Origin of the sequence: Micromonospora sp. NPDC004551 (genome assembly GCF_040609975.1) — a bacterium.
In the GTDB taxonomy this organism is placed as follows: Bacteria; Actinomycetota; Actinomycetes; order Mycobacteriales; family Micromonosporaceae; genus Micromonospora.
Map to the genome: position 1 here is coordinate 115,344 of NZ_JBEXLM010000004.1, position 56,812 is coordinate 172,155.

The 56,812-nt window shown below is 73.5% G+C and carries 49 protein-coding genes, 1 tRNA gene and 3 pseudogenes (1 of these 53 running past the window's edge); 27 read left to right on the forward strand and 26 right to left on the reverse strand.

Features of this window, described 5'->3' with window-relative positions:
- The 4 genes in view from ABZW14_RS07260 to ugpC are tightly spaced (at most 11 nt apart) and all read left to right on the forward strand, a layout consistent with a single transcriptional unit that may run on beyond the window.
- Positions 1-817, forward strand: partial view of an ABC transporter substrate-binding protein gene (locus tag ABZW14_RS07260; RefSeq protein ID WP_355341198.1) — the 3' portion only. Its footprint begins 470 nt before the window's first position; 817 of the gene's 1,287 nt are visible here — the last part of the coding sequence; the start codon falls outside the window, past its left edge; its stop codon occupies positions 815-817.
- Positions 814-1,809 carry a sugar ABC transporter permease gene (locus ABZW14_RS07265; RefSeq protein ID WP_355341201.1) on the forward strand — a complete coding sequence of 332 codons (996 nt, stop codon included), beginning with the start codon at positions 814-816 and terminating at the stop codon, positions 1,807-1,809. Before ABZW14_RS07260 ends, ABZW14_RS07265 begins: the two co-directional genes overlap by 4 nt.
- A gap of 1 nt (position 1,810) precedes the next feature.
- Positions 1,811-2,647: a carbohydrate ABC transporter permease gene (locus ABZW14_RS07270; protein WP_355341204.1), complete on the forward strand. Its 837-nt coding sequence runs from the start codon at positions 1,811-1,813 to the stop codon at positions 2,645-2,647.
- Positions 2,648-2,658: 11 nt separating this feature from the next.
- Complete coding sequence (gene ugpC / locus ABZW14_RS07275) at positions 2,659-3,867, forward strand: sn-glycerol-3-phosphate ABC transporter ATP-binding protein UgpC (protein WP_355341207.1); 1,209 nt, start codon at positions 2,659-2,661, stop codon at positions 3,865-3,867.
- A 50-nt stretch (positions 3,868-3,917) separates the two neighbouring features.
- Here ugpC and ABZW14_RS07280 read toward each other — a convergent pair whose 3' ends face one another.
- Positions 3,918-5,021: a winged helix DNA-binding domain-containing protein gene (locus ABZW14_RS07280; RefSeq protein ID WP_355341210.1), complete on the reverse strand. Its 1,104-nt coding sequence runs from the start codon at positions 5,019-5,021 to the stop codon at positions 3,918-3,920.
- Between the two features lie 113 nt (positions 5,022-5,134).
- Positions 5,135-5,863: a YsnF/AvaK domain-containing protein gene (locus ABZW14_RS07285; protein WP_355341213.1), complete on the reverse strand. Its 729-nt coding sequence runs from the start codon at positions 5,861-5,863 to the stop codon at positions 5,135-5,137.
- Between the two features lie 186 nt (positions 5,864-6,049).
- On the opposite strand from ABZW14_RS07285, the gene ABZW14_RS07290 reads away from it, so the two are divergent.
- Positions 6,050-6,430, forward strand: coding sequence for a hypothetical protein (locus ABZW14_RS07290; RefSeq protein WP_355341216.1), 381 nt, complete (start codon positions 6,050-6,052; stop codon positions 6,428-6,430).
- A 77-nt stretch (positions 6,431-6,507) separates the two neighbouring features.
- Here ABZW14_RS07290 and tnpB read toward each other — a convergent pair whose 3' ends face one another.
- Positions 6,508-7,878 (reverse strand): IS607 family element RNA-guided endonuclease TnpB, encoded by a 1,371-nt coding sequence (gene tnpB, locus ABZW14_RS07295; RefSeq protein ID WP_355341219.1) that lies wholly within the window; start codon positions 7,876-7,878, stop codon positions 6,508-6,510.
- Positions 7,875-8,452 (reverse strand): annotated as a pseudogene (locus ABZW14_RS07300) (IS607 family transposase). Before ABZW14_RS07300 ends, tnpB begins: the two are co-directional and overlap by 4 nt.
- Before the next feature lie 306 nt (positions 8,453-8,758).
- Between ABZW14_RS07300 and wrbA the strand changes: the two are divergent.
- Positions 8,759-9,376, forward strand: a complete 618-nt coding sequence (gene wrbA / locus ABZW14_RS07305; protein WP_355341222.1) for an NAD(P)H:quinone oxidoreductase — start codon at positions 8,759-8,761, stop codon at positions 9,374-9,376.
- A gap of 71 nt (positions 9,377-9,447) precedes the next feature.
- On the opposite strand, the gene ABZW14_RS07310 is transcribed toward wrbA, so the two are convergent.
- Positions 9,448-11,367, reverse strand: coding sequence for a chorismate-binding protein (locus tag ABZW14_RS07310; protein WP_355341225.1), 1,920 nt, complete (start codon positions 11,365-11,367; stop codon positions 9,448-9,450).
- A 258-nt stretch (positions 11,368-11,625) separates the two neighbouring features.
- Here ABZW14_RS07310 and ABZW14_RS07315 point away from each other — a divergent pair, with 258 nt between their 5' ends.
- From ABZW14_RS07315 to ABZW14_RS07325, 3 genes are all read left to right on the forward strand, one after another.
- Positions 11,626-13,029: an FGGY family carbohydrate kinase gene (locus tag ABZW14_RS07315; protein ID WP_355341228.1), complete on the forward strand. Its 1,404-nt coding sequence runs from the start codon at positions 11,626-11,628 to the stop codon at positions 13,027-13,029.
- 110 nt (positions 13,030-13,139) lie between these two features.
- Positions 13,140-15,749 carry a nitrate- and nitrite sensing domain-containing protein gene (locus ABZW14_RS07320; protein ID WP_355341231.1) on the forward strand — a complete coding sequence of 870 codons (2,610 nt, stop codon included), beginning with the start codon at positions 13,140-13,142 and terminating at the stop codon, positions 15,747-15,749.
- A 5-nt stretch (positions 15,750-15,754) separates the two neighbouring features.
- Positions 15,755-16,168 (forward strand): roadblock/LC7 domain-containing protein, encoded by a 414-nt coding sequence (locus tag ABZW14_RS07325; protein ID WP_204342026.1) that lies wholly within the window; start codon positions 15,755-15,757, stop codon positions 16,166-16,168.
- A gap of 45 nt (positions 16,169-16,213) precedes the next feature.
- Here the strand turns inward: ABZW14_RS07325 and ABZW14_RS07330 are convergent, their stop codons facing one another.
- Positions 16,214-17,707: a GH1 family beta-glucosidase gene (locus ABZW14_RS07330; RefSeq protein ID WP_355341234.1), complete on the reverse strand. Its 1,494-nt coding sequence runs from the start codon at positions 17,705-17,707 to the stop codon at positions 16,214-16,216.
- Between the two features lie 848 nt (positions 17,708-18,555).
- Between ABZW14_RS07330 and ABZW14_RS07335 the strand changes: the two genes are divergently transcribed.
- Positions 18,556-21,453 (forward strand): glycoside hydrolase family 48 protein, encoded by a 2,898-nt coding sequence (locus tag ABZW14_RS07335; RefSeq protein ID WP_355341589.1) that lies wholly within the window; start codon positions 18,556-18,558, stop codon positions 21,451-21,453.
- A gap of 288 nt (positions 21,454-21,741) precedes the next feature.
- On the opposite strand, the gene ABZW14_RS07340 is transcribed toward ABZW14_RS07335, so the two are convergent.
- Complete coding sequence (locus tag ABZW14_RS07340; RefSeq protein WP_355341237.1) at positions 21,742-22,425, reverse strand: DUF3159 domain-containing protein; 684 nt, start codon at positions 22,423-22,425, stop codon at positions 21,742-21,744.
- Between the two features lie 84 nt (positions 22,426-22,509).
- Here ABZW14_RS07340 and ABZW14_RS07345 point away from each other — a divergent pair, with 84 nt between their 5' ends.
- On the forward strand, positions 22,510-23,397 hold the full coding sequence (locus tag ABZW14_RS07345) for a phosphatase PAP2 family protein (RefSeq protein WP_355341240.1): 888 nt from the start codon (positions 22,510-22,512) through the stop codon (positions 23,395-23,397).
- Between the two features lie 34 nt (positions 23,398-23,431).
- On the opposite strand, the gene ABZW14_RS07350 is transcribed toward ABZW14_RS07345, so the two are convergent.
- The 6 genes from ABZW14_RS07350 to ABZW14_RS07375 all read right to left on the reverse strand — a co-directional run bounded on the left by ABZW14_RS07350 (position 23,432) and on the right by ABZW14_RS07375 (position 27,621).
- On the reverse strand, positions 23,432-23,884 hold the full coding sequence (locus ABZW14_RS07350; RefSeq protein WP_355341243.1) for a YbhB/YbcL family Raf kinase inhibitor-like protein: 453 nt from the start codon (positions 23,882-23,884) through the stop codon (positions 23,432-23,434).
- A 93-nt stretch (positions 23,885-23,977) separates the two neighbouring features.
- Entirely contained in the window at positions 23,978-24,622 is a 645-nt protein-coding gene (locus tag ABZW14_RS07355) for a response regulator transcription factor (RefSeq protein WP_355341246.1), read from the reverse strand.
- Positions 24,613-25,779: a histidine kinase gene (locus ABZW14_RS07360; protein WP_355341249.1), complete on the reverse strand. Its 1,167-nt coding sequence runs from the start codon at positions 25,777-25,779 to the stop codon at positions 24,613-24,615. Before ABZW14_RS07360 ends, ABZW14_RS07355 begins: the two co-directional genes overlap by 10 nt.
- Before the next feature lie 83 nt (positions 25,780-25,862).
- The gene (locus ABZW14_RS07365; RefSeq protein WP_355341252.1) at positions 25,863-26,702 is read right to left on the reverse strand and encodes a DedA family protein; all 840 of its coding nucleotides are present in this window, start codon (positions 26,700-26,702) and stop codon (positions 25,863-25,865) included.
- Positions 26,703-26,848: 146 nt separating this feature from the next.
- Complete coding sequence (locus ABZW14_RS07370) at positions 26,849-27,166, reverse strand: transcriptional regulator (RefSeq protein WP_355341255.1); 318 nt, start codon at positions 27,164-27,166, stop codon at positions 26,849-26,851.
- Entirely contained in the window at positions 27,166-27,621 is a 456-nt protein-coding gene (locus ABZW14_RS07375) for a hypothetical protein (RefSeq protein ID WP_355341258.1), read from the reverse strand. The genes ABZW14_RS07370 and ABZW14_RS07375 overlap by 1 nt, the downstream gene beginning before the upstream one ends.
- A gap of 261 nt (positions 27,622-27,882) precedes the next feature.
- On the opposite strand from ABZW14_RS07375, the gene ABZW14_RS07380 reads away from it, so the two are divergent.
- Positions 27,883-28,551 carry a maleylpyruvate isomerase N-terminal domain-containing protein gene (locus tag ABZW14_RS07380; RefSeq protein ID WP_355341261.1) on the forward strand — a complete coding sequence of 223 codons (669 nt, stop codon included), beginning with the start codon at positions 27,883-27,885 and terminating at the stop codon, positions 28,549-28,551.
- Positions 28,552-28,561: 10 nt separating this feature from the next.
- Here ABZW14_RS07380 and ABZW14_RS07385 read toward each other — a convergent pair whose 3' ends face one another.
- Positions 28,562-29,413: a DUF1028 domain-containing protein gene (locus tag ABZW14_RS07385; RefSeq protein ID WP_355341264.1), complete on the reverse strand. Its 852-nt coding sequence runs from the start codon at positions 29,411-29,413 to the stop codon at positions 28,562-28,564.
- A gap of 54 nt (positions 29,414-29,467) precedes the next feature.
- Positions 29,468-30,700, reverse strand: a complete 1,233-nt coding sequence (locus ABZW14_RS07390) for a low temperature requirement protein A (RefSeq protein ID WP_355341267.1) — start codon at positions 30,698-30,700, stop codon at positions 29,468-29,470.
- Positions 30,701-30,893: 193 nt separating this feature from the next.
- Between ABZW14_RS07390 and ABZW14_RS07395 the strand changes: the two genes are divergently transcribed.
- Positions 30,894-31,874, forward strand: coding sequence for an LLM class F420-dependent oxidoreductase (locus tag ABZW14_RS07395; RefSeq protein WP_355341592.1), 981 nt, complete (start codon positions 30,894-30,896; stop codon positions 31,872-31,874).
- A 1-nt stretch (position 31,875) separates the two neighbouring features.
- On the forward strand, positions 31,876-32,676 hold the full coding sequence (locus ABZW14_RS07400) for an SDR family oxidoreductase (RefSeq protein ID WP_355341270.1): 801 nt from the start codon (positions 31,876-31,878) through the stop codon (positions 32,674-32,676).
- A 529-nt stretch (positions 32,677-33,205) separates the two neighbouring features.
- Here ABZW14_RS07400 and ABZW14_RS07405 read toward each other — a convergent pair.
- The 5 genes from ABZW14_RS07405 to ABZW14_RS07425 all read right to left on the reverse strand — a co-directional run bounded on the left by ABZW14_RS07405 (position 33,206) and on the right by ABZW14_RS07425 (position 41,316).
- Positions 33,206-35,467, reverse strand: a complete 2,262-nt coding sequence (locus ABZW14_RS07405) for a DUF3488 and transglutaminase-like domain-containing protein (protein ID WP_355341595.1) — start codon at positions 35,465-35,467, stop codon at positions 33,206-33,208.
- 29 nt (positions 35,468-35,496) lie between these two features.
- Positions 35,497-36,696, reverse strand: a complete 1,200-nt coding sequence (locus ABZW14_RS07410) for a DUF58 domain-containing protein (protein ID WP_355341273.1) — start codon at positions 36,694-36,696, stop codon at positions 35,497-35,499.
- 3 nt (positions 36,697-36,699) lie between these two features.
- Positions 36,700-37,695 carry a MoxR family ATPase gene (locus tag ABZW14_RS07415; protein ID WP_355341276.1) on the reverse strand — a complete coding sequence of 332 codons (996 nt, stop codon included), beginning with the start codon at positions 37,693-37,695 and terminating at the stop codon, positions 36,700-36,702.
- Between the two features lie 29 nt (positions 37,696-37,724).
- The gene (locus ABZW14_RS07420; protein WP_355341598.1) at positions 37,725-40,289 is read right to left on the reverse strand and encodes a fibronectin type III domain-containing protein; all 2,565 of its coding nucleotides are present in this window, start codon (positions 40,287-40,289) and stop codon (positions 37,725-37,727) included.
- Positions 40,290-40,491: 202 nt separating this feature from the next.
- Positions 40,492-41,316 carry a fibronectin type III domain-containing protein gene (locus ABZW14_RS07425; RefSeq protein WP_355341601.1) on the reverse strand — a complete coding sequence of 275 codons (825 nt, stop codon included), beginning with the start codon at positions 41,314-41,316 and terminating at the stop codon, positions 40,492-40,494.
- Positions 41,317-42,079: 763 nt separating this feature from the next.
- On the opposite strand from ABZW14_RS07425, the gene ABZW14_RS07430 reads away from it, so the two are divergent.
- Positions 42,080-42,343, forward strand: coding sequence for a hypothetical protein (locus ABZW14_RS07430; protein WP_355341625.1), 264 nt, complete (start codon positions 42,080-42,082; stop codon positions 42,341-42,343).
- A 306-nt stretch (positions 42,344-42,649) separates the two neighbouring features.
- Positions 42,650-42,931, forward strand: a complete 282-nt coding sequence (locus tag ABZW14_RS07435; RefSeq protein ID WP_355341628.1) for a hypothetical protein — start codon at positions 42,650-42,652, stop codon at positions 42,929-42,931.
- Between the two features lie 755 nt (positions 42,932-43,686).
- Here ABZW14_RS07435 and ABZW14_RS07440 read toward each other — a convergent pair.
- Positions 43,687-44,103 (reverse strand): annotated as a pseudogene (locus ABZW14_RS07440) (tetratricopeptide repeat protein); the annotation flags it as partial.
- 232 nt (positions 44,104-44,335) lie between these two features.
- Here ABZW14_RS07440 and ABZW14_RS07445 point away from each other — a divergent pair.
- The 6 genes from ABZW14_RS07445 to ABZW14_RS07470 all read left to right on the forward strand — a co-directional run bounded on the left by ABZW14_RS07445 (position 44,336) and on the right by ABZW14_RS07470 (position 47,537).
- Positions 44,336-44,422 (forward strand) — tRNA-Leu (locus ABZW14_RS07445).
- Positions 44,423-44,661: 239 nt separating this feature from the next.
- A complete protein-coding gene (locus ABZW14_RS07450; protein ID WP_355341279.1) occupies positions 44,662-45,057 on the forward strand; it encodes a hypothetical protein in 396 nt (131 codons plus the stop codon).
- Positions 45,047-46,078 carry a site-specific integrase gene (locus ABZW14_RS07455; RefSeq protein WP_355341282.1) on the forward strand — a complete coding sequence of 344 codons (1,032 nt, stop codon included), beginning with the start codon at positions 45,047-45,049 and terminating at the stop codon, positions 46,076-46,078. The genes ABZW14_RS07450 and ABZW14_RS07455 overlap by 11 nt, the downstream gene beginning before the upstream one ends.
- Before the next feature lie 193 nt (positions 46,079-46,271).
- Positions 46,272-46,886 (forward strand): superoxide dismutase, encoded by a 615-nt coding sequence (locus ABZW14_RS07460; RefSeq protein ID WP_355341285.1) that lies wholly within the window; start codon positions 46,272-46,274, stop codon positions 46,884-46,886.
- Positions 46,883-47,152: a superoxide dismutase gene (locus ABZW14_RS07465; protein WP_355341288.1), complete on the forward strand. Its 270-nt coding sequence runs from the start codon at positions 46,883-46,885 to the stop codon at positions 47,150-47,152. The genes ABZW14_RS07460 and ABZW14_RS07465 overlap by 4 nt, the downstream gene beginning before the upstream one ends.
- A gap of 109 nt (positions 47,153-47,261) precedes the next feature.
- A complete protein-coding gene (locus ABZW14_RS07470; protein ID WP_355341291.1) occupies positions 47,262-47,537 on the forward strand; it encodes a hypothetical protein in 276 nt (91 codons plus the stop codon).
- 414 nt (positions 47,538-47,951) lie between these two features.
- Here ABZW14_RS07470 and ABZW14_RS07475 read toward each other — a convergent pair whose 3' ends face one another.
- Genes ABZW14_RS07475 through ABZW14_RS07485 form a run of 3 tightly spaced genes read right to left on the reverse strand, consistent with a single transcriptional unit; the run spans position 47,952 to position 50,750 of the window.
- Positions 47,952-48,488, reverse strand: a complete 537-nt coding sequence (locus ABZW14_RS07475; RefSeq protein WP_355341294.1) for a NifU family protein — start codon at positions 48,486-48,488, stop codon at positions 47,952-47,954.
- Positions 48,489-48,492: 4 nt separating this feature from the next.
- Positions 48,493-50,391: a ferrous iron transporter B gene (locus ABZW14_RS07480; protein WP_355341297.1), complete on the reverse strand. Its 1,899-nt coding sequence runs from the start codon at positions 50,389-50,391 to the stop codon at positions 48,493-48,495.
- Positions 50,392-50,441: 50 nt separating this feature from the next.
- Positions 50,442-50,750 carry a FeoA family protein gene (locus ABZW14_RS07485; RefSeq protein WP_355341300.1) on the reverse strand — a complete coding sequence of 103 codons (309 nt, stop codon included), beginning with the start codon at positions 50,748-50,750 and terminating at the stop codon, positions 50,442-50,444.
- Positions 50,751-51,002: 252 nt separating this feature from the next.
- Here ABZW14_RS07485 and ABZW14_RS07490 point away from each other — a divergent pair, with 252 nt between their 5' ends.
- The 5 genes from ABZW14_RS07490 (at position 51,003) to ABZW14_RS07510 (ending at position 55,212) form a co-directional block, all read left to right on the forward strand.
- Positions 51,003-51,680: a response regulator transcription factor gene (locus ABZW14_RS07490; RefSeq protein ID WP_355341604.1), complete on the forward strand. Its 678-nt coding sequence runs from the start codon at positions 51,003-51,005 to the stop codon at positions 51,678-51,680.
- A 2-nt stretch (positions 51,681-51,682) separates the two neighbouring features.
- On the forward strand, positions 51,683-53,068 hold the full coding sequence (locus tag ABZW14_RS07495) for a HAMP domain-containing sensor histidine kinase (protein ID WP_355341303.1): 1,386 nt from the start codon (positions 51,683-51,685) through the stop codon (positions 53,066-53,068).
- A 101-nt stretch (positions 53,069-53,169) separates the two neighbouring features.
- Positions 53,170-53,706 (forward strand): phosphatase PAP2 family protein, encoded by a 537-nt coding sequence (locus ABZW14_RS07500; RefSeq protein WP_355341306.1) that lies wholly within the window; start codon positions 53,170-53,172, stop codon positions 53,704-53,706.
- 36 nt (positions 53,707-53,742) lie between these two features.
- Positions 53,743-54,429, forward strand: coding sequence for a VTT domain-containing protein (locus ABZW14_RS07505; RefSeq protein ID WP_355341309.1), 687 nt, complete (start codon positions 53,743-53,745; stop codon positions 54,427-54,429).
- Positions 54,430-54,444: 15 nt separating this feature from the next.
- On the forward strand, positions 54,445-55,212 hold the full coding sequence (locus tag ABZW14_RS07510) for an ABC transporter permease (RefSeq protein WP_355341312.1): 768 nt from the start codon (positions 54,445-54,447) through the stop codon (positions 55,210-55,212).
- On the opposite strand, the gene ABZW14_RS07515 is transcribed toward ABZW14_RS07510, so the two are convergent.
- Entirely contained in the window at positions 55,191-56,495 is a 1,305-nt protein-coding gene (locus ABZW14_RS07515; protein ID WP_355341607.1) for a hypothetical protein, read from the reverse strand. The two genes, ABZW14_RS07510 and ABZW14_RS07515, sit on opposite strands and share 22 nt — an antisense overlap.
- Before the next feature lie 69 nt (positions 56,496-56,564).
- Positions 56,565-56,669: pseudogene (locus ABZW14_RS07520) on the reverse strand (heat-shock protein HtpX); the annotation flags it as partial.
- Between the last annotated feature and the right edge of the window lie 143 nt (positions 56,670-56,812).

The window sequence follows — 56,812 nt, forward strand, 5'->3', positions numbered from 1 at the left end:
GCTCTGGTACCGCAGCGACCTGGTCCAGGAGCCGCCGAAGAGCTGGGACGAGATGATCTCCGCCGCCCAGCAGCTCAAGCAGCAGGGCAAGCCCTACCAGGTGCTGACCATGGGGGCCCAGTACGAGGGCCTGGTCGTTCTCTACAACACCTTGGCCGAGAGCGCGGGCGGGAAGATCCTCAGCGACGACGGCAAGAAGGCCGTGATGGACGAGGGCGCGGTGCGGGCGCTCGACCAGCTCAAGAAGTTCGCCACGTCGGGCGTGACCTCGCCGTCGTTCAGCAACGCCACCGAGGATCCGGTCCGGCTGGAGTTCCAGTCCGGCGGCGGCGCCTTCGAGGTCAACTGGCCGTTCGTCTACCCGGCGATGCAGGAGGCCGCCCCGGACCTGGCGAAGAAGGTCAAGTGGGCGCGGATGCCGGGCATCGACGCGAACACCCCGAGCAAGGTCACCATCGGCGGGGTCAACATGGCGGTCAGCTCCTACTCGAAGCACCCCACGGAGTCCTTCGAGGCGGCGAAGTGCATCCGCAACGCCGAGCACCAGAAGTTCTCCGCGGTCAACGACGGCGTGCCGCCCACCATCGAGGCGGTCTACGGCGACCCGGAGATGGACAAGGCGTACCCGATGAAGGAGACCATCCTGGAGGAGCTGAAGGAGCCGGCGGTCCGGCCGCTGACCCCGGCGTACCAGAGCATCTCCACGGTCATGTCGGCGATCCTGTCGCCGCCGTCGGCGATCCGGCCCGAGCAGACCGCGAACGAGCTTCGCGACGCGATCGCCGACGCCCTGGAATCGAAGGGGGTCCTGCCGTGAGCGTGAACGCCACTCCCGCCGGCGCCGAGGTCGCGGCGGACGCCGAGCGGGCCGCCGGCCGGCACGCCGCGGTGCCCACCCAGCGGGCCGGCCGCCGGTCGAAGGCGCCGCTGAGCGAGAACAAGCGCGCCGAGCGGCGCCTCGGCTGGCTGCTCTGCGCGCCGGCCGCGCTGGTCATGCTGCTGGTCACCGCCTACCCGATCCTCTACTCGGTCTGGTTGTCGCTGCAGCGCTTCGACCTGCGCTTCCCCGACCAGCGCGAGTTCGTCGGGCTGGAGAACTACGCCACCGTGCTGACCAACCAGTTCTGGTGGACCGCGTTCGGGGTGACCGCCCTGATCACCGTGGTCACGGTCGCGGTCGAGCTGGTGCTCGGCATGGGCCTGGCGTTGATCATGCACCGGACGCTGGTCGGCCGCGGCATCGTCCGCACCGCGGCGCTGATCCCGTACGGCATCGTCACGGTGGTCGCCGCCTTCTCCTGGCGGTACGCCTGGACGCCTGGCACCGGCTACCTGGCCAACCTGTTCGACGGCAGCGCCCCGCTGACCGAGCGGGCCAGCTCGCTGGCGATCATCATGCTGGCCGAGATCTGGAAGACCACGCCGTTCATGGCGCTGCTGCTCATGGCCGGGCTGGCGCTGGTGCCCGAGGACCTGCTCAAGGCCGCCTCCACCGACGGCGCGACGGCCTGGCAGCGCTTCACCAAGGTGATGCTGCCGGTGATGAAGCCGGCCATCCTGGTGGCCCTGCTGTTCCGCACCCTGGACGCGTTCCGGGTCTTCGACAACATCTTCGTGCTCACCGCCGGCGGCAACGAGACCTCATCGGTGTCGATGCTCGCCTACAACAACCTGATCCGGGGGTTGAACCTGGGCATCGGCTCCACGATGTCCGTGCTGATCTTCCTCACCGTGGCGATCATCGCGTTCGTGTTCGTGAAGCTGTTCGGCACCGCTGCCCCCGGCAGCGACGACGGGGAGAGGCGCTGACATGGCCACCGAAACCACCGCTCGGGCGAAGCTGCGCTGGGGCCTGCTGGACGTCATCGTCGTCGTCTTCGCGCTGGTCCCGGTGCTCTGGATCGCCTCGCTGTCGTTCAAGACCCCGGCCACCCTCACCGACGGGAAGTTCTGGCCCCGGGAGTGGACGCTGGACAACTACCGGACGATCTTCGACACCGACCAGTTCGTCCGGGCCCTGGTCAACTCGATCGGCATCGCGCTGATCGCCACCCTGATCGCGGTGGTGCTGGGTGCGATGGCCGCGTACGCGATCTCGCGGCTGGACTTCCCCGGCAAGAAGCTGCTGGTCGGGGTGTCCCTGCTGATCGCCATGTTCCCGCAGGTGTCGCTGGTGTCGCCGCTGTTCGAGATCGAGCGGCAGCTCGGGCTCTTCGACACCTGGCCGGGGCTGATCCTGCCGTACATCACCTTCGCCCTGCCGCTGGCGATCTACACGCTGTCGGCGTTCTTCAAGCAGATCCCGTGGGACCTGGAGAAGGCGGCGAAGATGGACGGCGCCACCCAGGGCCAGGCGTTCCGGCGGGTGATCGCCCCGCTGGCCGCACCCGGGCTGTTCACCACGGCCATCCTGGTCTTCATCTTCTGCTGGAACGACTTCCTGTTCGCCATCACGCTCACCTCGACCGAGCGGGCCCGCACGGTTCCGGTGGCGCTGTCGTTCTTCACCGGCGAGTCGCAGTTCGAGGACCCCACCGGGGCGATCTGCGCCGCCGCCGTGGTGATCACCATTCCGATCATCCTGTTCGTGCTCTTCTTCCAGCGCCGCATCGTCTCCGGTCTGACCTCCGGCGCAGTCAAGGGTTAGGTGGTGTTGTCATGGCCGACATCGTGCTGGACAAGGTGAGCAAGCGGTTCCCGGACGGGACCACCGCGGTGCAGGACGTCGACCTGGAGATCTCCGACGGCGAGTTCGTCATCCTGGTCGGCCCCTCCGGCTGCGGGAAGTCCACCACGCTGAACATGATCGCGGGGCTGGAGGACATCAGCTCCGGTGAACTGCGCATCGCGGGGGAGCGGGTCAACGACAAGGCGCCACGGGACCGGGACATCGCCATGGTGTTCCAGTCCTACGCCCTCTACCCGAACATGACCGTCCGAGAGAACATGGCCTTCCCGCTGCGGCTGGCGAAGCTGGACAGGGAGACCATCCACCAGAAGGTGGAGGAGGCGGCGAAGGTCCTGGAGCTGACCCCGTTGCTGGACCGCAAGCCGGCCAACCTCTCCGGCGGGCAGCGGCAGCGGGTGGCCATGGGGCGGGCGATCGTCCGGCAGCCCAAGGCGTTCCTCATGGACGAGCCGCTGTCCAACCTGGACGCGAAGCTGCGGGTGCAGATGCGCACCGTGGTGTCCCGGCTGCAGAAGCAGCTGGGCACCACCACCGTCTACGTGACCCACGACCAGACCGAGGCGATGACCCTCGGCGACCGGGTGGTGATCATGCGGGGTGGCGCGGTGCAGCAGGTCGGCCCGCCCCAGGAGCTCTACGACCACCCCCGCAACCTCTTCGTGGCCGGGTTCATCGGCTCGCCGTCGATGAACTTCCTGCACGCCGCCGTGGAGGACGGTCACCTCCGCACGGCGTTGGGGGACGTGCCGATCGGCGACCGGGTACGCCGCCAGCTCGACGGCGGCGACGCCCCGCGCGAGCTGATCCTCGGCATCCGTCCGGAGCACTTCGAGGACGCCGCGCTGATCGACGACGAGACCCGGCGCCGGGGCCTGGAGTTCGAGGCGCCGGTCGACATCGTCGAGTCGATGGGCTCGGACAAGTACGTCTACTTCACCGTCGAGGGGGAGCGGGCCAGCGCCGCCGAGCTGGAGGAACTGGCCGCGGACGCGGGGGCGGCGGACTTCACCGGGACCGGGTCGAGCCTGGTCACCCGGCTGTCGGCCGAGTCGCCGGTCCGCGAGGGCGAGCCGCGGCGGGTCTGGTTCAACCTGGAGAAGATCCACCTGTTCGACCCGTCCACGGGGCGGAACCTCACGCTGCACGAGGGGCGGGCGTCGGGCGCGCTGGCCGACTGAGCGGCACCATGCCGGGCCGGCGGGCGTTGCCCGCCGGCCCGGTCGCGGTGTCACCAGGTGAGCCGCAGCGGCAGCCCGAGGAAGCCGGCGTAGCGGGCGAGGGCCGACCCGACGCGGGCCCGAAGCGCGGCGTCGAAGGGCGTCAACTGCTGCACGGTCACGGTGACCGCCCGCTTGGCGATGGTCCGCTTCCAGATGCCGACCGTCCGGCCACCCCGCACCACCGTGGCCTGGAAGATCCCGTTGTTGCCGGGGACGACGGCGTTCGCGTGCTCCGGGTCGAGCATCAGCGAACGGTCCCGGTAGCCCAGCAGGTACTCGTCGAAGCCGGGCAGGGTGTGCACGTCGTCGACCGGCGCCCGCGGCGCGTCGAGCAGGGAGGCGTCGACCACGGCCGGCGTGCCGTCGACCTCGACGGGGGCGAGCGCGTCGCCGGCCGCCGCGATGCCCCGGGTGGCGTCGGTGACCGTGAGGCCGGTCCACCGGGCCAGCTCGTGCCGGGTCACCGGGCCGTGGCCGCGGACGTAGCGGTGGGCCAGCAGGCCGAGGGCCTCGTCCCGCTCGGGGCGGTGCGGATCCGGCGCCCACTCGTCGAGCAGCGCGAACGTCTGGTCGGTGCCGACGTGCGGGGCGATACAGGTGACGCCGCGCTGGCTCGCGTACCACAGCAGGTGGTAGCCGCGCTGGCCGTCGGTGTCCAGCCCGGCGGCGCGCAGCGTGGCCAGGCACTCCGCCCGGGTGAGCCGGCCCCCGCCCGCCATGGCCTCGCCCAGCACGTCGGCGGCGCGGTCCGCGTCGGACTCGGACAGCCCGAGCTGCGCCCGCCGGGTGGCCGCGCCGGCCAGCGACCGGACGCCGGTCACGGCCAGCATCCACCGCGCGTCGCGGGGCGGCACCAGGTGCACGGTGCCCCGCATCGGCCAGGTGCGCAGCGCCTCGCGCCGCTCCAGCGCCGCGCGCACGTCGTCCTGGGTGCGGCCGGGCAGGCGTACGCCGAGGGACCACAGGCCGCTGGCCGCGTCCTGGGCCTGCATGGCGCCGAACCACTCGACCACCTCGGCCACGCTCTCCGGGCGCGCGGTCGGGTGCGGGCGTAGCAGCAGGCTGGTCATCCGCAGCGCCAGCGCCTCGGCGCCGGTGAGACGTGCGGTCACGTGGGTGCCTCCCGTCGAGGTGGACGGTCAGCATAGGTCGCCGGTACGACGTTTCCGGTGGACGGACGACCGGACGGGCGGGCCGTGGCCCACCCGCCCGGGATGCCGTCGTGTCAGCGGTTGCGGCGTGCCCGCTCCGGCACGTCGGCGTCCACCAGCTCCCGGCGGACCTGCGCGTTGACCGGCTGTTCCTCGACGACCTCGTCCTTGCTCAGCCGGACCCGCTCGACCGGGACCTGCTCCTTGGCGACCACCGGGTGCTCGGCGCGCAGCTCCATCTCGCGCTGCTCCTCGCCGATGCCGGTCCGGGCGGCGTCCCGATCGGCCTCGCTGACCGGTTCGTGGATCACCGTCACCTCGTCGTGCTCGACCGGCACCTTGGTCTGCACGTTCTCGGTGACCACGCGCTTGCTCAGCCGAGCCGTGCCGGCCGGCTCGCTCTCGGTGCCGACCCGCAGCCGCTCCTCGGAGCGGACCACCTCGGGCGCGCCCGGCATCCGCTGCGGTGCCGGCCCGGCCTGCTCACCGAGCTGGTAGTGCCGGTAGAGCTGGGTGAGCTGGTCGGCGCCGAGGGGCTGGTCGGTGCCGGTCTCCACGCTGGGAGCGCCGCGCACGGTCGCCTTGTCGTACGGCACCTGGAGGCGGCCGTCCGGCTGCATCCGGGCCGCCTGGAGCGGTGCCATCGACTCGTGATGGCCCATCGTCCCGGTCTTCACGCTGACCCAGGTCGCCTCGCCGGCGGGGTCGGCCCAGACCTGGCCCACGCTGCCGATCTTCGCGCCCGAGCGGTCCTGGACGTCCTGCCCGTACAGCGAGCGGACCTGCTGCTCCGTCAGTCGCATTGGTGCGTCCTTCCTCTCGTGGGTCACCAGCCGAGTCCCCGGCGCCGCGCCCGGCATTCCCCTGAATCGGGACGAACAGGAGGGGGAGTAGCAGCGGTGCCCGGAACGCCGGGCCGCGACGCATAAGCGTGACCGCAGCGGGGATGCGCCGCCGGTGACCGGTGCGAGGAATGTGAGGTGTGGGTGATGACAGCGTCCAGTGAACCGATGCGCGGTGCCGCCCGGCCCGCGGGACCGGCCGGCGGGGCGAAGACCAGCGCCGCGGCCACCTTCTCCCTGGTGTTCGGGGTGGCGGGCCTGCTCAGCGTGCTCACCGCGATCCTGGCCTCGGTGGGGCTGCTGCTGGGGATCATCGGCGTCATCCTGGCCATCGTCGGGCTGCGGATGAGCGGGCGGCCCGGTGTCACCGGGCGCGGCGTGGCGATCGGCGGCCTGGTGCTCAGCGGACTCGCGGTGCTGCTCGGGTTGGCGCTCGCCGCCGGCATCAGCACGTTCGTCAACAACGAGCAGGCGGTGAACCGGCTGGAGAAGCGGGTGACGGACCTGCGGGACAAGATCAACCACTGAGCCGGGGAAGCACCCCTGATCGCGCTACGCCAGCCACGCCGCCGGCGGAGCGCGATCCCGTTACCTCTCAGTGGACTCTAGTGAGCACACGGTCGGTAGTCCCGTCCTTGCGGTGGGACGGTCCCGGTCTGATCCGCGGTGGCGGTGCCGGGTTCACGCTTCACTGCCACCTGCCCGCGTTGGCGGGTCTTCTGGTCGGCTCGACGTGCTGCCACCGGGCCACTCCCGGCGGTGTCGTACTGGGCCGCGAGGGCGGCGAGGTTGAGTGCGGCGTTGTGGTCGCGGTCTATGGTCAGGCCGCAGGTCTGGCAGTGGTAGGTGCGTTCGGACAGGGCCAGTTTGGTTTTCACCGTGCCGCAGCCCGAACACGTCTTGCTCGATGGATACCAGCGGTCGGCCACGATCAGCCGGCCGCCGCTCCACTGGGTTTTGTACACAAGCTGCCGGCGGAGTTCGCCGAGTCCCGCGTCAGCGATGTGCCTGGCGAGTCGCCGGTTGGCGAGCATGCCGGTGACGTTGAGGTCTTCCACCACAATCGCGCCGTGTTCGTGGGCCAACCGGGTGGTGAGCTTGTGCAGGCTGTCGCGGCGCAGGTTGGCGACCCGGGCGTGGGCCCGACCGAGCCGGGCAGAGGCGCGCTGCCACCGGTTGGAAGGGCGGCGGCCGGTTCTGCGGTCCGGGCCGGTCTTGCGCGACAGCGCCCGGCCGAGGTGCCGCAGGCGCTGGCGGGCGGCGGTGAGGTGGCGCGGGTTGGGCTCCGTTTCGCCGGTGGACAGCACGGCAAGGTTCGTGATGCCGACGTCGACCCCGATCGTCGACTCGGGCCGCGTGGGTCGGCGCTCGGCCCGCTCGACCTCGACGCAGAAGGACACATGCCACCGGCCGCCGTCACGCCGGACGGTCGCGGACATGATCCGGGCGGTGCCGTTGTCGATACGCCGGGCCAGCTTGCGGCCGGACTCGTGCAGCTTCAACCGTCCCAGCCGCGGCAGCACCACATGCTGACGGTCCGGCTCGACCCGGATCGTGCCGGTGGTGAATCGCACGGCCGGTGTGCTGCGGCGGCGGGACTTGAACCGAGGGAAACCGACCGGGCGGCCGGCCCGCTTGCCCGTCCGGGAGTCCGACCAGTTCTTCAACGCCCGAGCGAGCGCGTCGAGCCCGGTGTTGAACGCTTCCTTCGAGCATTCCCGCCACCACGGCGCGACATCGGTCTTCGCGGCGTTCCACGCCTTGCGCAATGCCGGCAGCGACCAGCTGACCGCCGGGGTCAGCAACTCCTCTGTCACCCCGTAGGTGCGTTCAGCCGCCCGCTGGTCCATCACCGCCTTCACCCGAGCCAGCGCCCAGTTGTGCGCGACCCGGGCGGCCCCGGCGTGCGCGAGCACCCCGCGTTCCTGACCGGGGGTCAGGTCCAGGGCGAAACGGTACGCCTGGACTGTCTTCACCCCGGGTCCCCGGTGGCAGCTTCGATGGCACGACGGGCGCGGTCCGCCGCCGCGCGGCGACCGTACCGGCGGGCGCACAACGACGTCAGGACCTCGGTCACGTCACCCACCAGATCGTCGTCCACCCGGCGGGATCGACCACGAGCAGACGGCGGCCCTGCGCGGCAAGAGCGGCCTCGACATACTCGGCACCGAAACGGGCGAACCGGTCCCGATGCTCGACCACGATCGTCGAAACGGCCGCGTCGCGCAGCAACGCCAGGAACTTCTCGCAACGCCCGTTGAGCGCCGAACCGACCTCGGTCACCACCCGATCCACACCCAGGTGCCGCCCGGTCGCCCACATCGTGACCCGGGCGACCTGCCGGTCCAGATCCGCCTCCTGATCGGCCGACGAAACCCGGGCGTACACCACGACCTGCCCGGCGTCCGGGACCGCGCCCGTCACCGGCTCACCGACCATGATCAGCCGGCCGAGCCGAAACGTCGGAACAGGCAGCATCCCCGCCGCGTACTGCCGCCGCGCAGTCACATACGAGACACCAGTCGCCGCCGCCCACCCCTTCAAATTCACCGCAGTAACTATAAAACGCTAAGTGACGCTACGGACCACCCACACGCCAGCAGTTGTTAACCCCGTTCAGCTCCCGACGCGGGGCGGCGGCGGTACGCCGGCGCCGGTGCGACCAGGATCCTCGCGCGCCGCGGTCCGGGGAAGCGTTTTCCATCGGAACTTGCGCAAATATTGAGCCACGGCAAGGTATCGATCCAAATCAACCTGGTGAGCGTTGTCGGCAGGCCGCTGTCCCGCGCCCGGCGTTTGACGTCGCAAGCAACGGGTAGTCGCCGGAGCTGACCCGAAACGAGGAGGAATCGTCTGATGGATGGCCAGATCAAGGCCGCGGTGATCTATTACAGCGCGACCGGCATCACCTACCAGATGGCGCAGGCGGCGGTGGAGGCCGCCGGGGAGGCCGGAGCCGAGGTGCGCCTGCGCAAGGTACGTGAGCTGGCGCCGGACGAGGCGATCCGCTCGAACTCGGGCTGGCAGGCGCACCGGCTGGAGACCCAGGACGTGATGGAGGCGCAGCCGGACGACCTCTCCTGGGCCGACGTCGTGATCATGGGCGCGCCCACCCGCTACGGCATGATCGCCGCCCAGCTCAAGCAGTTCATCGACACCACCGGCCCGCTCTGGGCACAGGGCGCGCTGGCGAACAAGGTCTACACCGGCTTCACCTCGACCGCGACCCTGCACGGCGGCCAGGAGGCGACGCTTCTCTCGCTGTATACGGTCTTCTACCACTGGGGCGGCATCGTGGTGACCCCCGGCTACACCGACCCCAGCCAGTTCGTCGCCGGCAACCCGTACGGGGCCTCGCACACCAGCAACAACGGCGAGAATCCTCCGGACCACGTGGCCCTCGGGGCCACCGCGCTGACCGCCAAGCGGGCCGTACAGATGGGCATGGCGCTCAAGAAGGGCATGGCGGGCTGACCCTCCACCCCAGGTGACCGGTGGCCGGACGAGGGCTCTCGGCTCGTCCGTACCACCGGTCGCCCTTCGCCCTACCCCCGATCGGCCGGTCCATGCCCGGACAGCGCCGGATGGGCCAGCAGGTGCCCGAGCAGGTCCGCCAGGACGGCCATGCCGTCGCGGCTGAGCACCGACTCCGGGTGGAACTGCACCCCGGCGAAGCCCGGTCCGCGCAGCGCGTGCACCGCACCGTCCGCCGGGTCCCGGGACAGCTCCACCGTGCCGTACGCGGTGGGGACCCGGTCCGCGCCGGCCCGGGCCGTGAAGCTGGAGTAGAAGCCGACCCGGCGGAGCGCCCCGAACACCGGCACGTCCCGCGGCAGCCCCTGGTAGGGCGCGTCCCGGCGGTGCAGCGGCAGGCCCAGCAGCCCGGCGAGCAGCTGGTGGCCGAGGCAGACCGCGAGGGTCGGCCGGCCCGCCGCGAGCAGGTCCGCCAGCAGTGCCCGCATGGTCGCCATCTTCGGCTCGGCGAGGTCGTTCGGGTCGCCCGGGCCGGGACCGACCACCACGAGGTCGTACCCGTCGACCGGCCCGGCGTCGGGCCAGTCCCGCCGGGTCACCGCCAGGCCGAGCGCGCCGAGCTGGTGGGCGAGCATCCCCGTGAAGGTGTCCTCGCCGTCGACGATCAGCGCACGTCGACCGGCCAGGCCGGGCAGGGCGGTCGCCCCCGGGACGCGCTGGTCCAGCCAGAACCGGGCCAGCGGCGCGTTGCGGGCGGCCAGCGCGGCGCGTACCTCCGGGTCGTCGGCGTACCGCAGCGGGGCCTCGGCGCCGCCGGTCGGCGCGTCCGGGCCCAGGCCGAGCGCGGCCAGCACACCGGCCGCCTTGGCGTGCGTCTCGGCCACCTCGCCCGTGGCGGTGGAGTGCCGGACCAGGGTCGCGCCGACCGGCACCCGCAGCTCGCCGTCGGGGGACAGCTCGGCGGTGCGGATCAGGATCGGCGCGTCGAGGGTCTGCCGGCCCTGCTCGTCGCGGCCGAGCAGGGCGAGCACGCCGGCGTAGTAGCGTCGGCCGGTCCGCTCGTGCCGGGCGATCACGCGGCAGGCGTTCTCCATCGGGCTGCCGGTGACCGTGGGCGCGAACATGGTCTCCCGCAGCACCTCCCGGACGTCCCGCGAGCCCCGCCCGGCCAGCAGGTACTCGGTGTGCGCGAGATGCGCCATCTCCTTCAGGTACGGCCCGACCACCTGGCCGCCGTGCTCGGCGACGGTGGCCATCATCTTCAGCTCCTCGTCGAGCACCATGTACAGCTCCTCGACCTCCTTGGGGTCGTCGAGGAAGCGCAGCAGCGCCGCCCGGTCCGCCGCCGCGCCGGTGTGCCGGAAGGTGCCGCTGATCGGGTTCATCATGACCAGGCCGTCGTCCACGCTGACGTGCCGTTCCGGGCTCGCCCCGACCAGGGTCCGGCTGCCGGTGTGCACCACGAACGTCCAGTACGCGCCCCGCTCGCGCAGCAGCAGCCGGCGCAGCGCCGCCAGGGCGGCCACCAGCGGCGGCCCCTCGACGGTGGCCCGCAGGGTGCGGTGGATGACGAAGTTCGCGCCCTCGCCCCGGCCGATCTCGTCGCTCAGCACCCGGGCCACGGTGTCCGCGTACTCGGCGTCGGAGATGTCGAAGGCGGCGTCCCGGGTCACCACCGGCGCGTCGGGCAGGGCCGCCAGCACCTCGTCGAGCTCCAGCCGCCGGTGCTCGGCGATGAGCAGGCACTCCAGCGGCAGGCCGTCGTCCACGCAGGCGAAGCCGCGCTCGGCGATCTGCCGGTAGGGGACCAGGGCCAGCGTGCGCGGCCCGGGTGCGCCGTCGGGCAGCGGGAGGTCGGCGAGCCGGTCGGCCGTGCGTACCGGACCGGTGTAGAGGTCGACGTGGTCGGCGCCCTCGCGGCGGACGAGCGCGAACGGGCCGGGGTCGCGGCCCGCCGCGACGGCGGCGAGCGGGTCGTGCGGGCGGGTCATCGGGTCTCCTCGGTGGGCCGGAGGCCGCCGGCGAGGCGACCCGGGGTGCCGGGGAGAGACCGGCGGCCGCCTCGTCGGGCGGCCGCGTGGGGAGCTACGCGCGGGGGTGGGCCGCCGGGTCGGCGGGCCACCAGCAGGTCAGGTGCGCGGGCATGGCGATCACTGTACGCGACCGGGCCGGGCCGGGGAACCCGATCGCGGCCCCGGCCCGGCGGATCTTGGCTTCGCCGCGGCCCCCGGCGGGTAGGTTGACCCGCGATGGACATTCTCGCTCTGGACCTGGGCACCTCCTCGGTGCGCGGGCTCGTGCTGGACGCGGACGCCGTTCCGCGGCCCGGCGCGCTGGCCCGCCGGAAGGTGCGCCTGGCGACCGGGGACGACGGCAGCGGCGTCCTGGACGGCCCCCGCTACCTGGCCTGCCTCGTGGAGTGCCTGGACGAGCTGGCCGCCGCCGGGCACCTGCGGGACGTCGAGCTGGTGGCCACCTCGGCGCAGTGGCACTCGGTGCTGCCGCTGGACGCCGACGGCGCGCCGCTCGGCCCGGTGCTCACCTGGATGGACACCCGGCCGGAGGCCCTTCCGGGCGCGGCCGGGCCGGCCGATCCGGACGCCTTCCACGAGCGCACCGGCGCCTGGTGGCACCGCTGCTACTGGACCATGCGGCTGCCCTGGCTGCGGGAGCACTGCGGCAGCCCGGTGGCCCGTTTCGGCGGCCTGGTCGAGTACGCCCTCGGCGTGCTGCTGGACGAGGCGCCGATGTCCGTGTCGATGGCCTCCGGCACCGGGCTGCTCGACCTGCGCCGGCTGGAGTGGGACGCCGAGGCGTGCGCGCTGGCCGGCGTACGCCCCGAGGACCTGCCGGCGCTGGCCCCGCAGCGGTGGCGCGGCCGGCTCCGCGTCGACTTCGCCCAGCGCTGGCCCCAGCTCGCCGACGCCCGCTGGGCCGCACCGGTCGGCGACGGCGCGGCGTCCAACGTGGGCTCCGGCTGCGTCGACCCCTCCCGCGCCGCGGTCACCGTCGGTACCTCCGCCGCCGTACGCCTGATCCAGGCCGGGCCGGCCGGCGCGGAGCTGCCGCCCCTGCCCGAGCAGCTCTGGCGCTACCGGGTCGACCACGAGCACGTGGTGACCGGTGCGGCGTACTCCAGTGGCGGGAACCTGTTCGCCTGGGCGGCCCGCGAGCTTCGGTTGCCCTCCGGCGCAGAGTTGGAGGCGGCGCTGGCCCGCTCCGGAGCGAGCCTGACCCTGCGCGCCAACCCGCGACTGGGCGGGGACCGGCCGCCGGGCGTCGCCCCGGCCGGCTCCGGGGAGGTGCGTGGCCTGAGCTTCGGCACCACGGCGGTCGACATCCTGGCCGTCCTCATGACCGAGCTGTGCCGGCTGGTGGCCGCGGACCTCGCCCTGGTGGAGGCCGGCGTGGGGGAACCGGCCGAGGTGGTGCTCGGTGGCGGCGCCATGGCCGCCTCGGCCTGGTGGCGGGCAGCCTTCGTCGACGCGCTGGCCCCGCGTGCGGTGCTGCACCAGCACAACCCGGAGATCGGGGCGACCGGCGCCGCGCTGGTGGCACTCGGCCGCATCGCCGAGGCGGCGCACGTGAGCGGCATCGGCCGGGCGGACGACCGGGAGGCGCCGAACACCGTACCCGCCCGTGCGCCGCGCTGACGTTCCTGCTCGTGCGGCTGGCCGGTCCGTTTGACACCGCCCGCCGGCCTGGTTGGATGGACTTCCGCTCCCCGCTTTCGGTGGAGCCGTGGGGTTCCAAGGAGGACAGCGTGGGCGCAGGTCCCGACCCGGCTGGGCGCGCCGCCTCGCAGCCGCGCCGGAGCCCCTCCGAGGACCGGGTGGCACCGCACCGGCGGCGGCGCTCGCGCTTCCGGTTGCGGGACTGGCGGATGGGCACGAAGCTCGCCACCGTGCTGGTGCTGCCCTCGGTGGCCTTCCTCGTGCTCGCCGGGGTGCAGACCCGGGGGCTCGTCGGGCAGACCACCGCGCTGAGCGACTTCGCCCAGCAGGTCGGCATCGGCCGGCAGATCAGCACGGCGGTGGACCGGCTCCAGCAGGAGCGCGACCGCTCCGCCGGTGAGCTGGCCGCGCTGCGCAAGGCCCGCGGCAGCGCGGACCGGGACGCGGCGGTCGCCGCGCTCAAGCCGCTCCAGGACGCCACCGACCAGGCGATGAACGACCTGCGCGCCGCGGCCGAGCCCCTCGCCGACGCCGACGCGGCCTGGCGGGTGGCCTACTCGGAGGTGCTGGAGGCGTACGACCAGGTCGTCTACATCCGTGCCGCCGTGCCGCCGGCGGTGCTGTCCAGCGACACCGTGCTGAGCAACTACCACCGGGCCATCGCCGCTCTGCTCAACCTGCTGGCCGAGCCGTCGCCCGGCGACGACCAGCGGGCGCTGACCCACGCCGTGCTCCGGTACGTGCAGCTGTCCCGGGTCAAGGAGCTGTCCTCGCGGATCCGGGCCGAGCTGTACGCCGCCGCCCGGGCCGGCCGCTACGAGGTGGACGACCAGGTCACCCTGACCGACCTGCGCGCCCAGCAGCTCACCGCGCTGGGCGCGTTCCGCGTCGCCGCGACCGCCGACCAGGTCCGCCGCTACGACGAGACCTCGGTGGATCCGGCGTTCGTGTCGGCCGCCAGGTTGGAGGAGCAGACCCTGCCGAGCGGGGCCGCCGAGCCGGCGCTCCTGCCGGCAACGCAGTGGTGGGCGGCCAGCGGGGAGCGACAGGAGCTGCTGCGCCAGCTGGAGGCCGGCGTCCTCGACGACGCGGTACGCCAGGCCGACGACACCAGCACCCGGCAGCTGCGGGACACCCTGCTGGTGGTGGGCGGGATCCTCGGCGTACTCCTGGTGGCCGTGCTCATCTCGCTGCTGGTCGGCCGGTCGGTGGCCCGCTCGATGCGGCAGCTGCGCGGCCAGGCGCTGCGGATCGCGCAGGTGGAACTGCCGCACACGCTCGACCGGCTGCGGGCGGTCGACCGCCCGGTGGGCACCATCGACGTGCCGCCCGCGGTGGTCGACTCGCAGGACGAGATCGGCGAGCTGGCCGAGGCGTTCGTGGCGGTGCACCGCAGCGCCGTCGACGTCGCGGTCGAGCAGGCGATGATGCGGCGCAACGTCAACGCCATGTTCGTCAACCTGGCCCGGCGCAGCCAGGTGCTGGTCGAGCGGCAGCTCGAACTCCTCGACGAGCTGGAACGGGAGGAGAGCGACCCGGACCAGCTGGAGAACCTGTTCAAGCTCGACCACCTGGCCGCCCGGATGCGCCGCAACGACGAGAGCCTGCTGGTGCTCGCAGGCACCGAGTCCAGCCGGCGGTGGAACCGGCCGGTCGGCCTCGGCGCGGTGCTGCTCGCGGCCAGCGCCGAGATCGAGCAGTACCAGCGGGTACGCCACGACTTCCGGTCCGACCTGCACGTCGTCGGCCACGCGGTGGGCGACCTGGTGCACCTCTTCGCCGAGCTGCTGGAGAACGCCACCGCCTTCTCCCGCCCGGACACCGTGGTGCGGGTCGTCGCCGGCGCGGACGGCGCGGGCGCGTTCGTGGAGATCGCCGACCAGGGGCTCGGGATGAGCCCGGCCGCGCTGGCCGAGGCGAACACGGTGCTGGCCGAGCCGCCCGCGGCCGACGTGGCCGCCTCCGAACGGATGGGCCTGTTCGTGGTGAGCCACCTGGGCGCCCGGCACGGCGTGCGGGTGCGGCTGCGGGGCGGCCCGGACGGCGTGGTCGCCCGGATCCTGATCCCGGCCGAGCTGCTGGCCGCGGCGCCCGCGCCCGGGCTGGACCAGCCGGCCGCGCCCCGGATGCTGACCAGCCAGGTCGCCGCCGCCTCCCGCCTGGCCTCCGGCGCCGCGCCCCTGCGCGCCGCGACCGCCGAGCTGCCAGTGGCCGGCCGCCGCCCGCCCGCGCCACCGGTCGAGCTGCCGGTGTCGCCGTTGACGGGGCTTCCGCTCGGCGGGACGCCGCCCGCGACGGACCCGTCCCGCCCCGGCCGTCCCGCCACGGCGCCCGGTTCGGCCGTGCCGCGGCCCCGCCCGGTGCCGGGCCGGGCCGAGGAGGTGCTCGCGGCCGGGGCGCCGACGGGCGGCTGGTTCAGCCGTCAGGGTCCGGCGGCCGCGGTCCTCGGTGTGACACCGGCGCCGGCCGCGACGCCGGTCACCGGAGGCACCAACGAGCGGGGCCTGCCGGTACGCGTACCGATGGCCCAGCTCACCGCGGTCACCCAGCCCGCGAACCCGGACCGGCCCGTGCGTCACGAGCCGGACCCGGAGGCGGTCGGCGGCATGCTCTCCCGCTACTACAGCGGGGTGCGGCGGGCGGAGGCCGAGGAGACCACCGAGATGTACCTGCCGCGCGATGAAGGGGGACGACAGTGACGACGTTGAGCCAGGAGGCACGGGACCTGAGCTGGCTGGTGAACGCGTTCGCGGAGCGAGTGCCGGGGGTGGCGCACGCGGTGGTGGTCTCCACCGACGGGCTGCTCGTGGCGATCTCCGCGCACCTGCCCCGCGACCACGCGGACAAGCTCGCGGCGGTGACCTCGGGCCTGATGAGCATCACCGCCGGCGCGGCCCAGATGTTCGACGGCGACGTCGTCAAGCAGACCGTCGTCGAGATGGGCCGGGGCTACTTCCTGGTCATGCAGATCCGGGACGGCTCGATCCTGGCCACGCTGGCCGGGGCGGACGCCGACATCGGCGTGGTCGGCTACGAGATGGCGCGGCTGGCCAAGCAGGCCGGCGAGATGCTCACCCCGGCGCTGCGGGCGGAACTCCAGCAGGCGCTGCCCCGCTGAGCCGGGGCGGGCCCGGCCGGTGTCGCACCGGCCGGGCCGGCCCGCCTACAGCCCGTTGCGGCGGATCACGTCGCGGTACCAGTGGGCGCTGCGCTTGAGCACCCGGCGCTGGGTCGGGTAGTCCACGTAGACCAGGCCCCAGCGCTGCTCGTACCCCTCGGCCCACTCGAAGTTGTCCAGCAGTGACCAGACGTGGTAGCTCTCCAGCGGCACCCCGTCCCGGATCGCCCGGTGGGCGGCCGTGAAGTGGTCGCGGAGGAAGTCGATCCGGGCCGTGTCGTCGACGGTGCCGTCCGCGGCGAGGGTGTCCGGGCAGGGCAGGCCGTTCTCCGTGATCGTGATCGGCACCCGCCCGTAGTCGCGGGTGACCCGGGTCAGGATGTCGTACATCCCCTCGGGGTAGATCTGCTGCCACTGCGCCTCGGACGTCGGCCAGCGGCGGACCGTGTCGCCCTGGCCGGTGACGTAGATCGGCGTGTAGTACTGCACCGCCAGCAGGTCGACCGGGCTGGAAATGATCTTCAGGTCGCCGTCGCGCACGCCCTTGACCATCCGGCTCCCGGCACCGAGGTCGGCCAGCACGTCCTCCGGGTACGCGCCCTTGAAGATCGAGTCCAGGTAGAGCCGGTTCTCGTAGCCGTCGTACAGGCGGGTGGCGGCATCGGCCTCGGCGGTCTCGTCGGCGGGGTAGCAGGGGTGCAGGTTGAGCGCGGGACCGATCCGCCCCTGGGCGCCGGTGGCGCGCAGCGCGCGGACGGCGAGGCCGTGGGCCAGCTGGAGGTGATGGGCGACCAGGTACGCCGCCTCCGGGTCCTGCCGGCCGGGCGCGTGGTGTCCCCAGAGGTAGCCGTTCTGCACCACGGTCTTGGGCTCGTTGATGGTCAGCCAGGCCGGCACCCGGTCGCCGAGGGCGCGGAACACCGCGTCGGCGTAGTCGGCGAAGCGCTCGGCGGTGTCCCGGTTCTCCCAGCCACCGGTGTCCTGGAGGGCCTGCGGCAGGTCCCAGTGGAAGAGCGTGGCCATGGGCGCGATGTCCCGCTCGTGCAGCCCGTCGACCAGCCGCCGGTAGAAGTCCAGGCCCCGCTGGTTGGGCCGGCCGGTTCCGTCGGCCTGGATGCGCGGCCAGGAGATGGAGAACCGGTAGCTGCGCAGCCCGAGGTCGCGCATCAGGTCGAGATCCTGCGGGTACCGGTGGTAGTGGTCGGCCGCGACGTCGCCGGTGTCGCCGTTGCGGGTGCGCCCCGGGGTGTGGCTGAAGGTGTCCCAGACGGACTCGCCCCGCCCGTCCTCCTTGGCGGCCCCCTCGATCTGGTAGGCGGACGTGGCCGCGCCCCAGCCGAAGCCGGCCGGGAAGCGCACGGTGCCGTCGCGGTCCGTGTCGCTGTCGGGGTCGGGCGTGCCGTCGCAGCCGGCCACGGCGGCGGCGGACGCGACGGTCCCGGCCACGGCGGCGCCGGCCAGGCCGGCCCGGGCCGCGCCGGCGGCGGTCGCGGAGAGGGCGGCACGGCGGAGCAGGCGCCGTCTGGTGAGTAGCGACATGGGCGTTCTCCTCGGAGTGACTGGCCGCCCTGGGGGCCGGGAGCGCTCCCAGCATAGGCCAGGCGCGACCGGCCGCGTCCCGAGGGCGGGCCGCGGCAGGGGCGCGGCCCGGCCGCCGGGCGGCCGGAGGTGTGGGGTGGGCGGGGTGTCGCTCGGAGCGGGCGAGCGGCGAAGGGGGTGGGGCGGATAGCGAAGGAGGCCGTCCGGGGGGCGCGCCGCGCCTGTCCCGTCGGCCTCTTTTCCCGTCGACAACGGGGGTTTAGTGTGGGGACGGGGGAGGGCAACCCCCGTCCCCACCTGTGATGCACACACGCACGAGTGGAATTGGCGTCCGGTTGTGCGTGTCGCGCGGGAGCCGGGCCACGCGAGTGGCTCTGGTTCCACCTCCCTCCATGTCGGTGGGTGATGGCTGACGGCGGCGTCCGGGCTGGCCCGCCGTCAGCCCCTGGGGCTGGCGTGCCGGGAGCGCGGGGCTCCGGCGATCTCTTACGTGGATCTCCGTCGATGGAAGCGCTCCCATCGGCGATGCTTGCGACTGTAACGCCCGTCACCGCTTTGTGAAAGCCCCAAAACGAGATCGAAACATCGACCTGGGTGTCTGCCCTGGCCGTTGTGGTGGGAGCGCTTCCATGGCACACTCTCCACCACCACGCGGAGCCATCTCGCGAGTGCGGGCCGCCGAGGGCACCCGGTGACACCGGTGCGGCGCCCCGATCCCCGGCACGGCCGGGTCGACCACCTTTCCGGGCGCCTCCGTCCCCCCGCGTACGCACACCGACGCGTGGAGGCGCCCCGCCGGGGCCCCGTGTCCCGGCCCGGTCCGAGGAGACACCGCGCACATGAGACTCATGGCCAGACGTCGCCGGACGGCGATGGTCGCCGCCACCGCCCTCGCCATCGGCGGGGTGGCCCTGCCGGCGGGCGCCGCGCAGGCCGCCCCGGCCTGCGACGTGACCTATGTGACCAGTGACTGGAACAACGGCTTCACCGCCAACGTCACCATCAAGAACCTGGGCGACGCCCTCAACAACTGGACGCTCAAGTTCGCCTTCCCCAACAGCGGCCAGAAGCTGGTCCAGGGCTGGTCGGCCCGATGGAGCCAGACCGGCAGCGAGGTGACCGCGACCAACGAGTCGTGGAACGGCAGCCTGCCCACCGGCGCCTCCACCACCATCGGCTTCAACGGCGCGCACACCGGCAGCAACCCGAAGCCGACCGCCTTCACCCTCAACGGGGTCGCCTGCAACGGCGCGCCCACCAACCAGCCGCCGACCGTCTCACTGGGCCTGCCGAACGGCCCGTTCGAGGCGCCGGCCGACGTGCCGCTGACCGCCACCGCCGCCGACTCGGACGGCACGATCGCCAAGGTCGAGTTCTACCGCAACGGCCTGCTGGTCAACACCGACACCACCGCCCCGTACGGCTACACCCTGGAGGACCTGCCGGCCGGCAGCTACACCGTCCAGGCCAAGGCGTACGACAACGCCAACGCCACCGCGGTCGCCGAGAAGTCCTTCACGGTGAACCCGGCCTCCGGCCCGGTGCTGGTGGCCACCCCGTCGGCGGTGAGCGTCAACGAGGGTGGCACCTCGTCGGTGAAGTTCACCCTCAGCGCCGCCCCCACCGCCAACGTCCCGGTGACCCTCGCCGTCGCCGGCGACAGCGACGTGACGGTGTCGCCCTCGACGCTGACCCTGACCCCGAGCAACTGGAACACCGGGGTCACCGCCACCGTCGCGGCCGCGGAGGACGCCGACACCACCGGCGGAACCGCCACGATCACGGCCTCGGCCACCGGCTTCGCCCCCGTCGTGGTCACCGCTACCGAGATCGACAACGACACACCGGGCGGGGACAACGCGTACATCAAGAAGTTCCTCGACCAGTACGGCAAGATCAAGAACTCGGGCTACTTCAGCCCCGAGGGCGTGCCGTACCACTCCGTGGAGACGCTCATCGTCGAGGCGCCCGACCACGGCCACGAGACCACCTCGGAGGCGTTCAGCTTCTGGCTCTGGCTGGAAGCCCAGTACGGCCGGGTCACCCAGAACTGGGCCCCGTTCAACAACGCCTGGACGGTGATGGAGAAGTACATCATCCCGTCGCACGCCGACCAGCCCACGGCCGGCGCCCCGGGCACCCCCCAGTACGCCGCCGAGCACAACCTGCCCAGCCAGTACCCGTCGGCCCTGGAGCCGAACGTCCCGGTCGGCCAGGACCCGCTGCGCAACGAACTCCAGTCCACCTACGGCACCGGCGACATCTACGGCATGCACTGGCTGCTGGACGTCGACAACACCTACGGCTACGGCCACTGCGGCGACGGCACCACCCGCCCGGCCTACATCAACACCTTCCAGCGGGGCACCCAGGAGTCGGTCTGGGAGACCGTGCCGCAGCCGTCCTGCGACACCTTCAAGCACGGCGGCCAGTACGGCTACCTCGACCTGTTCGTCAAGGAGTCCAGCGCTCCGGCCAAGCAGTGGAAGTACACCAACGCCCCGGACGCCGACGCGCGCGCCGTGCAGGCCGCGTACTGGGCGCTGACCTGGGCCAAGGCGCAGGGCCGGGCGGCCGACGTCGCGGCCACCGTGGCGAAGGCCGCCAAGATGGGCGACTACCTGCGCTACGCGATGTTCGACAAGTACTTCAAGAAGATCGGCAACTGCGTCGGCGCGTCCACCTGCCCGGCCGGCAGCGGCCGCGACTCGGCGCACTACCTGCTCTCCTGGTACTACGCCTGGGGCGGCGCGTACGACACCTCGCAGAACTGGTCGTGGCGGATCGGCTCCAGCCACAACCACTTCGGCTACCAGAACCCGTTCGCCGCCTGGGCCATGACCAACGTCGACGAGCTCAAGCCCAAGTCGCCGACCGCCGTCTCCGACTGGCAGAAGAGCCTCGACCGGCAGCTGGAGTTCTACACCTGGCTCCAGTCCGCCGAGGGCGGCATCGCCGGCGGCGCCACCAACAGCTGGGACGGCAGCTACGCCCAGCCGCCGGCCGGCACCGCCACCTTCTACGGCATGTACTACGACGTCGACCCGGTCTACAACGACCCGCCGTCGAACCAGTGGTTCGGCATGCAGGCCTGGTCCATGCAGCGGATCGCCGAGCTGTACCTGCAGACCGGCAACGCCAAGGCCAAGGCGCTGCTGGACAAGTGGGTGCCGTGGGCGATCGCCAACACCACGGTGGGCGCGAACTGGTCGATCCCCTCGGACATGAAGTGGACCGGGCAGCCCGCCAACTGGAACCCGACGAGCCCGCAGCCGAACACCAACCTGCACGTCGAGGTGACGGTGAAGGGCCAGGACGTCGGAGTCGCCGCCGCCTACGCCCGGACCCTCATCGCGTACGCCGCCAAGTCCGGCAACGCGGCGGCCAAGAACACCGCCAAGGGCCTGCTGGACGCGCTGTCCGCCGCCGCCGACACCAAGGGCGTCTCGATGCCGGAGAAGCGCGGCGACTACAAGCGCTTCGACGACGTCTACAACGCCGCCGACGGTCAGGGCCTCTACATCCCCTCCGGCTGGACCGGGAAGATGCCCAACGGCGACGCCATCGCCGCCGGCAAGAGCTTCCTGGACATCCGCTCGTTCTACAAGAACGACCCGGACTGGCCGAAGGTGCAGGCGTACCTCAACGGCGGCGCGGAGCCGGTCTTCAACTACCACCGGTTCTGGGCCCAGGCGGACGTCGCCATGGCGTACGCCGACTACGGCACCTACTTCCCGGCGGGGTGAGGTGAGCACTCCTCTCAGGGGCGGGCCCGGCCCGCCCCTGAGAGGAGGCCGACCGGCCGAAGGGGGAACGCAGCGGTCCGGTCGGCGGGCGGCCTGACGCCCACGGTCAGGCCGGGTGGGCCGGCCGTCCGGCCGACGCAGCGGACGGACCGGCCCACCCATCCGCCCGGAGACGAACTTGCCGCGAAAAAGCCCGAGAAAATCGGCGCTCCACGGGATCACACCCTCGCCGTGGACGGAGTAACGTAATTCACCGGAGAGGCCGCTCCCCCCGTGGCGGCCTCTCTTTTACGTCGCCCGGGCGGCGTCCGCATCGGACGCCGCGACCGGATGCCGCAGCCCCGGATGATCCGCCGGGAGCGAGCGCCGGATCACCACCCAGCTCACCGCCAGCGCCGCCGCGACCAGCGGCCAGGTCAGCGCCACCCGGGCCACCACCAGGCCGACCACCTGCCCGCCGAGCCACAGCGGCACGAACACCGCCACGCGCAGCAGGTACGTGGCCGCCCAGACCCAGCTGCCCCGCCCGTACGCCCGCAGCAGCGCCGGGTCGCGCCGCCACCGCCCGCGCTGACCGAGGGCCGCGCCGACCACCACCCCGAGCAGCGGCCAGCGCACCACGATGCTGACCATCCAGGCCAGCGCGCTGGCCGCGTTGGAGACCAGCTGCAGCAGGAAGAAGTCGCTGGCCCGCCCGGTCCGCAGCGCGACGAGCGCGGCCACGCAGACGGCGAGCAGCCCGATCAGCACCGAGCGCGGCCGGTCCCCGCGCCGCCACCGCCAGCCCGCCACCGCCGCCCCGGCCAGCACGGCGCCGATCACCCCGCCCCACAGCCCGGCGGCCAGCCAGCCGATCGCGAACGCCACCGGTGGCACCGTCGCGTCCACGGCCCCGCGCCGGCCACCCAGCAGATCGGCCAGCGACTCCGGACGCCCACCGGACGGCCGTTGCGGCTCCGGCGTGCTGGTCACGCGCCACCCCCTCCCGTCGCGTCACCAACGTAGCCGGAAGCCGCGGTGCTCCGACGAGCGCCGGTCCCGGCCGACCGTTAAGTTGTGCGGGTGCGCGAGACGGCGAGGGGTTGGACGGCGGTCTGGTTGGTCGTACTGGCCCTGGCCCAGACGGCCGCGTTCCTGATGGTGTGGCGCTTCGCCGTGCACACCCAGCTCGGCCAGTGGCTGGACACGGTCGCGCTGACCGGCAACCGCATCGGGCAGGACCGCATCGACGGCCCGGTGAACAGCATCCTCAACGCCATGTCGGTGGTGTCGCTGCTGGCGGCCACCGCCATGATCTGCTTCATCGCGCTGATCCGGGGCCGCAAGGCGCTCGCGGTCACCGCCACCCTGCTCATCGCCGGCGCCAACGTCAGCACCCAGCTGCTCAAGCGCTACCTGGACCGCCCCGACTTCGGCATCGACCCGGAACGGGCGGCGGCCGGCAACAGCCTGCCCAGCGGGCACACCGCCGTGGCCGCGTCCGTGGCGGTCGCGCTGATCCTGGTGCTGCCGCCGAAGCTTCGGGTGGCCGGCGCGTTCCTCGGCGCGGCCTACGCGGCCGCCGCCGGGGTGGCCACCCTCTCCGCCGGCTGGCACCGGCCCAGCGACGCCGTCGCCGCCTACCTCGTGGTCGGCGCCTGGGCGGCCGTCGCCGGTCTGGTGCTGCTGTTCTTCCAGCGGGAACGGGCCGTTGTCTCGCCGGGCGACGCGCACCGGGTCGCCGCCGCCGTGCTCGGCCTCGGCGGCGCCGTCGCCCTGCTCGTCTCCGCGCTGGCCCTGTCGTGGCTGGTCGACCGGTCCACCGTCCCCGTCGAGGAACTCACCCGCCGCCCGCTCTTCATCGGGTACGCGGGCAGCGCGGCCGGCATCGCCGGCACGATCGCCGTGGTGGCCGCGCTGGTCCTCGCGACGGTGCACCGCCTCGTGCCCCGATGGAAGGGCTGACCGGCCGGGATCCCCGGCCGGTCCCCGGAGCGGGTCAGCGGTAGTAGGTGCCGATCGTGGTGCCGCTGGCGATCTCCCGGCCCTTGAGCGCGCGGTGCACGTCGGTGGCCTGCGGCGCGCCGGACAGGTCCAGCGGCCGGTTCAGCGCGTAGAGGCGGAAGAAGTAGCGGTGCGCCTCCTCACCCCGCGGCGGCAGGGGCCCGCTCCAGCCGGTCTCGCCGAAGCTGTTCGGCCACTCCCGGCCGCCCGGCGGCACCCCGCCCTCGGGCACCTCACCGGTCTGCGGGGAGATCCCCGTGACCAGCCAGTGCAGGAACGGTTCCTTGCCCGCGTCCGGGTCCTCGACGAGCAGGACCAGCTCCTCGGTGGAGTCCGGCACGTCCGACCACTGCAGCGGCGGTGACAGGTTGTCGCCGTCCTTGGCGAACCGCCCGGGCAGCAGGTCGTGGTCGGTGAACGCGGTGCTGCGCAGCATGATGCCGGCCATTCGGCGCCCCCTCTCCTCGTCCACCGGCGCGTACCCGGCGGGTGGGCGACGAAACGGCGGCGGCACGGCCAGCGGCCGAGGAGAGGGGCGCGGTCAGGAGCCGAGGTAGCGCAGGATCGCGAGGATCCGCCGGCTGTAGCCGGTGGCGTGGGTGAGGTCGAGCTTGTCGAAGATGGTGTTGACATGTTTCTCGATCGCGCTCTGCGAGACGTGCAGGCGTTGGGCGATGGCGGCGTTGGTGTGCCCCTGGGCCATGTGGTGCAGGACGTCCCGCTCGCGCGTGGTGAGGCGGTTGAGTGGGTCGGTGTGGCTGGTGGCCGAGATGAGCTGCCGGACGACCTCGGGATCGAGCGCGGTGGAGCCGGCGGCGACGCGGTCGAGGGCGTCGAGGAAGTCCTCTACCTGCGCGACGCGGTCCTTCAGGACGTAGCCGACGCCTTCGGACCGGTCGGCGAGGAGCTTCGCGGCGTAGCGCCGCTCGACGTACTGGGAGAGGACCAGTACGGCGATCTCCGGCCAGCGGCGGCGGATCTCCAGCGCCGCCCGGAGCCCGTCATCGGTGTTGGTGGGCGGCATGCGGACGTCGGTGACGACGACGTCGGGGCGGTGCTGCTCGACGGCGGCGACGAGCCGGTCGGCGTCCGCGACGGCGGCGACCACCTGGTGTCCCTCGTCGGTGAGGAGGCGGACCAGCCCTTCGCGGAGCAGGGTGGAGTCTTCGGCCAGGGCTACGCGCACGGCAGCTCGGCCCGGATCGTCGTCGGGCCGCCGGCCGGGCTGTGCAGTTCGAACCGCCCGTCCAGCGCGGTGACGCGGCGGGCGAGCCCCTGCAGGCCGCTGCCGTGCGGGTCGGCGCCGCCGATGCCGTCGTCGCACACCCGTATCTCGACTCCTGCGTCCCGCGCCTCGATCCCGATGGTGATCATGGTAGCTCCCGCGTGTTTGGTGCTGTTGGTGATCGCTTCGCAGGCGACGAAGTAGAGCACGGTCTCGATCGGCCGGGCCGGCCGGACGGGCACGTCGTAGCTGATCTTCACGGGGATCGCCGACCGCTGCGCCACCATGTTCAGCACCTCGTCCAGGGTGGTGTGCTCGAGCGCCGCCGGATAGACCCGCCAGGCCACGTCCCGCAGCTCCTCGATGGCGCGCTGGGTGTCCTCGTGCGCCTGCACGAGGAGGTCGCGGGCCCGGTCGGGGTCGCGGCTGCGACGTGCCCGTCCGAGCAGCATGCCGAGTGCCACGAGGTGTTGCTGCAGCCCGTCGTGGAGGTCGCGTTCGATGCGCTGACGTTCCGCGTCGACCGCGGCCAGCACGCCGGCCCGGCTGACGGTGAGTTCGGTGATGCGCAGTTGCAACGCCTCGCGGCTGTGGGATTCGAGCAGCCGGCGGGCCAGCCACCGGTCCAGCGCCGCCACGCTGGCCGCCGCCTGCAGGTTCAGCAGCAGCAGGGCCGCTCCGATGAACCCCTGGAGCAGGAAGTCGGCAGTGGACATGGTGCCCGCGACGAACGAGCCCACCACGATGGCGGCGAGCGCGACACCGACCGCGAACAGGCCGGCGGTGAGCAGGCCGAGCGCCGCCGGCAGCAGACGAGCAGCCAGGTAGCCGAGTACGCGTGGTCCGTTCGCCCGGAGTGGTGGTGGCGGTGGATCGGAGGCGGCGACCGCGAGGCGGTGCCGCTCCCACTCGGTGACGCGCCGGGCGTACCGGAGGATGGTGGCGCCGAGACGGCGCCGGGCCGCGGGCACCGGTGCCACCGCGACCGCGGCCAGCCCGGCGAGGAGCAGGAACAGCACCTCGGCCGCGGCGGTGAGGACGCCGAGCGCCACGCCCACCAGCGGGCGGCTCCACCGGACCACGGCGCCGACGCCACCGTGCACTGCGTGCCCTGCCACCACGCCGTCCCTCCCAGCTTGCGACGCCCCGGATCCCGGTCGTCCCGGCGACCGCGGCCGCCCACCGACCCTCTCGCTACCGGTTACCGGGAGCCATGACGACCCGCTTCCGACCGTCGGGGGGTGCCGTACAGGGTGCCTCGGACGGCCTGGGCCGGGCGATCCGCCCCGCGCTCCCCGTGTGATCCGACACGTGCGTCCGACCCGTACGGCTCGGGCGTGCCAGGTGCCTGCTCGTCGTCAGCCGCCGAACGTCTCCGCCGTAGCCCGATCAGGCGCGACACCACGAAGAACGCCACGACGAGCGCGCAGACCACGATGATCACGTTCTGGAACGTCCCGACGTACGGCTCGACGGCACGCCAGTTCTCCCCGAGCACATAACCGGCCATGACGAAGACGGTGTTCCAGACCAGGCTGCCCAACGTCGTGTAGAGCAGGAACGTGCCGAACGGCATCCGCTCCACACCGGCCGGAATCGAGATCAGGCTTCGGAAGATCGGAATCATCCGCCCGAGGAAGACGGTCTTCACCCCGTGCCGGGCGAACCACGCCTCCGTCCGGTCGAGGTCACTCAGCTTGATCAGCGGCAGCCGCGCCGCGATCGCGCGCACCCGGTCCCGTCCGAGCGCCACGCCGACGGCGTACAGCGCCACTGCGCCCACCACCGAGCCGATCGTGGTCCAGACGATGGCGGCGAACAGGTTCATCCTGCCCTGACTGGCGGTGAAGCCCGCCAGCGGCAGGATCACCTCGCTGGGGATCGGCGGGAACAGGTTCTCCAACGCGACCGCCAGCCCGGCCCCGGGCGCGCCGAGCCGTTCCACCAGGTCGGTCACCAACCCGACCAGGCCGCCCGACGGCGGATCAGCCTCCTGAGCCAAGGAGCCGGCATGTGTCGCCGCGTTCCACAAAAAGATCATGCCCATGACGCTAGGAACTCGCCGCGGCCCGGACCATGGGGTCGACCGCCGACTCCGGACGGTCGACCCCAGCAGGCAGGGTGGGGAAAACCGCACCCGGTTGGACTTGCATTCACTGCGCCACGCCGGAGGTGCGACGGTGCGGGCTACACGTCCGAGTCGATCGGCCGCGGTGCCCGTGCGGCCGCGGTGATCCGTTCCAGCGCCGCCGCGTGGGCCAGAAACGCTTTCCGGCCGTGTGGGGTGAGCCGCGCCAGGGTGCGCCGCCCGCCCGTCCCCGGCTGTTTGCGTACCTCGATGTAGCCGTGCGCCGCGAGCGCGGACAGGTGCTTGGACAGGGCCGAGTCGCTTGTGCCGATCGCGTCCCGGAGGAAGCCGAACTCGGTCCAGCTCGCGGGCGCCAGCAGCGCGACGATCGTCAACCGCGCGGGGACGTGCAGGAACTCGTCAAAATCGCTGTCCATCAGCTCTGCCGGTGCGCCCGCTGTGCCAGCGCCTCGGCGCCCCGGCAGACCGGACCGGCCAGCACCAGGCAGGCCGCCGCCCCGATCCCGGCCGCGACCAGGTGCGGGGTCGGCATCCCGACCGCCCGGGCGGCCGACGCCAGGCCCTGGAGCACCGCGGTGAGGGCGATCCCGGCCGCGACCCCTCCGAGCAGCTCGCCGGAACTGGGCTGCCGGAGGACCGGCGCCCGGCGCACATGGACGAACGCCAGCAACGCCAGCAGCGCGACCACCGGGAACAGCATCGCGCCGTTCCAAGGATTGGGCAGGTCGAACGAGGCGTACGAGAGGAGCACGACCGACGCCAGGACGGCCAGGTGGAAGGGGGAGGAGCTGTGCCGCACCTCCGCGGCGCGGGACTGCTCATGCCGCTTCCGGATGTCGTCGAGCGCCGCTTGGGCGTCGTCAGGAGTCATCAATCTTCCGCCTCTCCCAGGAGCCGCACTTTCCTTTGAGGAAAGTACGCGGTTCTTTCCTGTGAGGCAAGTACCCGGGGCGTGCTCGACCGGTCGGGCAGGCATGCTCCGAGGCGCGGGCCGCCGGGTGGGCACTCGACCGGGCTCATCCGCCCGGCGTACCGTCCCGTAGTCGGCAGTTCGATCTTGGATCGAACTCGCGCTCTCCGAAGACGCGCTCCGGCCGGTGGCTCAACAGAGGTGGGAAGGCGGGTCGGGCGGATGGACACGGTACGGGCGGCGTTCCGCGACGAGTGCGCACGGCTGGAAGGGGTGCTGCACGACCTCGACGCGGCGGACCTGGACCGGCCCACGCCCTGCCCGCCCTGGGCGGTGCGGGACCTGCTCGCCCACGTGCGCACCGGCGCCGGGCGGCTGGCCGGCATGCTCGCCGCGCCGGCTCCCGAGCGCGCCGAGGTGGACGCCGCCGGCTACTTCGGGGCGGCCAAGTTCGCGCCCGAGGTCGACCGGGACCGGATCGACGGCGCCCGGCAGGAGGCGCGGAAGCTGCCCGGCGTACCCGAGGTGGCGGAGGGCTTCGCGCAGGCCTGGCGGGCCGCCGACGCGGCGGTGGCCGCCGCGCCGCCGGGGCGGCTGGTGCGCACCCGGCACGGCGACGCGATGGCGCTGGGCGAGTTCCTGCGTACCCGGGTGGTGGAGGTCGCGGTGCACGGCCTGGACCTGGCCGACGCGCTGGACCGGCAGCCCTGGCTGACCCCGGCCGCGGCGGCGGTGGTGGCCGACCTGCTGGCCGGCGGACCCGTCCCCGACGGGCTCGGCTGGGACGCGCTCACCCTGGTGCGCAAGGCCACCGGCCGGGTGCCGCTGACCGACGCGGAGCGGGCGGAGCTGGCCCGGACCGGCTTCCGCTGGCTCTCCTTCGGCGCCTGACCGGCGGCGATCAGGCGCCGGCGGCCGGCGCGGTGGTGCGGCGCAGGTAATCCAGGACGACCGGGTCGAGCCGGCCGGGGACGATGCGCTCCTCCAGGTTCTCGACGCCGGCCCAGGCGTCGAGCGCCTCCTCGAGCCCGGCGGCGCCGACCGGGTGGCCGGCGGCGGCCAGCAGCGCCGCGACCTCGTCGGCGACCGGGCCGGTGAGATCGAGCAGGGTGGCCGGGTCGGGCTTGCCGAAGAGCAGGGTGTGGATGTCGAGCAGGCGCCCCAGCTCGCCGACCGGGTCGCGGTGGTCGTCGACCCGCAGGTCGACCAGCTCGTCGCCGGTGCCGGCGTAGCCGCCGTGCCGCCGTACGACGAACAGGGCGGCGCTCTGCCGGCCCCGCCGGTCGCCGCCGGCGCGGTCACCGGCGGCCAGGGCGGCCAGCAGCCGCTGCGGGAACGGCAGGGCGGCCCCGCCGAGCCAGGTGTCCCGGAGCGCGTCGATGACCTCCGGGCCGGCCAGGATGTTGCCCTGTGCCGCCCAGCCGTCGCCGGCCTGGCCGCCCGCCCACGGGTGGCAGCGCGGCCCGGTCCAGGTCGCGCCGTCGCCGGTCATCCCGACCACGCCGAGCTGCCGGTCGTCGCGGCCCGGATCGGCGGCGATCAGGCCGGCCACCACGTCGGCCGCGGGCACGCCGGTGCGCAGCATCGTGAGCCCCTGCGCGCGGTAGGCCAGGTTGGCGTGGGCCTGGCTGGCGAGCGCGCCGACCTCCGCCTCGGCGGCCGGCACGAGCGCCCCGGCGGCGAGGAACTTGCTGGCCACGGCGATGCCGTGCACGAGGCCGTCGGCGGAGCGGGCGACGATCGAGAAGGTCACCCGCGGATGTTAGCGCCGGGTCGGGGGCGCGGGCGGCCCCGACGGGGGTCGTGGTCAGAACGGCGGGGCGGCCTCCTCGGGCGGGTGGCCCCAGGCGCGGCGGGCGTCGGCGATCGCCACGGCGAGCAGCACCAGCGGGGCGGCGATCGCCGCGGCCAACGGCGTGGCGACGGCCGCGGTCAGGGACCCCACGGGCTTGAGCACCGGCATGAGCAGCACCAGGACGAGGACGGCCACCCATCGCGACGGGGACACCCGGCCGAACACCTCGTACTCGAAGCGCGCCCGCCCGAGCAGGAAGACCGCCGGGCCGCCGAGGATCGTGGCGACCCAGCCGACCTGGTTGTGCCCGGTCGGGTGCTCGCTGACCAGCTCGTAGCCGATCGCGGTGGCCACCACGCCGATGATCATGATGAGGTGGGTGTCGGCGGCCGAGCGGCCGATGGTGGCCGGGTGCGCGGCCCGGGTCACGGCCTCGCCCAGGATCTGCCCGGCCCGCTGCACGTAGATCCGCCAGAACAGCACCGAGGTGAGCAGCGCGGCGGCGAAGGCGGCGGTGCGGGTGCCGCCGGTCGGGGTCCGGCTGTAGGCCAGCCCGGCGATGAGGATCGTCTCGCCGAGCGCGACGAGGAAGATCTGCTGGTACCGCTCGGCCAGGTGCTCCCCGTGGATGTCCCACCGGGAGACGGTCGACCGGCCCAGCCCGGGCACGGGCCAGCCGCACCGGTTCGCCAGATACTCGAGCAGGAGCGCGAGCGTCCAGAGCGTCACCCGGGGGTCGGTGGGCAGCACCGCGCCGGTCAGCCAGAGCACCCCGGTCACGCTGAAGGTGATCAGCATGCGCAGCTTCAGCCGGCGGTACACGAGCTGGCGCAGCACCATCAGCAGGATCGCGGGCCGGCTGACCTGCACCACCACGTACGCGACCGCGAACGGCAGCCCGGTGCTGGTGAAGGCGCGGGGGATCGCCACCGCCATCACCATGCTGCCGACCAGCGCGATGACCACGATGACCTGGAGCCAGATGTGGTACGGGTCGTAGCGGCTGGTGGTCCAGGCGGTGCCCTGCCAGATCGCCCAGAGCGCGAGGAACAGCAGGAGGGTCTTGCCGCCGCCGGTCACCGCCGTCCAGGCGGTCTTGCCCCCTTCCAGCGCCAGGTCCTCGAAGGTGCGCGCGGAGATCCGGGTCAGCGCGAAGACGAACACGAGGTCGAAGAAGAGTTCCAGGAACGTTGCCCGGCTCGGCCCGTGCGCGGGGCGGAGGGCGGCCGGTTCGGGAGTCTTCACCGCGGCCTCCCGCCCTCGGACCACCCCACCTGGCGTTCGTAACACTCTTTTCCGTGCCGGGTGCGGCGGATCAGGCATATCGCCTCTCCTGCTCGGCGAGTCCGGCGCCGCGCCGGGCGGGGAGCCGCCGGTCGGGATCTTGCCCCCGGCGACGGCGACCGGGCACGATCGACCGGTGACGAATCGATGGGGCATGACCGTGCCGCTGGCCGGCGTCACGCTCGCCGACCACGCCGCGGTCTACGCGGCGCTCGACCGGGCCGGCTTCACCGACGTCTGGTCGTCGGAGGTCGCCGGGGCCGACGCCTTCACCCCGCTGGCGCTCGCCGCCGCCTGGCAACCGCGGCTGCGCCTCGGCACCGCGATCACCCCGGTCTTCACCCGGGGCCCCGGGCTGCTCGCCATGAGCGCCGCCGCGCTCGCCGAGGCCGCGCCGGGCCGCTTCGCGCTGGGCATCGGCGCCTCGTCACCGGTGCTCGTGCGGGACTGGAACGCGGTGCGCTTCGACGAGCCGTTCCAACGGACCCGGGACGTGCTGCGCTTCCTGCGCGCCGCGCTGCGCGGAGAGACCGTCGACGAGGTCTACGACACCTTCACCGTCCGGCGGTTCACGCTGGAACGCCCGCCGGCCGTGCCGCCGCCGGTGCTGCTGGCCGCCCTGCGCCCCGGCATGCTGCGGCTCGCCGCCGCCGAGGCCGACGGGGCGATCCTCAACTGGCTGGCCGCCGACGACGTGCCGACCGTCCTGGCCGAGCTGGGCGAGCGCCGCCCCGGCTTCGAGGTCGCCGCCCGGATCTTCGTCTGCCCCACCGAGGACGCCGCGTACGCCCGCGCCCTGGGCCGCCGGCTGATCACCGGCTACCTCACCGTGCCGGCGTACGCGGCCTTCCACCGCTGGCTGGGGCGACAGGACAGCCTGGGCCCGATGTGGGAGGCGTGGGCGGCCGGCGACCGGCGGGGCGCCTCGGCGGCGGTGCCCGACGAGGTGGTCGACGCGCTGATCCTGCACGGCCCGCCCGAGGAGTGCGCCGCCCGGGCCCGCCGGTACGCCGACCACGGCGTCGACGTGCCCGTGCTGGCGCTGCTGCCCACCCCGGAGCTGACCGCCGGGGGCGCGGCGGCCTGGACCGGGCTGATCCCACGGCTCGGCGTGACCGGCGGGGAGGCGGGCTGAGATGAACCTGACCGATCGGGTGGCCGTGATCACCGGCGGCACGGGCGGCATCGGAGCGGCGCTCGGCCGCCGGTTCGCCGCCGAGGGCGCCGCCGCCGTCGTCCTGGCCGATCTGGACGCCGAGGCGGCGCGCGCGGTGGCCGGGGGCATCGGCCCGGTGGCGCACGGCGTCGCGCTCGACGTCACCGACGAGGCGCAGGTGCGGGCGCTGGTCGACGAGACCGAGCGCCGCTACGGGCGCATCGACCTGTTCTGCGCCAACGCCGGGGTGGCCACCGGCGGGGGAGTGGAGGCGCCCGACGCCGACTGGGAGCGGGCCTGGCGGGTCAACGTGCTGGGACATGTGCACAGCGCCCGGGCGGCGCTGCCGGCGATGCTCCGCCGCGGCCAGGGCTACCTGCTGTTCACCTGCTCCGCGGCGGGCGTGCTGACCGCGGTGGGCGACGCCCCGTACACGGCGACGAAGCACGCGGCGGTCGGCCTCGCCGAGTGGCTGGCCATCACCTACCGGGACGCCGGCGTCCGGGTCAGCGCGCTCTGCCCGCAGGGCGTCGACACCCCGATGCTCGCCGGCGGACTGGCCGAGGGGCACCTGGGCGCCCGGGTGATCGCCGCCTCCGGCGCGGTGCTCACCCCCGACCAGGTGGCCGACGCCACCATCGCCGGGCTGGCCGAGGAACGGTTCCTCATCCTGCCGCACCCGGAGGTCGCCGCCTACGCCCGCCGCCGGGCCGAGGACCCCGACGGCTGGCAGGCCGGGCTGCGCAAACTCGTGCGCAAGCTGCGCGCCGCGGATCGGTAGTGTCGCCGACGTGATCGCCGCCCGGGCCGACTGGATCTTTGCCATCCTGACCTCGGGTGCGCGGCGACGGCCCCGGTCTCCACTCCCGCTCCGCTACGCGGGCATGCCCTAGCATGCGGATGTGCCGGTACGCCGAGACCATCTACAAGGTCCACTACGTGTGTGTGCCGTGCCGTCGCAGTCACAAGTACGCCTGGGATGGCGCGACGCACCCCTGTACCTCATGCCGACAGCCGATGATCTTCGCGGGGCACGACTTCGCGGCGCCGCGAAGGCGGAACGACTCCGGGTGGGCCGCGGTTGCGGCTGTCCTCGGGGCGGGTCTGCGCTACGAGGGTTTCGAGATGTGCGGATGTTCACGGGAGCCGAAGTTCCGGCCACGGACGCGCGCCCAGGTCCGGATGCGGCGGCGGGCCGCCGGCCGCCTCGGGTTGTCAGAGGCTGACGCACTCGCTGCTCGGGATCCCTACGACCTGGCTTGACATCAGGGTGTTCGCCCGAGTGGGAAGCCGCCAGGACCGTTCATCGGTCAGCGGCGCCAGCGCAGTGGGCCGGGATGGACGGTCCACAGGAGGCGACGCCAGCGGGAGCGGGTGGCCCGCAGGGCGGTGACGTAGACGGTGGCGAGGGCCGCCGCCCGGTGGGCCTGCGCCGGCGTGGCCGTGCCGGGGGCGAACGCCACCTGGTTGAGCATCGCGGCCAGCTCGTCCACCTCACCATCCACCGAGACCTGCCCGGTCTGCGCCTCGGCGAGGGTGCGCCGGGCGAACGCGGCGACCTCCGCCGCCGCGAGATCCGTGCCGGCCGCGTGCCCGGCGAGCCGTAGCGCGTCGGTCAACTCCCGCCAGGCGCCCGCGATCCGGCCGCCGGGGTCACCGTCGGCCAACCGGCGGCGGGTCAACCTGCGGCGCAGCGTCGCCAGGGTCAGCAGCAGCGCCCCGACCAGCAGCACCAGGGCCCCGACGCCCCCGCCGACGAGCACCGGCGTACCCGGCCCACCCTGGCCGTCGCGCCCGGCCGGGCCGGCCGCCGCCGGTGGTGTGGCCGTGGGCTCCACGGTCGGCGCGGGCACCTCCGACGGGGGCGGGTCCTCCGGCTTCGGCCGGAAGTCCTCTTCGACCGGGCGCGGTTCCTCGTCCGGGCGTGGCATCGGGTCGAACGGCACCCAGCCGACGCCGTCGAACAGCACCTCCGGCCAGGCGTACGCGTCCGCGGCCCGGACCGGGCCGTCCGCCTTCGGCTCGAAACCGACCACCACCCGGGTGGGCAGCCCGGCCAGCCGGCCCAGCACTGCGAACGATGCCGCGAACTGCTCCGAGGTGCCGCGCTGCCCGCCGCCGTTGCGCGGCCCGAAGAGGAAGAACGCCAGGTTCGGGTACGCGTGCCCGCTCGGCGCGTCCGCGGTCACCCGGTAGTGCTCGGCCAGGAAGTCCGCGATCGCGGTGGCCCGGGCGTACGGGGCGCCGTTCTCCTCCGCGAGCTGGGTGGCCAGCCGGCGCACCTGCTCCGGCGCGCCGTCGGGCACCCGGAGCACCCGGGCCACCGCGTCGCCGGCCGGCACGTTCGCCGTGCTGAGCAGGTTGACGTCCGGCTGCTCCCGGACCGAGGCGACCGTGTACCGCAGCCCCGGCGCCAGCCCCTCCGGCCGGATCAGCGTCCCGGTCGCCGGGTCGTACGCCACCCGCGCGCCGGTCACCTCGCGCGGCGTCGGCACCGCGGGCAGCAGCCGCCCGGTCAGGTCCGCCACGGTGATCTCCTGGCGGACCGGCTCCGTGGCGGTGCCCGGCACGGGATCGGTGGCCGGCAGGATCCGCCCGGCGTTGCGGTAGGTCGCGCCCACCCGCCAGGTCACCCCGTCGTAGTCGCTGAGCACCGCCAGGCGGATCCGCGGCGCCTCCGCCGCGCCGCCCTCGGTGCGCACGTCGAGCAGCTTCTGGTCCGGGTTCAGCGCCCACCCGGAGATCCGGATCAGCGGGTTCTCGTCCAGCGACTCCACCTGCGGCGGCTCGACGTAGCGGCGCGGGTCGACCGGCCGGTCGTCGACCTGACCGGCCACCACCGGGGCGAGCAGCGCAGCGAGGGCCACCACCACGGCCACGCCGGCCCCCCCGGCCGCGAGCAGCCGCAGGCGCACGGCCGCGCGCACCGCCGGGGCCAGACCGGCCACCGGGTCGGCGCCGGCCGGACCGGGTCGCCCGCCGGGCACCGCCAGGCCGACCGCGGCGACCGCCGCGAACAGCACCGTCGGCCCGACCGCCGGGTCCGCGTTCGGCCCGACCACGTAGAGCACGCCGCCGTAGAGCAGCACCGGCGGCAGGTAGCCGAGCAGCACCCGGCCGGCCCGCAGCGCCACCTCGGCGGCGGCCAGCCCGGCCAGCCAGGCGGCCACCACCGGCACGAGCACGGTGTCCGGCGCGGGCTCCACCGGGATCATCGCGGTGAGCAACCGGGGGATCGCGTTGCGGGCGGCGTCCGCCGCCACCTCGCCGAGACCGCCGGGCAGCGCCGCATGAGCGGCCGCGAGCCGCAGCGACAGCAGCGCCCAGCCGGCCAGGGCCGCCACCGACAGCGGCGCCACCAGCCAGGACGGCAGCCGCCGGGCGGCCACGCTGACCAGCACCGAGCCGACCGCCGCGCCGGCCGTGAGGCGGGCCAGCAGCGGATCCGCGTAGACCCGGCCGAGCACCACGCCGGCCAGGGCGATCATGACGATCAGCGCCAGCGGCACCGGCACGGCCCGCAGCACCCGCGCCACGACACCCGGACCGCCGCCGGCCGGCGCGGCGGGCACGTCGACCGCCCTGCGCGGCGGCGTCACGGTCACCACCGGCGGATCCCGTCCCACTCGGCGGCGAACCCGGCGCCGTCGGCCGCGTCCACCATCACCAGGCCCGCCGCGCCGGCCGCCGTCGGCTCCGCCGCCCCGAACATCCCGACCACCACCGACGGGTACGCGCGGCGCAGCGCGCCGACGTGCCCCAGGTCGCCGCGGGCGCCCGGCCCGGTGAGGTAGACCAGCGTGTCGCCGAGCCGGTCCTGCCGCAGCCGGGTCAGCGCGGCGCGCAGGACATCCTCCCCGCCGCCGGCCAGCTCCGCCGCGGCCAGCCGGTCCAGCGGCCCCCGCGGCGGCTCCAGCCCGGCGCGTCCGCCGCCGCCCGACGGCCCGCGGTCGCCGTCCGGGTCCTCGGCGGGTGGGGCGACCAGCAGCAGGCTCACCGGCAGGTCCTCCCGGGTCGCGGCGGCCACCACCGACGCCGCCGCCTCGCACGCCGACTCGAACGACTCGGCCACCCCGCCGGCCCGGTCCGGGTGGGCGGCCGCCCGGTTGTCCAGCACCACCACGAGCCGGGGCAGGCTCGTGTCCACGTTCTCCCGCACCATCAGCTCGCCCACCCGGGCGCTGGTGCGCCAGTGCACGCGGCGCAGCTCGTCCCCGACCACGTACTCGCGCAGCGAGTCGAAGGTGATCGAGCCGTGCGGCACGCTGTCGGTGCGCCCGTCCAGGCTCCGGCCGGCGCCCGTCGGCACCGCCGACAGCGGGTGGATGCGCGGGTGCACCCACACCGGCACCGGCTCCCCGTACGCGCGGGCCAGCGCCACCAGACCCAGCGGGTCGCGCCGGGTCACCCGCAGCGGCCCGACCGGCACCACGCCCCGGCGCCGGGTCGGCACCGGGTAGCGCACCTCGGTGTCGCGGCCGGGGCGCAGCCGCAGCAGCGGCACCGGCACGAGCCGCCCGCCGCACCGGTCCTCGGCCACCAGGTTCGCCGCCCGCAGCCGCCCGGTGTTGCGCACGGTCAGCACCATGGCCGCCGGCTCACCCCGGGCCACCCGGTCCGGGTCGGCCACCCGCTCGACCGTCAGCCGCGGCCGCCAGGCGGCCGTGACCAGCGCATACCCGACCGCGACGCCGGCCGCCGCGCCCAGCACGGTCAGCTCCGGGTACGCGTACCGGAAGCCCACGCCGAGCAGCACGACGGCGGCCACCAGCAGCCCGACACCCCGGGCGGTGATCCCCACCGCTCAGCCGTGGACCGCGGCGGGCTGCCCCGACGGCAGCGGCACCGGCACCGAGGCGACCGCCTGACGCAGCACGTCGGCCGCGGTCACCCCGCGCACCTGCGCGTCCGGGGTGAGCAGCAGCCGGTGCGCGAAGACCGGCTCGACCAGCGTTTTCAGATCCTCCGGCATGATCCAGCCCCGGCCGTCGATCAGCGCGTACGCGCACGCCGCCCGGGTCACCGCGATCACGCCCCGGGGGCTGACCCCGACCCGCACCTGCGGGTGGGTGCGGGTCGCCGCGGCCAGCCGCACCGCGTACGTGTAGAGCGGCTCGGCGATGTGCACCCGCCGGGCCATCTTCACCATCTCCCCGACCGTGGCCGTGTCGGTGACCGCGGTGAGCGAGTCGGGGGAGCGGAGCGTGGCGCCGCGCAGCACCTCCACCTCGACCGCCTCGTCGGGATAGCCGACGGAGAGCTTCACCAGGAACCGGTCGAGCTGGGCCTCGGGCAGCCGGTAGGTGCCGTCCATCTCCACCGGGTTCTGCGTCGCCACCACGAGGAACGGCTGCGGCACCGGATGGCGTACGCCGTCCACGGTGACCGTGCGCTCCTCCATCACCTCCAGCAGCGCCGACTGCGTCTTCGGCGACGCCCGGTTGATCTCGTCGGCGATCACGATGTTCGCGAACACCGGCCCCGGGTGGAACTCGAAGCCCCGGGTGGCCTGGTTGAAGATGGTCACCCCGGACACGTCCGAGGGGAGCAGGTCCGGGGTGAACTGGATGCGCCGCCACTGCCCCTGCACGGTCGCCGCGACCGCCCGGGCCAGGGTCGTCTTGCCCACCCCGGGCACGTCCTCCAGCAGCACGTGCCCCTGCGCGAACAGGGCGGTCAGCGCCAGCCGGACCACCTGCGGCTTGCCCAGCACGACCGCGTTGACGTTCTCGGCCAGCCGGGCGGCCAGGGCGGCGAAGCCCTGCACCTCCGGCTGGGTGAGCGGTTCGTGGGTGTTCACGGGCGCGGGTGCTCCTCGGTGCGGCGCGGTCAGCAGTTCGGCAGGAGGTTGATGTTGTCGCCACCCTCCAGGTTCAGCCAGGCCCACGGGATGTAGTTCTTGCCCGAGTACTCGACCTGCACCCACCAGGTGCTCTGCTTCTGGTTGTTGTAGATCCAGGCGTCGACGTTGTCGCCCTGCTTCTTGCAGTACGCCTTCAGCCGGGTGCCGGGCTTCGCCCAACCCACCTGCTTGGAGTTGAGCTGCTGCGTCACCGAGAAGATCTCATTGCCGTTGCGGCCGTCGACCTCCGCGTCGCAGTACGTGCGCTGGTCGCCGCTCGGGCCGTTGTTGCAGGTGGCGATGCCGTAGAGCGCGTCGGTGCTCTGCGCCCGGGTCGCGGTGCCCTTGCCAGCCGCGTTGCTCGCCGTCACCGTCACCGTATACGCCGTGCCCGGCGTCAGGCCGGTCACCCGCAGGCTTGAGCAGCTCCCGCTGGCCGTCTGGCCGCCGGTGGCGGCCGAGCAGGTCGCCCGCCCACCGCCCGCGTCGACGGTGAAGTTCACCGTCACCGAGGTGGCGTCGGCCGACGAGCCGGTCACTGTGACCTGCGGCGCGGCCACCGTGCGGGCCGTGGCGCTGGCCGCGGCGCCCGGACCGGCCTCGTTGACCGCCTTCACCTTGACCGTGACGTTCTGCCCGTCGCCGAGCCCGCCGATCGTGGTTCGCACGTCGGTCACCTCGGTGGTCTTCCCGGCGGCCTCCACCACGTACTTCGTCACGGGCCGGCCGTTCTCCACCGCCGGCGCCCACTGCACCGCGATCGTGCCCGGCTGGTCGGCCACCGTGGACGCCTGCAACTCGGTCGGCGCGGCCGGGGCGGTGAACGGCACCACCGTGTTGCTCACCGGCGACGCCTTCGACCCGGCGCCCTTGTCGCTCACCGCGATCACAGTGAAGGCGTACTGCGTCCCGTACTCCAGTTGGCCGGCGGGGATGACCAGCTCGGTCTTGGCCGAGTCGCCGGCCGGGGCGGTCGAGCCGGCCGAGCTGGCGGTCACCGCGTACTTCGTGACGGTGTTGCCCTGGCCGTTGGCGGCCGGCCACTTCACCAGCACCGTGCCGTCCGGCCGGGCCTCGGCCGTCACACTGGCCGGCGGGTCCGGCACGGCGGCGGTCGGCGTGACCGGGTTGCTCCGGCGAGCCGGCCCGTCGCCCTTGGCGTTCACCGCGTGCACCTCGAACGTGTACGTCTCACCGTTGGTCAGCCCGGTGATCTCCAGGGCGCGCTGGTTCGCGCCCACCTCGTGGCGCTGGCCGGCACCTTCCACCACGTACCGGGTGATCTCGGCGCCGTTGGACGCGGCCGCCTGCCAGCTCACCCGCGCCGACGCGTTCCCCGCGGCTGCCGTCACCGCGCGCGGCGCACCGGGCTTGCCCACCTTCGGCTTCTTCGGCGGGGGCGGCGGCGGGGCGACCGGCGGCGGGTCGCCGCCGAGCACGTCGTTGGCGTACTTGTTGACCTCGCGGACCTGGTTCTTGTCGTCCACGACCTGCGCGGTGGAGGAGTTGGGCGGGTTGATGAAGAGGTGGTTCTCGCGGACCTCCAGCTCCATCGGCCCGGGCCGGCCGGTGCCCTTGATGGTGTCGACGAGCTGCCCGTTCGCGTCGAAGGCGTAGACCGTGCCGGTGGTCTCGTCGGCGCAGTAGAAGCGGCCCGCCCAGGCCACCGCCGGGCTGAGCTCCCCGCCCGCGCCGGGCACCGTGAACCGCTGCACCTCGGCGGCGTCGCGGACCACGTGCACCTTCCGCTCACCGCTCACCGTGACCGGCACCTGCGGACCGGTGGTGCGCGTCGGCAGGCTGCCCGGTGCCGTCATCGTCAGGTCGGCCCGCTGGGTCCGGCCGGCCTGCACCGTGACCAGCGAGGCGGAGGTGCGGTCGAGCACCGCGACTCCGTCGTCCAGCGTGGACACCACCAGCTCGTGGGCCGGCTCGGCCACCTCGTACGTCTCCACCCGCTTCGGGCTGAGCCCGGCGGGCGGCGCGTCACCCGGGGTGGCGGGCAGTTCGGCGGCCGTGACCGCGGAAACGGTGCCCTCGCTCGGCACCGCGATCCACAGCTTGCCGGTGCCGTCGAACGCCCCGCCGGTGATGCCCGGCGGGTAGCGCACCGGCTCGCCCACCGGGGTCAGCGACCGCGGGTCGAGCTGCCGGACGATGCCCTGTACCGCGTCGACGACGAACGCCGAGTCCTCGTGCAGCGCGACGCTCACCCCGAGGCCCGGCGCGGTCGGCGTCCGCGCCGTGATCTGGAGGGTGGCCAGATCCAGCGAGCTGACCTGGCCGGTGTTCAGGTCCCGCAGGATCAGCAGCCGGTCGGTCTGGGCGACCTGCATCTGGTGCCGGCGCCCGCCGGGCACCTCCATCCGCGTGTCCACCCGGGCGGTGACCCCGTTGACCCGGGCCAGCTCGCTGCGGCTGGTGCTCCACAACCAGGACGAGGCGTCGTAGTTGGCCACCGCGTTGTCCGCGGCGCCCAGCCCGAGCACGGTCAACCCCATCGCCGCCAGCAGCGCGGCCACGGTGCCGATGGTTACCAGCCCGCCCCGCATCCGGGACCGGCGGCGGTCAGTCTCCGGCCCGGTGCTCGTGACGCTCTCGATGGTGGTCACTGGCGGATGCCTCCCCGCGTCGGTGGGGGAGGGCGGCGCGCGGTCGACCCTCCCCAGAGCCGGGAGCCATCATAGGGGCCGGCCCCGACCGGTGAAACCCGCACCGTCCCCCTGTGGACACCGAGCGTGGCGTGGCCACCGGTCAGTTGGGCGTCGTGCCACCCTCCCGGTCGGTGCAGACCTGACCGGAGGTGGCGTAGGTGTCCGTCGAGTAGACGGCCAGCACCGTGAAGCAGTAGTCCAGCTTCGGACTCAGCCCGTTCACCGTGTAGCGGGTCTGCCCGGCGTCCACCGTGGCCATCACCCCCAACTTCTGCCCGGCCCGCCCGCCGGCCACCACGAACGGCACCCCGCCGCCCGTCGGGTCGGTCCAGGTGACCGTGATCGTGGTGGTGTCGTCCTGCAACCGCAGCTCACCCGGCGGCGGACCGCTCGCCTTCGGCTTCGCCGCCGTCGGCGCCGGTGCAGGCGGCGGCGCCGGGTCGCGGTTGAGCAGCACCGCGCCCACACCGACGACGGCCGCCACCACGACCACCACGGCGCCCGCCACCACCGCCACCACCGTCCGGTTACGGCCGCGCGGCTCCGGCTCCTCCGCCACCGGGTACGCGGCCGGCTGGTGGAACGCTGGCGGCACCGCCGGCCAGGCCCCCTGGCTCGGGTACGGCTTCGGGTCCGGCTGCGTCGACTCGGGGAAGTCCAGCAACCCGTCGTAGACCGGCAGCCGCCGGGGCGCCTCGTCCCCGCTCTCCGGAGCGGAGTCCGGGCCGGGGCCGACAGAGCTCTCCGGCGCGGGGCCCGGGCCGGGCTCGACCGCGTCGGGCTCCTCCATGACCGGCTCGGGACGAGGGTCGCCGGGCCGGTCGAGGGCCTGCGGCGGGGCGGCGCTGCTCCACGGCGGCGCGGTCATTCCCCACGGCGGCACGGGAGAGGCGCTGACCGGGGCGGCAGCGGGCGGCCCGCTCATGGGAGAACCGGGCGGACCGCTGACCGGATATCCAGGCGGCCCGCTCACCGGATAACCAGGTGGGCTGCTGACCGGATGACCGGGTGGGCTGCCGACCGGATGGCGGGGCGGTGGGGGAACGCTTGCCGGCGGCCCGCTGGCAGGCGGCGCGCTGAACAAAGGGCTGCTGGCGGGTGGCGCGCTGAATGGCGGGGCGCTGGCGGGTGGGGTGGCGAAGGGCGTTCCCGTGCCTGCTCCGGCGCTGGCTGGCGGAGCATTGATTGGCGGGGGCGGAAGCGGCGCGGCGTTGCCCTGCGGGAGCGACGGCGGACCACTGAACGGCGGCGGCAGAGGCGCCCCGCTGGCGGGCGGTGGTGGGAAGGGTGCGCCGCTGACGGGTGGTCCGCTGGTCGGCTGCGGTGAGAAGGGCCCACCGCTCGGCGGCGGCCCGCTCACTTGTGGCGCGGGCAGACGCCGACCCTCAACGGGCGCATCGCTGCTCGGCAAGCCGCGGGCACGCGTGTTGGCCGGCGGAGGCGGCGGAAAGCCACCGCTGACCGGCGCCACACCCGCCGACGGGTCCTGCATCGGCCGCGCATCGACGGCGGCTGCCTCCGCCGAGGACTGATCGTTCCGTGCGATGCCCCCCGACGGCGGCCCGCTCACCGGCGGGGCCGGCTGCCCGCCGACGAACGGCGCGGCGAACGCGGCTCCCGCGACGGGCGGCTCAGCGGGCGGACCGCTCACCGGAGGCCCGCTGAGGGGTGAGTTGCCTGCCGGGGGAGTGCTGACGGGCGAAGTACCCGCCGGGGGCGCGCTGACCGGCGAGTCGCCGAACGGTGGCGTGCTGGCGGGCGGGTTGCCTGTCTGCGGCGCGCTGACGGGCGGGCTGCTCTGCGGGGCGGTCGCATCCGGGGGCGGCGAGGCGGCGAGCCGCTCGGCCTCCTCCCGGAGCAGCGGGCCGATCTGCTGCACCTGGATGGTCGGCCTGTCCCACCCCGGCGCCGGGGCCGCAGGGGCCTGCTTCTGGTCGCCGCCTTCCGGCTGACCCGCTTCGGCGGCCGGTCGGACCGGCGGCCGGTGTGGCGGGGCGGCCGCCGCCGGCGGGGCTGCGGGCGGGGCCGAGGTAGGTGCCGAGATCGGCGGAGCCGATGCCGGCGGGGCGGAGACGGGGATGGCCGGTGGCGGTGGGAGGACGCCGGCCGCGGGCGGCGCGGAGGTCGGGGCCGGGTTCCTCGGAGCCGGCGGTATGGCCGCGGCGGGCGGAACCGCCGGTCCGGGAACGCCGGAGACCGGCGCGCCCGATGCCGTGCCGGGCGCAGGCGGCGTCGACACCGGCCGGGCGGGGAGCGGGATGACCGGCGCCGGCGGCAGGGGGACCGACGGCCCGCCAGCCTGCGGTGCGGCAGCGACCGGCGGCATCGGCACGGGCGGTACCGGCGCCCACGTGCCGTGCTGTGCCGCGCCCGGCGCGGGCGGCACCGGCGTCGGCGCGGCCTGCTGCGCCGTGCTCGGTGCAGGCGGCAGCGGCCCGACCGGCGGTGCCGGGCTGGATGCAGGCGGCGTCGGCACGCCGGGCGGCGCCGGGTTCGGCGCGGGTGGCAGCGGCGTCGGTGCGCCCGGGGGCGCCGAGTGAAGCGTGGGGGGCGTCGACCCGATCGGTGAGGCAGGGCGTGGTGCGGGCGGCACGACGGGCGGAGGCGGCGCCTGCGTGTGCGGCGCCGGAACCGGCGGGGCGGGCGGCGCCGAGCTGGGCGCGTGCGGCGCCAGGTGCGTTGTGGGCGGAACCGGCCCGGGCGTCGACGGGGCAGGGAACGAGGGCGGTGCCGGGACGAGCGGGGGCCGGGGAGCGACCGGTGTGACCCCGGGCGCCGGCGGCACGGCGGTGACCGGCGGTGGTGCCGGGACGGCCGGGGCCGGGCCGGAAACGGGCGGTGCGGGGAACCGGGTCGTCGCCTCCGTGGGGGTCGCCCAGCCACTCGACCCGCTGCCGCCTTGTGCACCCGGGCCGGACATCGGGGCCGGGGGAGCCGATGCCGGCGAGGGGACGACCGGGGGCGGCGGCAGCGGGGCCGAGCCGGGCGGGGCGTTGGTCGGCGCGGGCGGGACCGGCGGGGGCGGCGGCAGGTGCGTCGCCGGGCCTGGGGCCGGCGGTGACCAGGGGGCCGGTCGGGCCGGCCCCGGCGGCGGGGCCCACTGGGTGCCGGGCACGGGCGGGGCGGGAGCGGGCGCCGTGGGTGCGCCGGGCCGGGGCGGGGCGGGCTGCGGTGGGTATTGCTGCTGCATCGCCGGCAGTGACATGGTCGGCCCGGACAGGGCTCCGGGGTCGGGCTGGGCGCCGGCGGCAGCGGGGGGCGGGCCGGGCGGGACGGGAGCGGCGGCGGAGCCGCCGAGGTACTGGCGGGCTGCGCGTACCGCGGGGTGGTCCGGACCGAGCACGTCGGGGCCGGCGGTGGCCACGCGGGTGTAGTTGCGGCGGGCCTCGTGCCGGTTGCCGAGTTCCTCGGCCACGCCGGCGAGGTCGAAGCTGAGCGCGAGCATCAGCGGGTCGGCCTCGCCGCGGCGGCGCTCGCCGGCCGCGTAGGCCTCTTCGAGTACACGCCGGGCGGCGGCCGGGTCGTCGGCCTCGCGGTGCAGGCGGGCCAGCAGGTGGCCGGTGGCCAGTATGTCGGGGTGGTCCTCCCCGTACGCCGGTCGGGCCGCCGCGATCGTGTCGGCGAGCAGGCGGCGGGCGGTGGTCAGGTCACCCGCGGAACGGAGCGCGAGGGCCTGGTGTTGAGCGGCGGTCAGGGGGGAGGGGTGGGACACGTGAGCAATGCTGCCCGGAATCGCCGGTTCCTCGCTACCCACCCCCCAGGATCCGGTACGGGGCGGCGGAGCGGGCGGCCGTGGCGGTGCGCTGAGCTGCGGAAAGGCGGTGGGGTGGCGGCGATGTGCATGATCCACCTCGGCCGTGTACAGTAATGCCCCGTGCGGCCCACCGGGGCGGCCGAACCGGTGAGAAGATCACCTCGGTCGACAGGGTAGGCTGGACGAGCAGGTCCGGGTGGCGGAATGGCAGACGCGCTAGCTTGAGGTGCTAGTGCCCGTATAGGGCGTGGGGGTTCAAGTCCCCCCTCGGACACCAGTCTTCGTGCGGGATCACGGGAGCTCACCACCGCGGTGGCTCCCGATGAGGACTCCGCGTAGCACTCGTGCAGACATCGATGACCGGGTCTCTCGGCGTCTCACGCTGAGGCTGGGCGCCCGACTCCGGCGGTCGCCATGACGGCCGCCCGGCAACCGCCCCGCCGACGCCTCCATGAGCAGCTGATCGGCGCGGTCATCCCCACCCCGCTTCCTCGCCCGGCACCGCCCTCGGCTCCGATGCCGGAGCTGCCCGCGGCCCTACCACCTGCGCGGGAACCGGTCGACGACCTCGTCTTCGACGTGGCCCGCCCGGACGCCGACGGACGCGTGGCGGCCCGAGCGCTGCTGCGGGCGCTGCGCTGGCCGTCCGGTCACCGCCTCAACATCGACGCCACCGGCGGCCTTCTCCTGATCACCGCGGCACCCGGTGGGACGCACGTCGTGGGAGCCCGCGGAGGGCTACCCCTGCCCGCGGCGGCTCGGCAGATGTGCGGCATCACCTCGCACCAGGTGGTGCTGCTGGCCGCGGTCCCGGCGCGCGATCTGCTCGTCGTGCACCCCTCGAACACCATCACCCGGATCCTCGCCGACCTGCACGCCGCCGCCCTCGAAGGCCCTTCTCATGCGGGCTGATCCGTCACGCATCGTCACCGCCCGACAGATCCTGGCGTACCTCGGCCTCACCCCGGCCGACCTCGCCGCTCACCCCGACCCGTCGCCGCGTATGCCGATGCTCGCCGAGTACATACCTCGCGTCGAGGCTGCGGCCAGTCCGGGCACCCGCCGCACCTACGGCACCTACTGGAACCGGATGGTCGCCACGCTCGGCCACCTGCGGCTGGACGAGGTGGCCGCCAGCGACATCGAAGCCCTCATGCGGCAGGTTACCGCTACCGCCCGCCCCCGACGCACGGGTCGGCAGGGTCGCCATGCGGGGGAGCACGTCATCGCGGCCGCCCGCGCCGTCTACCGACGGGCCATCGCCGATGGCTACCTCACCGCCGCGGACAGCCCCGCACACCGGGTCACCGAGCCGCGCCGGCTACCCAACCCTCGCCGCGCCCTCACCCCCGGCGAGCTGCAGGACATCAACCTGGTAGCGCGTACCAGCGGCAACGACGTCATCCTCGACGCCCTGCTGCTGCGCCTGCACACCGAAACCGCCTGCCGACGCGGCGGCGCCCTCGCCCTACGCCTGGTCGACCTCGACACCCGCCACTGCCTGGTCCGCCTCACCGAGAAAGGCGGCACCCTACGCTGGCAACCCATCACCCCGACCCTCGCCGCCCGCCTACAGGAACACACTCAGGCTCGGGGCGCGGTCCTGTCCACCGACCGGCTGGTGCGCTACCGCAACGGCCAACCGATCAGCAGCCGCCGCTACGACCACCTCTGGAGACGCATCGGCGACCGTCTGCCCTGGGTCGCCGCCCAGGGCATCTCCACCCACTGGCTGCGGCACACCACCCTCACCTGGGTGGAACGCCACTTCGGCTACGGCATAGCCCGCGCCTACGCCGGACACACCGACCGCCGCGGACCCGCCACCACCACCTACATCAAAGCCGACCTCTCGGCGGTCGCCGCGGCTCTGGCCGCCATGACCGGCGAACCACACCCACTCGCCGCGTCACCGCCGGCATCGGCCCGGTAGGCGACGCGCGGTTCGCGGCAACCGGTGAGGCTGCCAACCCTGAGGGCAGCGACATTCTCGCAAGAGGACAGTTATTGCCAGCTGGCAACTGCGTAATGCTGGCGGTAGCGGGTGGGTGCCCTGGCTCCGCGATGATCTGCACTTCGCCGAGGCGCCCACCCGCTGCGCTGTCGACGAAGGAGAAGGAGCCCCGATGGGCCTCTACACGCTGCCCGACATGCCGTACGACTACGGGGCGCTGGAGCCGGCGATGTCCGGCGAGATCCTGGAACTGCACCACAGCAAGCACCACGCCGCGTACGTCAAGGGCAGCAACGACGCCCTGGAGCAGTTGGCCGTCGCACGGGACAAGGGCGACTTCGCGGCGCTGGTCGGGTTGGAGAAGACGTTCGCGTTCAACCTGTCCGGGCACGTGCTGCACTCGAACTTCTGGAACAACCTGTCACCGGACGGCGGCGACCGCCCGGACGGGGAGTTGGCCGCCGCGATCGACGAGCACTTCGGCTCGTTCGACGGATTCGCCGGGCAGTTGTCGGCGGCGACGAAAGGCGTGCAGGGCTCCGGCTGGGGTGTGCTGGGCTGGGAGCCGCTGGGTCGACGTCTGATCGTGGAGCAGGTCTACGACCACCACGGCAACGTCGGGCAGGGCTCCACTCCGCTGCTGGTCTTCGACGCGTGGGAACACGCCTACTACCTGCAGTACAAGAACGTGCGTCCGGACTACGTGGACCGGCTGTGGGACCTGGTCAACTGGAGCGACGTAACCGCCCGCTTCGCCGCTGCCCGTACGACGGCCTCGACACCGTGACCAACGCGCCGCAGCCGGTTCCGGTCGCGGCGGACCTCGTGCAACGCGCCGCCGGGGTCATCGCGGCCCGCCACCGCGGGGACCTCGCCGGCGCGGAGGAACTCCTCGCCTCGTTCGCCTCCGAGCAGGCCCGCACGCTGGGCTTCTATCTCCTGGCGGACCTCGCCCTCGGGCTGGTATGCCAGCAGAGCGGCCAGTCCCTCGACGACCTGGTGCAGGAGTTGACCCTGCTCGTCGCCGGTGCGGCCCCGCCGCCACCGGCCTGAGCCCCGCAACCCCCGCACCGGAGCGACGCCCCGACCACCAAGGGGCGCCTCCGCCGCGTTCGGTCCGCGACACCACGGGCCGCCGTTCGTCCCGCTGCAGGAGCATCACATGGGCACGTCTCTGTCGGTTCGCCTAACGGCGGTGGCCGCCGCGCTGGTGGTCGCAGCCGGCTGCACGGCACCGGCGACCTCGCCGGACACCTCCCGTGCCACCCCGTACGTCGTGGCGACCTCCGGCGAGCCGGACACCCTCAACCCGGTACTGAACTACGGCGTCGACGGCGGTTCGTTGATCTTCGACGCTCTGGTGGCCCGCGACGCCCGGGAGAGTTCGTTTTTCTACACGGACGTGGCGGTGATCCGCAGGTACGGTTCCCGGGTGTGACCCGAGCACGATCACCTCGTCCGGGCCGGTGTTCGTCAGCTCGATCCACTCGCCGTCGGGATCGGCCGCACTCGGATGTCCGGTCGGCGCGGCGTGACCGCGTGCATCTCGGTCCGATGAGGCGGCATCCGGCGCCCTGGCCCTGCGCCTCGTGGACCTGGGCCACACCAACGGGCTCGTGCGCCTGACCAAGAAGAACGGCACAGTACGGTGGCAGTCGTTACGCCGACAGCGTGAGCGCCCCCAGGCATCCACGCCGCCGGCCAGTACAAACCGGTCCCGACCGGCTTACGGTTGAACTCGGCGTTGGTGACGTCCGGCCCCTGGAACACCTTCGCCCGGACGATGCCCAGCGCCCACCGCGCAGAGGTGGCGCAGAAGATCCGCACCCCTCATGCCCGATGAGCCGAATTGTCAGCGCCGGTCCGGGACAGCGGTGACGGCGCGTAGCTGTGGGTGGCGTCGGCGAAGTTGGTCCTCGAGCCCTTGGCGGAGGGTGGTGCGGGCGGCGGGGCAGCCGTGGCAGGCGCCGGCGAGGGTGACGGTGACCGTGCCGTCGCGGACGTCGACGAGCTCGATGTGCCCGCCGTGGGAGCGAGCGAGGTCGCCGACGGGCCCGTCGAGCAGTTCCTGCGCGGCGTCCCGCAGTGGTCCGTCGTCCGGCTCGCGGGCGGAGTCCGCCGGGGTCCAACCGGCCGGGTCGGCGAGAGCGGCGTGCAGCGCCGTACGGACGCGGGCTCCGTCGCGGGACCACTGCCGACCGGGATGCAGCGTGGTGACGATCGCGGCGGGTTCGACGCGGACCTGGGCGAGGGTGCTGTCGTCGCGCAGGGCGGCGAGCGGTGCGGGCAGGGTGGCGGCGATGCCGGTGAAGGGCAGCACCCCGGCCGGGGTGATCCAGCGCAGCTGCTCAGGGTGGCCCGTGACGAGCTGGGGGTGGATGGGGGTCATGACCTCAGCCCGCCAGGAGCGCGGTGATGGTCCTGGCGGCGTAGGCCATGATCCAGGCCAGCGTGGTCAGGTAGCCGAACGCGATCAGGGGCCATTTCCAGCCGCCGGTCTCGCGGCGGATGATGCCGACGGTGGCCATGCACTGCAGCGCGAAGGCGAAGTAGACCAGCAGCGCTGCGATGGTTGGTGCGGTGAACAGCGGCTGTCCGGCGTGCGGTCCGTCGGTGTAGGTCATCGCCTTGAGCGCCTTTGACGGTTCGTCGGGGTTCTCCGCGGCGGCGACCTGGCCGAGGGTGGCGACGAAGGTCTCCCGTGCTGATTGTGCGGACAGCACGCCGATGTTGATCCGCCAGTCGAAGCCGAGCGGGTCGAAGACCGGCGCGACGAGATGGCCCAGGCCGGCGGCGTAGCTGTGGTCGGCGACGTAGGCCGAGACTGCGGTCTGGTTGCCCGGGTCGACGCCGTGGGCGCGCAGGTCGGTGGTCGAGTGCAGGGGCAGGTTCAGCAGCAACCAGAGGCTGACGGTGGTGACCGCGATGATGGTGGTGCACTTGCGCAGGAACGACTTGGCCGAGTCGCCGACCGCGATCAGCACCGAGCGGGCTGAGGGGATCCGGTAGGGGGGCATCTCCATGTAGAACGGCAGTAGCGGGCCGGTGCGGTCGCCGAGTTTCTTGAACACCCAGGCGGCGGTCATGGCCGAGATCGCGCCGAGCAGGTACATGCCGAACATGACCAGGCCCTGCGCGCCGAACGGCCCCCAGCGGGCGGCCGGGTCGACGAGCAGGCCGATCAGCAGCACGTACACCGGCAGCCGCGCGGAGCAGGTCATCAGCGGCGCCGCCATCATGGTGGCCAGGCGGTCCTTGGCCGACGGCAGGGTGCGGGTGGCCATGATGCCCGGGATCGCGCAGGCGAAGGACGACAGCAGGGCCACGAACGCGCGGCCTTCCAGGCCGGCGCGGGCCATCACCCGGTCCATCAGGAACGCGGCGCGGGACATGTAGCCGACGCCCTCGAGCAGAGAGATCAGCAGGAACAGCAGCATGATCTGCGGCACGAACACGAGCACCGCGCCGATGCCGCCGATGACGGCGTCGCCGAGCAGTCCGGCCAGCCACGGGTTGCCGACGTGGGTGGCCACCAGCCCGGACAGCCACCCGAAGAACGTCTCCACGTAGCCCTGCAGGGGTGCGGCCAGGGTGAACACGGTCTGGAAGAAGAGCACCATCACGGCGAGGAACACGATGGTGCCCCACAGCGGGTGCAGCAACACCGCGTCGACGCGCTGGGTGATGCGGTGCCGGCCCGGGGCCCGGTAGCCGGCGAAGCTCAACACGGATTCGGCCCACGCGTCCGCCTCGGCCGGGTCGTCCGGTGGCGGAAGGGCCGGTGTCGACCACGTCGGCCACCGCTCGATCTGGTCGCGTAGCTGGTCGATGCCCTGCCCGCGGTTGCCGAGCACCCGCACCACCGGCACACCCAAGGCCTGCTGCAACGCCGGCAGGTCCAGTTGGCCCTGCCGTACGGTCATCTCGTCGGTGAAGGTCACCACCAGGCAGGTGGGCAGGCCGCGGCGCAGCACCTGCGCGACGAACCGCAGCGAGCGGCGCAGCGTGGTGGCGTCCACCACGACGAGCAGCGCGTCCGGGGGTGCCTCGCCGTCGAGGCGGCCGTCGAGCACGTCGACCATGATCTGCTCGTCGGGGCTGATCGGGTCGAGGCTGTAGGTGCCCGGCAGGTCCTCGATCAGGTACCGCCGTTCACCCGCTTGGATGGTGCCGACGAATCGGGACACCGTCACACCGGGGTAGTTGCCCGTCTTGGCGTGCAGACCGGTCAGAGCGTTGAAGATGCTCGTCTTACCGGCGTTCGGGCTGCCCGCCAGGGCCAAGCGCGGCAATGCCGTGTCAACGGCGCCACTTCCGGCCTCAGCGTGGCATCCCGAGTCCCTCACCGCGCGTCCCGGATCAGCACGTGCGCGGCCTGCGCGCGGCGCAGGCACAGGTCGTAGTCCTTGACCCGGTACACCACCGGATCCCGCAGGGGCGCGCGACGGACGACCTGCACCGGCGTCCCGGCGGTGAACCCGAGGTCCGCCAGCCGGCGGGCCGTCGACGGCGGCGCCCCGTCGGCCAGTCCCACGATCGTGGCCCGACCGCCCGGGGGCAGGTCCGACAGCCGACCCGCTGGCCCGGCGGAAGCCTCGACGGCACGCACGGCAAGGCCAGCGCGGGCGACAGCAGGACGTCTCAGCAGCACCAGCTCACCATAAGGTAAGGCTCGCCTCACTTGCCAGGGCGTGTGACGAAGTCCGGCCGTGTGGTCAGCCAGCCGACCACGACCACGTACCGTGCGGTTGTGCTGGCTGCGGCCGTGGCCAGCCGCGTGGCGGTCGAATCCCGTCGCGGTGGCCTTGACGCGCACTTCTGTCCCACGCGTCGCGCGATGATCGAGGTGTCCCGTGGTGATGCCAGGGTGCGGGTGTCGATGTTCCGGAAGGGGGTGGGCGGGGTGCGGGTGCTGGTCGTCGAGGACGAGACCGCCCTGGCGCAGGTGCTGCGCGCCGGCCTGAAGGACGAGGGGTTCGCCGTGGATGTGCAGCACACCGGGACCGACGGGCTGTGGGCGGCCACCGAGAATCCGTACGACGTGATCGTGCTGGACATCATGCTGCCCGGCCTCAACGGTTACGAGGTGTGCCGGCGGCTGCGGTCACGGGGCGTGTGGACGCCGGTGTTGATGCTGACCGCGAAGGACGGCGAGTACGACCAGGCGGACGCCTTCGACCTCGGGGCCGACGACTACCTGGTCAAGCCGTTCTCGTTCGTGGTGCTGGTGGCCCGGCTGCGGGCCCTGGTGCGCCGCGGCGCGCCCGCCCGGCCGGTCGTGCTGACCGCCGGGGACCTGACCGTGGACCCGGCCCGGCGGCAGGTCAGCCGGGCCGGCCAGGCCGTCCGGGTCACCGCGCGGGAGTTCGCGCTGCTGGAGTTCCTGATGCGGCACCGTGGTGACGTGGTGTCCAAACGGCAGATCATCGACAACGTCTGGGACGCCCACTTCGACGGCGACCCGAACATCGTCGAGGTGTACGTCGGCTACCTCCGCCGCAAGATCGACCAGCCGTTCGGTCGCCGGGCCATCCAGACCGAGCGGGGCATGGGCTACCGCCTGGCAGCCGACGGCGGCTGAGCATGGCCATCGGCTGGATCCGCCGGCACCTCGGGGTACGGCTGCGCTCGGCGCTGGCCGCCGCCATGGTCGTGGGGGCGGCCTTCGCCGTCGGCGCGGCGGCGTTCGTCCTGATCGCCCGCGCGGATCTCGCCGGCAACGTGGACGCCGCCGCGCGGCAACGGGCGGCCGAGGTGGTCGCGGCGGTGGCCGCCGGCGATCAGGCCGCGCTCGCCCAGACGCTGAAGCCCAGCCCGGAAGAACAGACGTTGGTGCAGGTCCTCGACCCGTCAGGGCAGGTCGAGGCCGCCTCGGCCGCGCTCGGCGACGCCGCGCCGCTGTCCCCACTGCGGCCCCGACCCGGTCAGCTGCTGCACGAGCAACGGCTGCTGCCGTTCGCCGACGAGGACCCCTTCCGGATCGCCGCCGAAGGGGTGGCCAGCGGCTCCGGGACCCGCACGGTGCTGGTCGCGCAGTCGCTGCGGCCGGTCAACGAGAGCACCGAGGCGGTCGCGGCGATCCTGGCCGCCGGCCTGGGGCCCATGCTGCTGGTGGTCGGCGCGGCGGTGTTCTGGTTCGTCGGACGCTCCCTGCGCCCGGTCGAGGCGATCCGCCGGCGGGTCGCCGGCATCACCGCCCGGGACCTGCACGCCCGGGTGCCCGTGCCGGCCGCCGAAGATGAGGTCGCGGCCCTCGCCGAGACGATGAACCGGATGCTGGAGCGCCTGGAGACCGCCGCGGCGAGCCAGCGCCGGTTCGTCGCCGACGCCAGCCACGAACTACGCAGCCCCCTGGCCACCCTGCGCGCCGGCCTCGACCGCCTGGCACTGGCGCCCGTACCGCAGGGGCACGGCGACACGGTCGAGCTGCTGCGCCGCGAGACCAGCCGGCTCGGCGATCTCGTCGCGGACCTGCTGCTGCTCGCGCGCATCGACGAGCGCGGCGCCACCGGACGCCGCGACGACGTCGACCTCGACGATCTCGCCTACACCGAGCGGGACCGGCTCGCCGGGCAGCACCCGAACCTCACCATCCGGGCCGACCTCACCCCGGTACGGGTCACCGGCGACGCCCACGACCTGGGCCGGGCGTTGCGGAATCTGGCCGACAACGCCGCCCGTCACGCCCGTACCCAGGTGACCCTGCGCGTGTCTGAGCGCGACGGGTGGGCGTACGTCGAGGTCAGCGACGACGGGCCCGGTGTCCCCGACGCCGACCGGGAACGCATCTTCGACCGGTTCGTCCGTCTCGACGACAGCCGCGCCCGCCCGGAAGGCGGCACCGGCCTGGGCCTCGCCATCACCCGCCAGGTCGTCGCGGCGCACGGCGGACACGTGCAGGTGCTGCCCCGGCCGGGCATGACCGTCCGGATCCGGCTGCCCCACCACGTCGACTCCGAAGATCACTGAACGCCGGCCGCGGCGACTTCAGGCTGCTCTCAGGTGACCGGCGGCACCCTTGGCCTGATGGGCGCCTGCCTGCACCGGAACCCATCAGCCACGGGGGAGCGATGAACTATCACCTGTTCCAGATCGTCAACGACACCGCCGGCCGCAACGACCTCGTCGACGACGTCTTCGAATGGTCGGCGATGTGGCTGATCTACGTCCTCGCCGCCATCGCGGCAATCCCTGTTCTGGCTCACGTGCGGCACGGGCGCCCTGCCCTGGTGCGCGTCGTCGCGTCCCTCGGGCTGGCCTTCGCCGTCGGGCAGGTCGTCGCCACGCTCAGCACCGAGGTACGGCCTTTCCAGACCCACCCCGTACACCAGCTGATTCCGCACGCCACCGGAGCGTCGCTGCCCAGTGACCACGCCACCGCGGCGTTCGCGGTGGCCTTCGCCGTCGGGGCGTTTCTGTCCCGCCGATGGGGGGTAGCGCTCAGTCTGGTAGCCACCATCATCGGCTTCGCCCGCGTCTGGACCGGCGTGCACTACCCCGGGGACATCCTCGCCGGCGCGCTCGTCGCCGCCGCGGCCGTCGCCACCATCGGCGTCGTCGGTCGTGCCTACGACCGCCGTACCAGCCGCCGCGTCACCAGCGCCTGAGCACCAGCCCCCGCCCCTCGTTCCGGAGGTCACGCCATGTCCACGCCTCACGCGCTCGTCGCCGCAGGCCCCAGCTTCATCGACCCGGAATGGCTGATCTCCACCTTCGGACTGATCGGAATCCTCGCGATCATCTTCGCCGAATCCGGGGTGCTCATCGGCTTGTTCCTGCCCGGCGACTCGCTGCTGTTCACCGCCGGACTCCTCGTCGCCGACGGCCGCTACCTGCACCAGCCGCTCTGGCTGCTCTGCCTGCTCGTCGCCGTCGCCGCCATCGCCGGCGACCAGGTCGGCTACCTGTTCGGCAAACGGGTCGGCCCGAGCCTGTTCCGCCGCCCCAACTCCCGGCTGTTCAAGCAGGAGAACGTGCAACGGGCCAACGCCTTCTTCGCCCGCTACGGCGCCCGCTCGATCGTGCTGGCCCGCTTCGTACCGGTCGTGCGGACCTTCACCCCCGTCGTCGCCGGGGTCAGCCGGATGCACTACCGCACCTTCGTCACCTACAACGTCCTAGGCGGGCTGCTGTGGGGGACGGGCGTCACCGTGCTCGGCTACTTCCTCGGTCAGATCAGCTTCGTCAAGTCGAACATCGAGTTCATCCTGATCGCCATCGTGCTGGTCTCCGTCCTGCCGATCGGCATCCAGTTCCTGCGCTCCCGCCGCCGCGCGGCAACCCCCGTCACCGAGGCGACGGTGTCCGGAAGCGCCTCCCGCACCGACTGAACGACCCGGCAGCGGATGACCTCGACGATGCTGGTGCTCGGGCCGAAACTCGCCGTCGCGCTGGCGCTGCTGACCGCCGCCGCGGCCGCCATCGCCACCGTCGGACGGCTCGGGCACGGCAGACAGATCGCCGTCGCCGCCGTCCGCGCCGCGCTGCAACTGGCCGCCGTGTCACTGGTGATCACCGCGATCGTCGGCTCGCTGTGGGCCACCGGGGCGTTCGTCCTGCTCATGTGCGTGGTCGCCGCCGGCACCTCCGGCCGGCGGATCACCGGTGGGCCGTACGGCTGGTGGGCGGGAGTCCCGATCGCCACCGCCAGCCTGACCGTCGTCGCCGCGCTGCTCCTTGCGGGCCTGGTGCCGCTGCGCGGCATCGCGATCATCCCGATCGCCGGCATCCTGACCGGCGGCGCCATGACCGCCACCAGCCTCGCCGGGCGGCGCTTCAACGACGACCTGCACGCCCGGCGCGGCGAGGTCGAAGCCGCCCTCGCGCTGGGCATGCTGCCCCGCGACGCCCGGCTGCTCGTCTGCCGCCCCGCCGCGAGCCAGGCACTTGTGCCCGCACTCGACCAGACCCGCACCGTCGGCCTGGTCACCCTCCCCGGCGCCTTCGTCGGCGTCCTCCTCGGCGGCGCCAGCCCGCTCACCGCGGGCATCACCCAACTATTCGTCCTGGTCGGCCTCCTCGCCGTCGAAGCCGCCGCCACAGTCCTCACCATCGAGGTGATGGCCCGGGGGCGGCTCCGCCCGCGAGGCGGTCAGCTGACGCCGTCGAACTGACTCAGGGTCGCCAGCAGGGTGTCCACCGCGGAGGCGCAGTCACCCCGCACCGGGCTCGGCGCCCGCAGGGCCGTCAGGACCGCATCGATCTGGTCGTCGAGCTGGTGCCACCTCGCCGAATCGCGCGGCTTCAGCCCCGCCTCGGCATCGTCCCAAGCCACCTCGAGATCCTTCGCCCGGCTCTTCCCGCCGGCCAGGTCGTTTTGCGCGACCTTCGCCTTCACGTCGGTGACGATCACAGCAAACTTGCCCAGGTTGCCCAGCTTCGTGGTCGGATGAGCCTGCCGAGGGAGGGCCGCCGGGGCGCCGGGCCGGGCACCGGCCTGTGCGGTCGTCACGGGCGCAGGCTCGGCGGTCGGCGTCGTGTCCGCAGCCGGGCGAAGCACCCACCCGGCCACCGCGACAGCAACCACGGCCACGCCGGCCCACACGTAGTCCTGCCGGTAGCCGCCCAGCGGCCCCGCGCCCTTCGTCGCCACCCCGTGACGACTGACCAGAACCTGTTCACGGATGACAAGAACCACGATCGTGCCGAAAAACAGCAGGCTGGTCACGCTCGCGCCCAGTCCCAGACCGCCGAAATCCTTGTCCTGCGTCAGCAGGTCACCGAGCGAGGCGCCGAGCGGACGGGTGAGCACGTAGGCGATCCAGAACGTCAGCACCTGCCCGGCGCCCAGCCGGTAGGCCACCCACGTCGCCGCGATCAGGCCCCCGAAGATCAGCACCCCGTTGCGGAAACCCAGGCTGAGTGCCTCGGTGGCGAGGTCACCGGCGGCGGTGCCGAGCGCGAACGTGGTGAGGATCGCGCCCCAGTAGAACGCCTCGCGACGTGGGGTGTCGATGGAGGTGATCGCGAGCGTGCGTTCCTGCCGATACCAGACGGCGAACACGACCGCGAGGACCACCGCGAAAACAGCGGTGCTGACATACAAGCTCACGCCCAGCGTGTCGGTGAACAAGTCGGTCAGCTGCGTACCGACGATGCTCACCAACACCACGCACAACCAATAGATCCACGGCGTGTACGCGCGGGTCCGGAACTGCATGGCAAGCGCGACCACCAGCGCCGCGATCATGACCGCGTCGGTGACGGCAGGACCCAGGCCGACGTTCACGGCCAGATAATCGGCGAACGTCTCCCCGATCGTCGTCGACAACACCTTGATGACCCAGAACGTCGCAGTGATCGCCGGGACTTTCGTCAACCACCCGCGCGTACCCACCAGCCGGTCAGTGGCAACAGACACAACTCTTCCCATCGTCAAGGACACTGACGCGAGCATGGAACGCCGACCCTGAAATCTCGCTGAAGACCTCACCCGCCCTTCGACCGCAGGGACTCGTCGCGGATCGTCGAAGCCCTTGCCGGCGGGGTCGTCGAGCTTCCAGTCCTCGTAGCGCTTGCTGGAGACGATTGGGCAGGCGTCGCCGCAGCCCATGGTGACGACGTCGGAGGACGCCACCACCGCGGGACGAGTCGCCGCCCCCCGTCACACCGCCAAGCCGCGAGCGACTACCGCAACCAGACGGAATTACCCCGTCCAGGAGCCCACGCGGCTGCCGTGCCAGGGCCAGATGCAGCTAAAGCACCGGCAGATGG

Coding starts and splice junctions, on each gene's coding strand:
- ABZW14_RS07515 (WP_355341607.1), bottom strand. CDS start 56,495: ATGCTCGCGTCAGTGTCCTTGACGATGGGAAGAGTTGTGTCTGTTGCC.
- ABZW14_RS07365 (WP_355341252.1), bottom strand. CDS start 26,702: ATGATCTTTTTGTGGAACGCGGCGACACATGCCGGCTCCTTGGCTCAG.
- ABZW14_RS07380 (WP_355341261.1), top strand. CDS start 27,883: ATGGACACGGTACGGGCGGCGTTCCGCGACGAGTGCGCACGGCTGGAA.
- ABZW14_RS07335 (WP_355341589.1), top strand. CDS start 18,556: ATGGCCAGACGTCGCCGGACGGCGATGGTCGCCGCCACCGCCCTCGCC.
- ABZW14_RS07270 (WP_355341204.1), top strand. CDS start 1,811: ATGGCCACCGAAACCACCGCTCGGGCGAAGCTGCGCTGGGGCCTGCTG.
- ABZW14_RS07330 (WP_355341234.1), bottom strand. CDS start 17,707: ATGTCGCTACTCACCAGACGGCGCCTGCTCCGCCGTGCCGCCCTCTCC.
- ABZW14_RS07505 (WP_355341309.1), top strand. CDS start 53,743: ATGTCCACGCCTCACGCGCTCGTCGCCGCAGGCCCCAGCTTCATCGAC.
- ABZW14_RS07395 (WP_355341592.1), top strand. CDS start 30,894: ATGACCGTGCCGCTGGCCGGCGTCACGCTCGCCGACCACGCCGCGGTC.
- wrbA (WP_355341222.1), top strand. CDS start 8,759: ATGGATGGCCAGATCAAGGCCGCGGTGATCTATTACAGCGCGACCGGC.
- ABZW14_RS07470 (WP_355341291.1), top strand. CDS start 47,262: ATGGGCACGTCTCTGTCGGTTCGCCTAACGGCGGTGGCCGCCGCGCTG.
- ABZW14_RS07370 (WP_355341255.1), bottom strand. CDS start 27,166: ATGGACAGCGATTTTGACGAGTTCCTGCACGTCCCCGCGCGGTTGACG.
- ABZW14_RS07455 (WP_355341282.1), top strand. CDS start 45,047: ATGCGGGCTGATCCGTCACGCATCGTCACCGCCCGACAGATCCTGGCG.
- ABZW14_RS07425 (WP_355341601.1), bottom strand. CDS start 41,316: ATGAGCGGGCCGCCCGCTGCCGCCCCGGTCAGCGCCTCTCCCGTGCCG.
- ABZW14_RS07310 (WP_355341225.1), bottom strand. CDS start 11,367: ATGACCCGCCCGCACGACCCGCTCGCCGCCGTCGCGGCGGGCCGCGAC.
- ABZW14_RS07285 (WP_355341213.1), bottom strand. CDS start 5,863: ATGCGACTGACGGAGCAGCAGGTCCGCTCGCTGTACGGGCAGGACGTC.
- ABZW14_RS07375 (WP_355341258.1), bottom strand. CDS start 27,621: ATGACTCCTGACGACGCCCAAGCGGCGCTCGACGACATCCGGAAGCGG.
- ABZW14_RS07475 (WP_355341294.1), bottom strand. CDS start 48,488: ATGACCCCCATCCACCCCCAGCTCGTCACGGGCCACCCTGAGCAGCTG.
- ABZW14_RS07315 (WP_355341228.1), top strand. CDS start 11,626: ATGGACATTCTCGCTCTGGACCTGGGCACCTCCTCGGTGCGCGGGCTC.
- ABZW14_RS07460 (WP_355341285.1), top strand. CDS start 46,272: ATGGGCCTCTACACGCTGCCCGACATGCCGTACGACTACGGGGCGCTG.
- ugpC (WP_355341207.1), top strand. CDS start 2,659: ATGGCCGACATCGTGCTGGACAAGGTGAGCAAGCGGTTCCCGGACGGG.
- ABZW14_RS07420 (WP_355341598.1), bottom strand. CDS start 40,289: ATGCGGGGCGGGCTGGTAACCATCGGCACCGTGGCCGCGCTGCTGGCG.
- ABZW14_RS07450 (WP_355341279.1), top strand. CDS start 44,662: ATGCCGGAGCTGCCCGCGGCCCTACCACCTGCGCGGGAACCGGTCGAC.
- ABZW14_RS07500 (WP_355341306.1), top strand. CDS start 53,170: ATGAACTATCACCTGTTCCAGATCGTCAACGACACCGCCGGCCGCAAC.
- ABZW14_RS07290 (WP_355341216.1), top strand. CDS start 6,050: ATGACAGCGTCCAGTGAACCGATGCGCGGTGCCGCCCGGCCCGCGGGA.
- ABZW14_RS07435 (WP_355341628.1), top strand. CDS start 42,650: ATGACCGGCGCCGGCGGCAGGGGGACCGACGGCCCGCCAGCCTGCGGT.
- ABZW14_RS07400 (WP_355341270.1), top strand. CDS start 31,876: ATGAACCTGACCGATCGGGTGGCCGTGATCACCGGCGGCACGGGCGGC.
- ABZW14_RS07510 (WP_355341312.1), top strand. CDS start 54,445: ATGACCTCGACGATGCTGGTGCTCGGGCCGAAACTCGCCGTCGCGCTG.
- ABZW14_RS07350 (WP_355341243.1), bottom strand. CDS start 23,884: ATGGCCGGCATCATGCTGCGCAGCACCGCGTTCACCGACCACGACCTG.
- ABZW14_RS07495 (WP_355341303.1), top strand. CDS start 51,683: ATGGCCATCGGCTGGATCCGCCGGCACCTCGGGGTACGGCTGCGCTCG.